The organism is Streptomyces sp. SCL15-4 (assembly GCF_033366695.1).
Lineage (GTDB): Bacteria > Actinomycetota > Actinomycetes > Streptomycetales > Streptomycetaceae > Streptomyces.
In genome coordinates, this window is sequence record NZ_JAOBTQ010000001.1 from 2,684,630 (window position 1) to 2,740,585 (window position 55,956).

The window sequence follows — 55,956 nt, forward strand, 5'->3', positions numbered from 1 at the left end:
CGGAGCGCCCGTCAGGAGGAGGGTGGCTCGGCCGGCGTCCTGTTTGCGGAGGAGGGTGAGGGCCTCGGCCGCTGCCGCGGGGGTGGTGACGGCGAGGGCGTCGGCCGCCGTGCCGAAGGCCGCCGCCAGAGGGATCTCGTAGCCCGGGGTGATCCTAAGGAGTTCCGCGGCCGGGCCGAGGATGCCGGTGAGGCGGTCCCGGGCGCCGAGCAGTGTCCCGGTGCCGTCCTTGCGGCGCAGGCCCAGCGCCAGCGCCTCGTGGCGGGCCCGGGTCGCCGCACGGGTGCGCTCGGCGGCGGTGAGGGCGTCGCGGGCCGCGCTCAGGGCGGCCTCCGCTTCGGCCAGCTCACGCTTGGCCGCCTCGTGCCGCCCGGCCAGGTCGGCGTCGCCCGCGTCCAGGCCGTCGACCTCCGCGCGCAGGGCCTCGTACTCCTCCTGCGCGCCCACCGCCCGCTCCTGCGCCTCGTCGCGGGCCGTGGTCAGCCGGTCGATCTCGGCCTGGGCGGAGGCGACGCGCGAGCGGGCCGCGCCCACCTGCCCGGACAGCCGGGCCAGCCCCTCGCGGCGGTCGGCGATGGCACGGGCGGCGTCCTTCAGCCGGCGCTCCTCCACGGCCAGCTCGTGCTCCAGCTCGGCGCGGTGGGCGACCGTGTCGTCCAGTGCCCGCCGGGCCGCCTCCAGGGCCGCCTCCAGCTCGGCCTCCTGCTCACGGACGCGGGCGGCTTCGCGCTCCAGGTCCTCGGGGTCGCGGCCGCGCCGCTCCTCGGGGGGCGCGGAGGTGGCGCTCTTGACCCGGGCGTCGGCCAGGGAGATCGTGCCGCGGACGCGTTCGGCGAGCTGCGACAGGTCGTACCAGGTCTGCTGGGCGCGCTGGAGGCGCGGAGTGAGCCGGCGCACCTCCTCTTCCAGCAGGGTCTCGCGGTGCAGGGCCTGCCTCAGCTCCCGCTCGGCGCTCTCCTTGCGTTCCTTCAGCGCCGCCTCGTCGGCGATCTCGGCCCGGAGCGCCGCACGCAGCTGTACGAGGTCGTCGGCGAGCAGCCGCAGCCGGGCGTCGCGCAGGTCGGCCTGGATGACGGCGGCCCGGCGCGCCACCGCCGCCTGCCGGCCCAGGGGCTTGAGCTGGCGGCGCAGTTCGTCGGTGAGGTCCTGCACGCGCGCCAGGTTGGCCCGCATCGCGTCCAGCTTGCGGAGCGCCTTCTCCTTGCGCTTGCGGTGCTTGAGGACCCCGGCCGCCTCCTCGATGAAGGCGCGGCGGCCCATGGGATCGGCGTGCAGGACGGAGTCCAGCTGGCCCTGGCCGACGATGACGTGCATCTCGCGGCCGATGCCGGAGTCGGAGAGGAGTTCCTGGATGTCCAGCAGGCGGCAGGTGTCGCCGTTGATCTGGTACTCGCTGCCGCCGTTGCGGAACATGGTCCGCGTGAGGGTGACCTCGGCGTACTCGATGGGCAGGGCCCCGTCGGAGTTGTCGATGGTCAGGGAGACCTCGGCACGGCCGAGCGGCGGACGGCCGGTGGTGCCGGCGAAGATGACGTCCTCCATCTTGCCGCCGCGCAGCGACTTGGCGCCCTGCTCGCCCATGACCCAGCTGAGCGCGTCCACCACATTGGACTTGCCCGAGCCGTTCGGACCGACGACACACGTGATCCCCGGTTCGAAGCGGAGTGTGGTCGCGGAGGCGAACGACTTGAAGCCGCGCAGGGTCAGGGCCTTGAGGTGCACGCCCCTGGACTCTACCCGCCGCGGCCGCCGGCCCGGCCCGCGAACCCTCGCCGCCGCGCGGTTTCGTCATCGGCCACGCAGGGCACACCAGACGTTAAGAAGGTGAAAGGATGCGGGGGAAAGAAGGAAGGGACGCCGAAGCGTCCCTTGCAATTCTGACGACTGGATCGCAGTCGCCGAATCAACTGAGCGGTTGATACGGGCAACCCGATCGTTGCGTCCGCTGTTGTGGAGCTGAGGCAGCGATCAGGTGAGCGCAGGCTCCGCCTGGTGTGCGTCGATGCTCTCCATGATCCTCTCCTGAGAGGCGGCAGCCGCCAGCGCGTCGTTCTCCGCCTGGATCCGTACGATCTCGGACTCCAGGTCCTGCACACGCTGCTGCAGCCGTCGCATCTCGGCGAGGAGTCGAGGGTCGGAGCCGCCGACGTAACCGAGAAGCGCCTTTGCCATGATGGATGGTCCTCCACAATGAGTGACCGACCGATGCGGTTGGGTCGTGAGGGATTCGCACCCGTGGTGCTTGGCACATCCGGGTGTTGCTCTGCTGTTGTTCCATGCCAAACAGCTAAGGTGCGCGGGGCTTTCAGCGTCTCACCAAAAAGTTTGACGGTCAACACGATCACGCCCTGTATTGGAAGGCGAACCGGGTGCACGGCCGCGAACACAGCGGTGCTGCGACTCCTCCGGGGCCTTCAGGGCGTGGCGACCAGCAGTACCTGCGGAGCCTGCCATGCCACGCCCGTCTTGGCAACCACCAGGGCGTTTCCGCTTCCGGCGGGTGCCCGGGGCGGCCCGCCGGAGGCCGGCGCGGGAGGCGTGGCGGACCCCGATCAGCGGATGGCGAAGCCGTCGTAGCCGCCGCGCGGTGTGTCCCAGATCTCTGTCACACCGTCCACGCGTCCGGGCGTGTCGCTGCCCTGGAGCCAGTCCAGCAGCCCTTCGCAGCCCTCGCGCGGCCCCTCCGCGACCACCTGGACCCGGCCGTCGGCCAAATTGAGAGCAAAACCACTCAGCCCGCCGATCTCCAGTGCCCTGGCCCGCGTGAACCAGCGGAATCCCACGCCCTGCACGTGTCCGCGCACCCAGGCGACCAGTCGTACGTCCTCGCTCATGGGTGCAACCTAACCGGCCGGTGTCACCCGGGACACGCCCGCCCCGGCGACATCGGGTACCGTCCGGACCCGGTGAATCGTGGCCGAAACCCACTCGAAGGAGTGGAATGGGTCGGCCGTGCGTACGAGGAACGCGGACGAGGAAGAGGGCAAGGATCATGGGACGCCACCGACGCTCCGCCGCCGGAGGCGACGCCCCCCGGCACGCGCCCGCGCACTTCCCTTCCGGACAACGCCCGATACCCGGGGACATCGGGCCGTATCCGGACCCGGACGCCTACGCCGAGGCCACCGCGAAGGCACAGGCCTATCTGTTCGCGACGGACGAGAACCCGGCGCCGGCCGCCGGGAACGGTTCCGGCCACGAGGGCGGTTCCGGGGGCCGCGAGGGCGGCCCGGGAGCGGTCCGCGGCCGGTCGCGGTGGGTCAAGGCCGTACGGCCGGTGCGCGCCGCCCTGCTCGGAGTGTCCGTCGCCGTCGTCCTCGGCACCATCGCGGTGACCACGGGCGCGGTGCCGGGGCTGGAGCACTACCGGCTCGGCGGCGGTACGCACACCACCGGCGGGGAACGGACGGGGCCCGTGGCCTCACCCGGCAACACGGCGAGCGAGCAGGGCGGCGCCTCGGGCAGCGCCGACGCCGCTCCCCCGGCGGGTTCCGGCGAGGACGGCGGCAGGCGGACCGGCCGGGCACCGAGCGCGCCGGCCGGCACGTCCCCCTCCGGCTCCGCCTCCTCGTCCGCGTCCGTCTCGAAGCCACCGTCCGCCACGCCGTCCCCCTCGCGGACGGCCCCCGGGAAGCGGACGCCGAAGAGCGGTCCGGCCAGGACCCCGGCGACCAGGCCGGCCGAGCCCGCCAAGCCGACCAAGCCGTCCAAGCCCGCCAAGCCCGCCAAGCCGTCCGCGTCCGCCACTCCGGCCAAGCCCGCGCCCGAGCCGAAGCCCACCGCGCCGGAGCCCACCGCGTCCCGTACGTCGGCCCCCGCCACCAAGGCCCCGGCCCCCTCCTCCACCGCCACGGTGGTGCGGGAGGCCGCCGTCGAGGCGGAGGTGCTGAAGCTGGTCAACGACGAGCGGGCGAAGGCCGGTCTCGGCGCGCTGGCGGCGAACTCCACGCTGACCGGGCTGGCCGAGGCGTTCAGTGACGACATGGCCGCGCGGGGCTTCTTCGCCCACACCGACCCCGACGGCCGGACGCCGTGGGACCGGGCCGCGCGGGCCGGGGTCGGCGGTCTCGGCGGTGAGAACATCGGCCGCGGCCAGGCGGACGCGGCGGCCGTGCTGGCGGCCTGGATGGACAGCCCCGAGCACCGCGCCAACATCCTGGACCCCGGCTTCACGACCTTCGGCGCGGGCGTCCACCTCGGCCCGGGCGGCCCCTGGTGGACGCTGGAGTTCGGGTACTAGACGCCGCATCCGGCGACAGAGGGACGGCGGCGGCGCGGCCGGCCTTACGCCGCCGCGCGCCCCACGGCGAAGACCTTCGCCGTCTCCGCCACCCGGCGGCCCAGGTGCTCGGCGGTGGCGATGTCGGCCTTGTGGACGCCCTCGGGGCCCTGGTCGTTGTCGGACTGGGCCGCGGCTCCGGCGAAGAAGCCGAGGCGGTTGAGGTCGTTCTCGGAGGCGGTGCTGCTGTTCCAGCCGGGAAGCAGGCCGAGGCTGACCCAGTGCATGCCGTGCTGGGCGGCGAGCGTCTGGAAGAACTGAAGGGTGTGCAGCTTGTCGCCGCTCTTGGACGCGGAGTTGGTGAAGCCGGCCGCCAGCTTGTCCTGCCAGACCCGGCCGAACCAGCGCTGGGAGGTGGTCTCGGCGAAGACGTGGAACGCGCCGGAGGCGGTGCCCATGTAGGTGGGCGAACCGAAGACGATCGCGTCGGAGCGGTCCAGCGTCTCCCACTGGGCGTCGGTGATCTCGTCCACCTTGATCAGGTGCGCCTCGGCGCCCGCGTCGGCGGCACCGGCGCGGACGGCCTCGGCGAGGACGGCGGTGTGGCCGAAGCCGGAGTGGTAGGCGATGGACACCACGGGCGTGGTCATGAGGACTCCCTGGAAAAGGTGGCGGAAAACGGGCGGCTCGACGTGAGAGCGGCTCGTGAACGGTAACCAAAGGAAAGTACTAACCACGAGTTAGTGCAACCTGGTGGTAAGCGCTGCACGGGCGTACTCTTGGGGTATGACGGCCACCACCCAGGACCACGACGACCTCGCGTACAACGTCTTCGCCAAGGCCTGCCCGTCGCGCGGCACGCTGGAGCACGTCACGGGCCGCTGGGGCGGGCTGACGCTCGGCGCGCTGTACGAGGGATCGCTGCGCTTCAACGAGCTGCGCCGGCGTGTCGACGGGGTGAGCGAGAAGATGCTCTCGCAGACCCTGCACGCGCTGGAGCGCGACGGCCTGGTGCACCGCGAGGCACAGCCGACGAACCCGCCGCGCGTGGACTACGAGCTGACACCGCTGGGCCGCCGGGTCGCCGAGCGGCTGCTGGCGCTCATCCACTGTGTGGAGGGCGCGATGGACGACGTCCTCGCGGCCCGCGCGCACTACGACGGGACGCGCGGCGCCCTCTGACACCTCGGGCAGAAGTAGCTGGACCGGTTCATCCAGGGGCGGCGGCGCATGGGAGTACCGCAGCGCTTGCACGGCAGCCCTTCACGGCCGTACGCGTCCAGGGACCGGTCGAAGTAGCCGGACTCGCCGTTGACGTTGACGTACAGGCTGTCGAAGCTGGTGCCGCCGACGGCGAGGGCCGCGTTCATCACGTCGCGGATGTGGCCGAGGAGTTCCGCCGTGACGGGACGGGTGAAGTGCGCCGTCGGGCGTTCGTAGTGGACGCGGGCGCGCCACAGGGCCTCGTCCGCGTAGATGTTGCCGACGCCGCTGATCAGCGACTGGTCCAGCAGGGCGCGCTTGATGGTGGTCCGCTTGCGGCGCAGCGCCAGGTGGAAGGCCTCGTCGTCGAAGAGCGGGTCCAGCGGGTCGCGGGCGATGTGCGCGATGACGTCGGGCAGACCGGCGGCGGTGTTGTCGTGCAGGGACAGGCCGCCGAAGGTGCGCTGGTCGACGAAGCGGAGTTCGGTGCCGAGCGAGTCGGCGAACCGGACGCGGATGCGCAGGTGCTTCTCGTCCGGCGTGTCATGGGGCTGGACCAGCAGCTGGCCGCTCATGCCGAGGTGGGCCAGGACGGACTGGTCGGTCTCCTCCAGCGGCAGCCACAGGTACTTGCCGCGTCGGCGCGGCGCCCCGATGTGGTGGCCCTTGAGCCGGTGCGCGAAGTCGTCGGGCCCGGCGAGATGCCGGCGCACGGCACGAGGGTGCAGCACCTCGGTCTCGGCGACGGTCCGGTGCGCGATCCAGCGCTCCAGGCCCCGCCGGACGACCTCGACCTCGGGCAACTCGGGCATCGGACTCCCCGTGAGAACCGTACGGACCGGTGGATGGGACGAGCGCCCGTGCCGGCGTGGACGGCCGGACGGGCGCTCGGGGTGCTGCTCGACCGGCACGGGCCGGCGATCCGGCGCGTGCCGCTCGGTCAGGCGGTGGCGGAGGAGGCGTCGCCGCGGTTCAGGGCCTCGTCCGCGGTCTCGCGGACGGGCTCCTTGGCCGCGTTGGCACGCTCGTCCGCCGCGGCCCGGATGGACCGCCAGGCGGACTCGGCGGCCTGCTGCTCCGCCTCCTTCTTGCTGCGGCCGGTGCCGGTGCCGTACGAGACGCCTCCGACGCGGGCGGCAGCAGTGAAGGTCTTCTCGTGGTCGGGGCCGGTCTCCGTGACCAGGTACTCGGGCACGCCGAGCCCCTCGATCGCGGTCAGCTCCTGGAGGGAGGTCTTCCAGTCCAGGCCGGCTCCGAGGTTGGAGGACTTCTCGATCAGCGGGTCGAACAGGCGGTGCACCAGTTCGGAGGCCGCGTCGAGGCCCTGGTCGAGATAGACCGCGCCGATCACCGCTTCAAGGGTGTCGGCGAGGATGGACGCCTTGTCCCGGCCGCCCGTGCCCTCTTCACCCCGGCCGAGCCGGATGAAGGCGCCGAGGTCGAGGCCGCGGCCGACCTCCGCCAGCGCACGCGAGTTGACCACCGCGGCCCGCAACTTGGCCAGCTGGCCTTCGGGCAGGTCGGGGTGGGTGCGGTACAGCGTGTCCGTGACGACGAGACCGAGCACGGAGTCCCCGAGGAACTCCAGCCGCTCGTTCGTCGGCAGGCCGCCGTTCTCGTACGCGTAGGAACGGTGGGTCAGCGCTCGCACCAGAAGGGCGGACTCGACCTGGTAGCCGAGCCGCCCTTCCAGAAGCGTGTGGGACGAGGCCTGCGGACTACCCCCGCGCTGGCGGGGACTAGCTGCTTTCGCGTCTGTCATCGGGCCTCTCACCAGCCACTCAGACTTCGAGGACCTGGCGCTTGTTGTAGGTGCCGCAAGACGGGCACGCGATGTGCTGCAGCTTGGGCTCGTGGCAGCGCTCGCACGCAACCAGGGTGGGGACCGCAGCCTTCCACTGCGACCGGCGGTGGCGCGTGTTGCTGCGCGACATCTTCCGCTTCGGAACAGCCACGGCTACTTCTCCTGCTTCTCGTCGACGCCCGCTTCGGCGCCGCTCATCTCGTCCTTCTCGCCGTCCGTCGTGGTGCCGGCGAGTCCCTGCAAAGCCGCCCAACGGATGTCGACGGCGTCATGATGGTGGTCCGGGTCGTCCGCGAGCCGCACTCCGCATTCGGAGCACAGACCCGGACAGTCGTCCTGGCACACCGGCTGCATCGGCAGTGCGAGCACCACCGCATCGCGCAGCAGAGGTTCGAGGTCGATCAGACCGTCCTCGATGAAGAACCTGTCCTCGTCGTCCTCGGCGTCGTCGCCCGGTTCCGCGATCACGCGGCCCCGGTCGTCGGCGTCAGGGTACGAGAACATCTCCTGGAAATCCGCTTCGAGCTCCAGCCCGACCGGCTCCAGACACCTTACGCACTCCCCCTCGGCCGTTGCACGGGCGGTGCCTGTGACAAGCACCCCTTCCATGACCGACTCGAGGCGGAGTTCGAGCTCCAACGGGCTGCCTTCCGGCACTCCGATGACTCCCGGGATGCCGAGATCCCGCGGAGCGTCGATCTCGCGGGTCAGGCGCTTCAGCGCGCCAGGACGCCGGCCCAGCTCGTGCGTGTCGATCACGAGGGGGTTGCGGTGGTCGAGGCGGGCGTTGGAAGCCATTCCTGCTTTCGATCTGCGAACTCGGAGGGACGCCGCCCGGTGGTGCCCCCGGGCAGCGGTGATCGCGGGCATGCGCGACCGAACAGCCAGGATACTGGACCTTTCGCTCAGCGCCCAATCCGGTGCCGGCTACAGCCCCCGGCCCTGTTCGTACGCCCGCAACTGCTCCGCGCTGATCATGCCGGTGTCGAAGAGGCTGGTCTCGTCCAGGGCGTAGCCCTGCTGGGGCTGGGACCGGTCCTGCGGCTGGTGCGAGGGCTGCTGGGACGGCTGGGACTGGTGGGTCTGCCGGGGTTCGTAGGCGGGCTGGGTGTCGTAGCCCTGGTGGCCGTAGGGGTCCGCCTGTCCGTAGCCGTACGGGTCCTGGGCCGGCGCGTACGCCGGCTGTTGCGGGAAGCCCGGGTAGGGGTCCGGCTGCCGGAGCGGGGCCTCGTCCGCCGGCGGGTAGGCGGCGGCGGGGGCGGGGGTGTAGGCGGGCTGCGGCTCGTACGCGGGCCGGGCCGGCTCGGGCCGCCGCCGTTCCGCGCGGTCGCTGTCCGCGAGGGCCGCGAGGTCGGCGAGGTAGTCGGCGTCGCTGGAGTGCTGGAAGGTCGTGGTGTCGTCGGCGAGCGCGCCGAGGTCGTCGGTGGCGATCCGGCCGTGCAGCTTCTGCCGGCCCCGGCCGACGGCCTCCAGGGTCTTGGCGAGGACCGCCTCGAAGGCGCCGAGCTTGGCGTCCACGTAGGCGTCGGCGTCCCGGCGCAGGGTCTCCGGGTCGTGGCTGCGCTCGGGGGCGTCCTCGTCCGCGTAGCCCTGCTCGTCCAGGCCGGGGCCGGTGCCGAGGAGTTTCTCGCGGCCCCGGCCGACCGAGCCGAGGGTCTTGGTGAGGACGACTTCGAAGTTGGCGAGCTTGGAGTCGACGTAGTCGTCGGCCTCGGCGCGGATCTCCTCGGCCTCCTTGCGGGCCTCGGCCAGGATCCGGTCGGCCTCCGCCTGGGAGCGGCGGGCGATCTCGGTGCCGGAGATCAGCGAGCCGCGCTCGGCGTGCGCGCTCTCGATGATCCGCTCGGCCTCCTGCCGGGCCTGCTCGACCATCTGCTCACGGCCGCCGATCAGTTCCTGCGCCTGGGCGAGGGAGCCGGGCAGCGCCTGGCGCACCTCTTCGAGCATCGCGAGCAGCTCGGCGCGGTTGACCACGCACGACGCCGACATGGGCATGGACCGGGCGCCGGAGACCATGGAGACGATCTCGTCGAGCTTTTTCTGCACGTCCACCTGTGCTCGCCACTCTCTACAGCCGGGTTGGAGACGGACGGGACGACTGTAGCCCCATCAGTCCCTGGCGAGGCGTGTGTTCAGCGCCTGGAGCACCCGCGGCGGCACCAGGTGCGAGACGTCCCCGCCCCAGGCCGCGACCTCCTTGACGAGGGAGGAGGACAGGAAGCTGTAGGTGGGGTTGGTGGGCACGAACAGCGTCTCCACGCCGGTGAGGCCGTTGTTCATCTGGGCCATCTGGAGTTCGTAGTCGAAGTCGCTGACGGCGCGCAGGCCCTTGACGATGGCGGGGATGTCGCGCTGCTTGCAGAAGTCCACGAGGAGGCCGTGGAAGGCCTCGACGCGGACGTTGGCGTACTCGGAGGTGACCTCGCGGATCAGCTCGATCCGCTCGTCGATCTCGAACAGGCCCTTCTTGGACTTGTTGATCATCACCGCGACGTAGACCTCGTCGTACAGACGGGAGGCTCGGGCGATGATGTCGAGATGTCCGTTGGTGATCGGGTCGAACGACCCGGGACAGACGGCGCGGCGCACTTGTGATCCCTCGCTCTCCGGTCCGGTCATCGTGCGTCTTCGCACGTAGAGGCGGCGCGACCGTACCAAAACGTTCCCTCGCCGTAGCGACGGGACCGGATCGCCTCGAAGCCGTCCGGCCAGTGGAATTCGCCGCCTCTGGTGCTGCGCTCCACGGTGACGAGCGCTTGCTCGGCGAGCCAGCCCTCCGAGTGGAGTGTGAGCAGAATCTCGCGAAGATCGCGATCCGTGACGGCGTACGGAGGGTCGAGGAAGACGAGGTCGTAGGGCTCGGCCGGAGGCTCGGCGCGGATGATCTGCTCCGCTTTGCCCGCTCGTACCTCGGCGCCGGGCAGGCCCAGGTTCCGCACGTTCTCGCGGACGGTCCGGGCCGCGCGGGCGTCGGCCTCGACCAGGAGGGCGTGGCCGGCGCCCCGGGACAGGGCCTCCAGGCCCACGGCGCCCGAGCCGGCGTAGAGGTCGAGGACGCGCTCGCCGTCCAGAGGGCCGCCGAGGAGGGACTGCCAGGTGGAGAAGAGACCTTCGCGGGCGCGGTCGGAAGTGGGGCGGGTGCCGGTGCCTGGGGGGACGGCCAGGCGACGTCCGCCGGCTGCGCCGGCGATCACGCGGGTCATCTTCGGTCCTTGGTCGTGGGTCGGTTCGGGTCCAGTGTGGCTCACCCCTTCTCCAGGTACTGCTCCCGCTCCTCGTCCAGCAGGGCGTCCAGGGCCGTGCGCAGGCCCGGGAGGCGCTCCAGCTCCGGGTCGGCCGCCACGGCCGCCGCCGCCTCGGCCCTCGCCTCCGCGATGACCTCCTCGTCCTCGATGACCGCGAGGACCCGCAGGCTGGAGCGGGCGCCGGACTGGGCCTGGCCCAGGACATCGCCCTCGCGGCGCTGTTCGAGGTCGATGCGGGACAGTTCGAAGCCGTCCAGGGTGGCGGCGACCGCGTTCAGCCGCTGGCGGGCCGGGCTCGCCTCGGGCATCTCGGTGACCAGGAGGCACAGGCCGGGGGCGGAGCCGCGGCCGACCCGGCCGCGCAGCTGGTGCAGCTGGGAGACGCCGAAGCGGTCCGCGTCCATGATGACCATGGCCGTGGCGTTCGGGACGTTGACGCCGACCTCGATGACGGTGGTGGCGACGAGGACGTCGGTCTCGCCGGCCGCGAAGCGGCGCATCACGGCGTCCTTGTCGTCGGGGTGCATACGGCCGTGCAGGGCCTCCACCTTCAGGCCCTTGAGGGGGCCGCGGCCCAGCTGGTCGGCCACGTCGAGCACGGCCAGCGGGGGCCGCTTGTCCGCCTCGCCCTCGGCGGGCTTCTTGCCGGCCTTCTTCGGGTCGTCCTCCTCGTCGCCGATGCGCGGGCAGACCACGTACGCCTGGTGGCCGGCCGCGACCTCCTCGCGGACCCGTTCCCAGGCGCGGGCCAGGAAGTGGGGCTTGTCGGCGGCCGGGACGACATGACTGGCGATCGGGGAGCGGCCCGCCGGGAGCTGGTCCAGCACCGAGGTCTCCAGGTCGCCGAAGACCGTCATGGCGACCGTGCGCGGGATGGGCGTGGCCGTCATGACGAGCAGGTGCGGTGGCTGTCTGCCCTTGCTCCGCAGGGCGTCGCGCTGCTCCACGCCGAAGCGGTGCTGTTCGTCGACCACCACCAGGCCGAGGTCGTGGAAGCGGACCTTGTCCTCGATCAGGGCGTGGGTGCCGATGACGATGCCGGCCTCGCCGGTGGCGAGGTCGAGCAGGGCCTGACGGCGGGCCGCCGTGCCCATCGAGCCGGTGAGCAGCACCACCTTGGTGGCGTGCTCGGCGCCGCCCGGAACGGCCTCCCGCCGCCCGTCGCCGTCCTTCCGCGCAGGCGCTTCGCTCCACAGCCCCCAACCGGCCAGCTCCCCCATCATCTCCGTGATGGACCGGTGGTGCTGCTGGGCGAGCACCTCGGTGGGCGCGAGCATGGCCGCCTGACCCCCCGCGTCGACCACGGCGAGCATGGCGCGCAGGGCCACCATGGTGTTGTGGGTGACCGTGAAATGGTCGGTGACGTACGCGTGGCCCGGGTGGGCGACGCTGATGCACTGGACCGGCTTGCGGCCCACGTACTCCACCGCCCGGATTCCCCGCCGGAAGGTGTCGTTCGTCGGGCGGGGCCGTACGCGGTCGGCCTTGCGGGTGAGCCTGAAGGGTGCGAATTCGCCGGGCAACGCGACGGAGACGTCGAAGGCGGACCGCTTCGGCAGCACCCGCGCCCGACCGCCCAGGGACCGTACAAGCCATGCGACATCGTCCGCGAGCCCGCGCGAGGCCGAGCACAGGGAGATGCTCGTTCCGTCCCGCCGAACCGTGCCGTCCGTGTCCAGGAGCCCCTGAAGGAGGGCAAGACGGTTCTTGATCGACGTGTTCTTGAACTCGGCGGGGATGAACGTGTCGTGTGACGTCAGCCCCCGGAGACCGAGGTCACGCAGGATCTGGATCACTGGATTCCGGATGTCGCCCGAGCGCCTTGCCGACTGGATCGTGAAGTCGCACGGAGAGCCCGGGACGGGCACGAGACGGCAGTCGGGAGCGACCGACGCGGCCACGGCTTCGTGGATCTCCGGGTCGGCAGTGGACAGGCGCAGGTCGTGCCGGAACGAGCCGGCCCCGAGGAGCACTCCGAACAGGTAGGGGTCGAGCGGGAGTCCCGAGTCGTCGCCGAGGTCCACCGGGGTCGCCGCCGGGATGTACCACTTCGACGACCCGTCGGCCTCGAACAGATCGTGCCGGATCTCCCGCGTGGTCAGCACCTCGGGCGACCGGCCGCGATGCTCTCCGCTGCTGGTGCCGACGATCCACAGGTGCTCGTCATCGCATTCCACAGAGCTTCCGTCGGAGAGCACCATCCGCCACACGTCGCGCTCGCCCTGTGGAAAGACTCCGTCGACCACGGCGATGCCGCCATCGGGCACGACGACCTCGTGGCCCACCCGCATATCGCCCATGCGCCGGAACCCCGCGGGGGTCAGCACCAGCGCGTCCAGCGGCTGGGCCTTCCCCGAGCCGACCTCGCCCTGGAGCAGGCGGTGCATCGGGTGGGGCGTGGCGAGGTCGTCGAAGATCTCGCGGGAGACCTTCCGCTGGCCCTCGGTGAGGGTGAAGGGAAGGCGGTCGTCGAAGGCCGCGAGGAGGCCGTTGGGGCCGGGGACGCGGGGCACGGCGGGCAGGTGGGTCTCGGCGTGCCGGCGGCGGGCCAGGGCGACCTGGAGGACGAAGGCCTCGTCCCACTTCAGGCGGGCGCGGGCGTCGGCGATGTCGGCCTTGGTGTGCGGCCGGTGGATCTTGAGCAGGGCCTCCGGGAGCGGGAGCAGGCCGCGGCCGGCGCGCAACGACTCCGGGAGCGGGTCCAAAGCCTCCCGGGCGCTGGGCAGCACCGTCTGGACCGCCTTGCCGATCTTCCAGGACTCCAGTTTGGCGGTCGCGGGATAGAGCGGGATCAGGGCTCCGGCCCAGGACTCCACGGCCTCCTCGCCCTCGCCGTCGCCCCGCAGCAACTCGTAGGCCGGGTGGGCGAGCTGGAGGCGGCGGTTGAAGACGGACACCTTTCCGGCGAACATCGCGCGGGTGCCCGGCAGCAGGTCCTTGTGGGGTTTGTGCACGCCGGCGCCGAAGAAGACGAGCTGGAGCCGGCCGCTGCCGTCCGTGATCGTGACCTCCAGGCGCTGGCCCTTGCCGCGGGGGGCCCTGGCCGAGGCGAAGGTGTGCAGCCGGGCGTCGGCGACCTGGGCGACCACCGTGACGTGCTCGTCCATGGGGAGGTCGGCGAGGTGGGTGAGCTGGCCGCGCTCCTCGTATCTGCGCGGGTAGTGGTGCAGCAGGTCGCCGACGGTGTGCAGGCCGAGATGCTCGGCCATCACCTTCGCGGTGGCGGGGCCGAGCACCTTCTTGAGCGGTTCTTGCAGTGCGGGCACGCATCAATTGCACACCACGGCACTGACAATGCCGTCGACCACGCCCCGCGCCGCCCGGCCCGGATGCCGTAAACATCAGGGAAACTCCTGGTCAGGCGCGCCGATCGGACCCTAGGATGGCGCGCTCCGGCCATCCTTCGCGGTCACCGCCCCACCGGGACCGCCCGACCCCGCGCCGCACGCACGCCTCCCGCGGCGCAGTGACGATGGACTCCCACACCTCACAGGCACCGCCCCAGGCCCCCCACCGACCCCACGCGCCCCGCGGCCGACGGCTGCCGGCGCGGGACGCGCGCACCGTGACCGCGCCCACCGACCACCGGTCCGCCCGGCACCGGCGGGCCCGCGCGGCGGCCGGGGCACGCTCCGACGGCCCGCGGGCGGGCATCCTGGGTTCACCGCGCGGCGGCGGCACGCGCGCGCGTCCGGTGCCGGACCGGCCCGGTCCGCCGGTGCGGCGCCTCGTCCCGCCCGGCGGCCCGGAGCGGCCGGCGCCGGGACCGAAGCGCCGTACGGGCCCGCGCGGCGCCCGCCGCGGCCGGCCGGCCCGGCGCTGCCCGGCCGGGCGTTCATCGGGCCGCTCGCACGGGCGGGCCTCGGGGAGGGGGACGGACGATGAGTGGGATCACGGACATCGACGCGCTGCGTCAGGCGCTGGCGGAGAACTCCGAGGAGCCGGAGGGACCGGCCCGCAACGCGCGCGCGGAGGAGCTGCTCGCCGAGGCGGAGCGGCTGGACGTCCCGCTCGCCGTGATCGAGGCGCTCGGACACCAGCTGAGGGTCTACCACCACAGCTCCGAGAAGGACAAGATGTTCGTCCCGTTCGCGCGGCTGCTGCGCATGTGGGACGAACGGCCCGAGGACTTCGACGAGTACGAGACGCACTCGCTGCACTGGGTCTTCAAGTGGATGTCGGCGGGCATGCTGGACCAGCCGCACATCCCGCTGGACTCGATCGAGAAGTGGCTCGGCGAGATGGAGCGCCGCTACCGGCTCGCCGGGCACTCCGAACGGGCCGTGCGCGGCGCCGAGTTCAGCGTGGCCGCACACATCGGAGACCTCCCGCGCGCGCGGCGGGCGTACGCCGCGTGGCTGGCCGCCGACCGGGACGCGATGGCCGACTGCCCCGCCTGCGAGCTGCGCCGGCAGGGTGGCTGGCAGGTGCGGTGCGGCCGGGACGCGGAGGCGCTGCGGCTGTGGCGGCCGGTGCTGGAGGGCGAGTTCGCCTGCGCGCACGAACCGCACTCCGTGCTGGCGTCCTCGCTGGCCCCGCTGCTGCGCCTCGGCCGGCTGGAGGAGGCCCGCGCGCACCATCTGCGGGGCTTCCGGCTGGTGCGGCCGATGGAGAGCATGCGGGCCGCGTACGCCGACCACGTGGAGTTCTGCGCGCTGACCGGGAACGAGGCGCGCGGCCTGGAACTGCTGGCCGAGCGGCCGGCGTACTTCACCGACACCGGGCATCCGCGCAGCGGGCTCGACTTCCTGGCCGTGGTGGCGCTGCTGATGGACCGGCTGGCCGAGCGCGGGCTCGGCGGGCAGCGGGTGCCGGGCCCGGCCGGGCGGACCTGGACGGCGCGGGAGCTGGCCGCGCACGCGCGCGGGGCGGCGACGGAACTCGCCGCGCGGTTCGACCACCGCAACGGCACGTCCGCCGTCGGCGACCGGGTCCGGGCGCGGATGGACCAGCGGCCGCTGGTGGAGCGGCTGCCGCTGGGCATACGGGCGGTACGGCCCGCCGCGGTGCCGCCGGCCGCGCCGCCGGCGCCGGCGGCCTCCGGGGAGCCCGGGCTGACCGCGCTGCTCACCGAGGCGCGGCGGCAGTCGGAGACCCTGCGGCCGCACGCGCTCCAGGCGTGGGCGGCGGTGGCGCGGGCCGCCGGGGACACCGAACTGGAGCCGCGTGACCGCGCGGAGATCGCCGACCACGAGGCGATGGCCCGGGGCCCCGAGGGCATCCCCTTGTTCGAGCGCGCGGCCCGGCTGTACGCGGAGGCGGGCGACCCCGGGGAGGCCCTGGCGGCACGCGCGCGGGGAGCGTACGTACGCGCTCTGTCGGGCGAGGTCGAGCCGGCCCTGACCACGGTCGCCGTGCTGTACGACGAGGTGCTCGCGCTGTACGCCGACGAGGGCACGGGAGTGCGCCAGACGGCATCGGTGGCGATGAGCCGGGCCCGCGTCCTGATGCGCCGGGTCCACGCGGCGGTGGAGGCGGACGCGGGGACGGGCGGCGCGGGCGTGGACGCCGCGGGCATCGCCGCCGACGGGCCGCGCGCGGACGCCGGCCGGGAGGCCGTGGCCTCCCGGCCGGCCGACGCGGGCGCGGGGACCGGAGGGACCGGTGCCGGTGCCCGGCGACCCGGTGCGGATCTCCCCCGTGCCGTCGCCGAGGCCGAGGCGGCCGTGCGGGAGGTGCTGGCGCTCGTCGAGGGGCGCGGCGGGGGCGAGGTGCGGCTGGCGGCGCGGGCCGCCGAGGCACGGGGGATGCTCGCCGAGCTGGCCGGGCTCACCGGGAACGCGCGGCGGGCGGCGGAGCTGTTCCGGCGGGCCGCCGACGGGTACGCGGCCGCCGGGGTGCCGTGGTTCGCGGTGGAGTACGAGGTCCAGGTCGCCGCCCTCGCCCACCAGGCCGGTGACCTCACCGGGGCCGAGCGCGCGCTGCGGGCGGCGCTGGAGCACGGCGGGCCGTACGTGGAGCCGGTCGGACGGGCACAACTGCACCTCCAGCTCGCCGAGGTGCTCGGTGCGCTGGACGCGCCCGGCGAGGCCTCCGAGCACGCGCTGGAGGCCGCGCACTGGGCCGACGAGGCGGGCGAGGGCGGCACCGTGGGCGCCTGGGCGCGGCAGCGGCTGGGCGGGTTCCTGCTGCGCCGGGGCCGGTACGAGGAGGCCGCCGAGGTGCTCCGGTCCGCGCTGGCCGACCTGAGCCCGGGCACGCACGGCGACGAGGCGGTGGTCCAGGCCCGCTGGTGGCTCGGGGACTGTCTGGGCGAGCTGGGCGAGCACCGGGCGGCCGCCGAGGAGCGGCTCGGGGCGGCCGAGCTGGCCCGGCACTGGCCCGAGCAGCAGGACCACGCCACGCTCGCCCACCTCGCCGCGGAGTCGCTGGGCAGCGCCGGTCTGACGGCCGAGGCGGACCGGGCCTACGCGCGCGCGGGCGAGCTGTGGCGCGCGCTCGGCAACGCCCCGTTCCTGGTCCGTTCGCTGCGCGCCCGGGCCTGGCTGGCGCTGGGCGGCGAGTCCGGGTCGGCGTCCGCCCGGGCGCTGATGACGCAGGCGGTACGGGCGTGCGAGACGGCGCTGGCCGCCGCCCGGGGCCCGGACCGGGCCGAGCTGGCCGAGGAACTCGGCGACACGCACCGGCAGTTCGCCGAGCTGCTGGCCCGCTCGGCGTCCGAGGAGGCCGAGGACGCGGCGATCCGGGCCGCGTTCGAGGCGGCGCTCGGGCAGATGAGCCGGGCCGCGGCGGTGTTCACCACGCTCGGCGAGGCCGGGCTGCACGGCCGTACCGGCGCGGAACTGGGCGCGGGCTGGCTGGAGGCCGACCTCGGCCGTCCGCGGCGGGCACAGGCACGCGCGCGTGCGGTGCTCGCGGTCTACGCGGGCGCCGACGAGGCGGACGAGACGGTGCGGGCCCGGCGGGAGGAGGCGGCCCAGATGCTCCAGGCGACCCAGGAGGGAACACCTCCGGAACGGCCCTGAGCCGCCTGCCGGCTCACTCCACCCCGATCAGCAGCAGTGCTCCTTGCCGGCCGCCGTGGTAGACCACCGTGTCCACGGCGAGGTAGGACTCCCGAACGCGTGTCTCCAGACGGGCGGCGACGGTGTCGGGTGCCTCGTCGCCGACGACGAGGGTGACCAGTTCGCCGCCGGACTGGAGCATGCGGTCCAGGACGGTGCGGGCGGTCGCGGTGACATCGGTGCCGATCACCGCGACATCGCCGTCGATCAGACCGAGCACGTCCCCGGCCTGGCAGATGCCGGCCGTCGTCCAGGACTGGCGCTCGGCGACGACGACCTCGGCGTACCGGGTGGCGCCCGCCGCCGAGGTCATCTGGACGACGTCCTCGTCGAACCGGCGCCGGGGCTCGTGCACGGCGAGCGCGGCGATGCCCTGGACCGCCGAGCGGGTCGGGATCAGGGCCACCCGGATGCCCTCGGTGCGGGCCTGCTCGGCCGCGGCGGCGGCCGTGTGGCGCAGCTCGGCGTCGTTCGGCAGCAGGACCACCTCGCGCGCGTGGGCCCGCCGTACGGCCTGCACCAGTTCCCCGCTGGCGGGCGGCTCCCCGGGGCGCGCGAGGACGGTGGTCGCGCCGGCCTCGCCGTACAGCCCGGCCAGTCCCTCGCCGGGTACGACGGCGACGACCGCGCGCTGGGCGGGCGCGCGGGAGGGGCGCTCACGGCCGGGAGGCGCCTCGCCGTGTCCCAGGGGCGTGATCCGGATGCGGTAGGGGCGGCCGGCCTCCACTCCGGCCTCCACGGCGGCGCCGGCGTCGTCGACGTGCACGTGGACGTGGACGTTCCACAGTCCGTCGCCGCCGACCACGACCAGGCAGTCCCCGAGGGCGTCGAGCCGGTCGCGCAGCCGGGCCACGGCCGCGTCGTCGGCCTCCAGCAGGTAGATCACCTCGAAGGCGGGCCCGCCGGCGTCGGCCCGGCCGGCACCGGCGTCCGCGCCGGCGGTCTCGGCCGCGTCGAGAGCCGGGTCGGCGTCGGAGGCCGGGTCCGTACCGGGACCGGCCTCACGCGCACCGGCGGCTCCGGCGGCCGGAGCGCACCCCGGCCTCTCCCGCACCGCCTCCCCCGTGACCGCCTCGACCAGTGCCCCCAGCACCGCCACCAGACCCCGGCCGCCCGCGTCGACCACCCCGGCCCGCCGCAGCACGCCCAGCTGGTCCGGGGTCGCCGCCAGGGCGGTCCGCGCGCCCTCGTAGGCGGCCCGGGCGACCGTCCGGCAGTCGCCGCCGGCCTCCTCGGCGGCGTGCGCGGCGGCCGAGGCGACCGTCAGCACCGTGCCCTCGACGGGATGGGCCACGGCCTGCCGGGCGGAGTCGGCGGCCCGGCGCAGGGCCAGCCGCAGCACCGGGCCGTCGGCGCGGGAGTCGGAAGCGGCGGAGGACGCCTCCCCGGTCCCGGCGAGCACCTGGGCCATGCCCCGCAGCAGCTGCGCGAGGATCGTCCCTGAGTTGCCCCGGGCCCCGATCAGCGCCCCGTGCGCCATCGCCCGGACCGCGTCGGCGAGGGAGGGCTCCGCGCAGCCGGTCTCGTACCCGGCGAACACCGCCTCCACGGCCGTGGCCGCCGACTCCAGGGTCAGGTACAGGTTGGTCCCGGTGTCGCCGTCGGCCACCGGGTAGACATTGATCGCGTCGATCTCCTCGCGGGCACCGCCCAGTGCCCGCAGCGCCAGAGAGCACCAGGTGCGCACCGCGAGAGCATCGAAGAATGTCTGCGGCACCTGCGCCACCTGCGCCTCCCTGACCCGGTCGTACGTGGGACGCAGCGTAGACCCCGGGCCGCTGCCTTCCGGAAGCGGGCCGGGAGCGGGTGTCTGATCAGCCATGGTAGTTTCGTTGTACTGGCGCAGCCGTTGTATGCTGCTCCGGTTGCCCGATCCCGATCGGGCCATTCCCCCTGGCAGCGCCACTCAGATCACAGGTCTTAGGATCTCGGTCCCGGCATGCCGGGATCAACCGTAAGTGCATCTGAAGTCTTTGGAGTGACCCGTGGCTGCCAACTGCGACGTCTGCGGCAAGGGGCCGGGCTTCGGCAACAACATCTCGCACTCGCACCGCCGTACGTCCCGTCGCTGGAACCCGAACATCCAGCGTGTGCGTACCGTGGTCGGCGGGACGCCGAAGCGCGTGAACGCTTGCACCTCGTGCATCAAGGCCGGCAAGGTCTCGCGCTGACGCTCAGCTGAGCGCGCGGCCACTGTCTGGTTCGCTGCACAGAGCCGGTCCACCCTTGGGTGGACCGGCTTTTTGCCGTACCTCCGTAACCCCGTAGCCCCGTCCCGCCCGTAACCCCCGTCACGCCCGAGGCGCGTCCCTCCTGAGCGCCCAGCCGTGGTCCACCGGCCCGATCCCGGCGCCGAGGGCGAACCCGGCGGCGATCGCGCCGGTGACGTACTCCTTGGCCGCCGTGACCGCCTCCGGCACGGACTTGCCCAGGGCCAGCCCGCAGGCGATCGCGGACGCGAGGGTGCAGCCGGTGCCGTGGGTGTGCCGGTTGTCGTGGCGGGGCGCGCGCAGCAGGTGCTCCTGCGAGCCGTCGGTGAGCAGGTCCACGGCGTCCCCGGACAGATGCCCGCCCTTGATCAGCACCCAGCGCGGTCCGTACGCCAGCACGGCCGCCGCGGCCCGGCGCAGATCCGCCTCGGACTCCACCCGTATCCCGGTGAGTTGCGCCACTTCGTCCAGGTTGGGAGTGGCCACGGTCGCGGCGGGCAGCAGCTCGGTGCGGACGGCGTCCAGCGCGGAGGCGGCCAGCAGCGGATCGCCGTGCTTGGAGACGCCCACCGGGTCCACCACGGCCGGCGCGTCCGTGCCGGAGATCAGTTCGGCGACCGTCGCGACCAGTTCCGCGGAGGCCAGCATGCCGGTCTTCACGGCCTGGACGCCGATGTCGTCCACGACGCTGCGGTACTGGGCCCGCACCGCCGCCGCCGGCAGCTCCCAGGCGCCCTGGACGCCGAGGGAGTTCTGCGCGGTCACCGCGGTGAGCACGCTCATGCCGTGCACGCCGTGCGCCAGCATCGTCTTCAGGTCGGCCTGGATCCCGGCCCCGCCGCCGGAGTCGGAGCCCGCCACCGTGAGCACCCTGGTGATCACGACTCGATGTCCCCGAAGTGGTCCCAGCCGCCCTTGCTGGTCCACGGCGCCCCGTCGACCGTCACCTGGGGCAGCGCGGAGGGGTTGAGGACCTCGCCGATGACCTTCCAGCGGGCCGGCAGCTTGGTGTCGGACGGGAAGGTGGCCACGATCGCGTGGTCCTCTCCCCCGGTCAGCACCCACTGCAACGCGTCCACGCCGACGGCCTGGCCGATGTCGTGCATCTGCGTCGGGATGTCGATGGCGCCGGAGCGGATGTCGATGCGGACCTTGCTGGCCTCGGCGATGTGCCCGAGGTCGGCGATCAGGCCGTCGCTCACGTCGCACATCGCGGTGGCGCCGAGCGCGGCGGCGGCCGGACCGGCGTGGTACGGCGGCTCGGGACGCCGGTGGGCCTCCACGAACGCGCGCGGCGAGCGGAAGCCGCGGGCGAGCACCGCGTACCCGGCCGCGGACCAGCCCAGCCAGCCGGTGACGGCCACCAGGTCGCCGGGCTGGGCGCCGGCCCGGGTGACGGGCTCGTGGTTGCGCAGATCGCCGAGCGCGGTGATCGACACCATGATCGTGTCGCCGCGTACGACGTCCCCGCCGACCACGGAGGCGCCGGCGACCTGGCACTCGTCGCGCAGGCCGTCCATCAGCTCGGTGGGCCAGGTGACCGGCAGCTCGGCCGGGACGACCAGGCCGAGCAGCAGCGCGGTCGGCACCGCGCCCATCGCGGCGATGTCGGCGAGGTTCTGCGCGGCGGCCTTGCGGCCCACGTCGTAGGCGGTGGACCAGTCGCGGCGGAAGTGCCGGCCCTCCAGCAGGATGTCGGTGCTCGCCACGACCCGGCGGTCGGGCGCGGCGACCACCGCGGCGTCGTCGCCGGGGCCGACCCGGACCGCCGCGGTGGTGGTGAGACGGGAGGTGAGCTCCCTGATGAGCCCGAACTCCCCGAGCTCACCAACAGTGCCCTTCATGTCCCTTGGCTCCCCTTCTCTCCCATGCCGTGCCCGGTCGCGCGTCTTCAGTGTCCCCGATACGGTCGAGGTGTCCGTCGTCGCGGTCGCCCCCGGCCGACGACGCGGCCGTGGTGACCGTTCGTACGGTCCGGGTGACCGTCACCGTCCGTCGTGCCCGCGCCCTGCCGCGCAAGCCCGCATCCCGGAGGTCTCCCCGCGAAGCGCGGCGACGCGATACCGTGGCGTTCCTTTTCCCCACATGATCCTCGTGGCCGCCCTGGAGGTTCCGTGGTACAGGCGTACATCCTGATCCAGACGGAGGTCGGCAAGGCGTCGACCGTCGCCGAGACGATCAGCAAGCTCCCTGGAGTGATCCAGGCCGAGGACGTGACGGGTCCGTACGACGTGATCGTGCGCGCCCAGTCCGAGACGGTCGACGAACTCGGCCGCATGGTGGTCGCGAAGGTCCAGCAGGTGGACGGCATCACGCGCACCCTGACCTGTCCGGTCGTGCATCTGTAGCCCCCGTCTACGCTTGGCCGGTGAACATCTTCCGTCACCGGCCTCTCGGCCTGCTCCTACCGGCCCTGCTCGTCGCGGTCGCGGGCTGCTCCGCGGCGGACGGCAGCGACACCGTGACGGCACCCACCCCCGACGCACGGACCGCCCCGCTCTGCCGGGACCTGGACAAGGCGCTGCCACGGAAGGTGGACGGACAGCCCCGCCGGGACCCGGAACCCCCGTCCGCCTACACGGCGGCCTGGGGAAGCCCGGCGATCATACTGCGCTGCGGCATCGTTCGGCCGCCCAAGATGGTCGACGAGAAGGTGGCCCTCGGCGAGGATCCGAACGCGGTCGGCGGCGGCGTGAACGGCGTCGACTGGCTGATGGAGAAGCAGGACGACGGCACCTGGCGGTTCACCACGTCCGAGCGCCGCGCGTATGTGCAGGTGACCTTGCCGGAGAAGCTGTCCGGGCCGGACGACAGCGCGCAGGTGCTGACGGACCTGGCGGCGGCCGTGAAGAAGGCGATCCCGGAGGGGATCGCCTCCATGCGGCACTGACCCGGACGCGGGCTCAGCGCAGGCCGGTCGGGCGGCGCAGCGCCGCCTGCACCAGACGGTCGACCAGCTCCGGATAGCTCACGCCCGTCGCCTGCCACATCTGCGGGTACATGGAGATCGGCGTGAAGCCGGGCATGGTGTTGATCTCGTTGATGACGAACTCGCCGTCCTCGGTGAGGAAGAAGTCCGCGCGGACCAGGCCCTCGCAGGAGGCCGCCTCGAACGCCTCGACCGCGAGCCGCCGCACCTCGGCGGTCTGCTCCTCGGTGAGCGGGGCCGGGACGACGCCGGGCGTGGAGTCGATGTACTTGGCCTCGAAGTCGTAGTACGCGTGGGCGTCCGGCGGCGGGATCTCGGCCGGGACGGAGGCGCGCGGGCCGTCCTCGAACTCCAGGACGCCGCACTCGATCTCGCGGCCCCGCAGGGCGGCCTCGACAAGGATCTTCGGGTCGTGCCGCCGCGCCTCGGCGATGGCCTCGTCCAGCCCGGCGAGGTCGTCGACCTTGGTGATGCCGATGGACGAGCCCGCGCGCGCGGGCTTCACGAACAGCGGCCAGCCGTGCTCGCCGGCGAGGTCGATGATCTTCTTGCGGGCGGCGGAGGCGTCCCGCTCCCACTCGCGCGGCCGGATCACCACGTACGGGCCGACCTTGAGCCCGAAGGAGGTGAACACCCGCTTCATGTACTCCTTGTCCTGGCCGACGGCCGAGGAGAGCACGCCCGAGCCGACGTAGGGCACCCCGGACAGCTCCAGCAGACCCTGGAGGGTGCCGTCCTCGCCGTAGGGGCCGTGCAGCACCGGGAAGACCACGTCGACCTCGCCGAGCGCCTTGGGCACGGAGCCGGGCTCGCTGTAGACGACCTCGCGGCTGGTGGGGTCGACGGGGAGCACCACGCCGCCCTCGTGCGCCTCCGCGAGGTCGTCGACCTCGGGGGTGCGGCGGTCGGTGATGGCCATCCGCTCCGGCTCGTCGGCGGTGAGCACCCAACGGCCCTCCCGCGTGATGCCGATCGGCAGGACGTCGTACTTCGTCCGGTCGATGGCCGTGAGGACCGCGCCGGCGGTGACCATGGAGATCCCGTGTTCGGAGCTGCGCCCGCCGAACACGACGGCCACGCGCGGCTTGCGCGCCGGCTGCTCGGGGTTCTGGGGAAGGTTCTTGGTGCTCATATCGCGTTGAGCGTACCTGTAGGTAGTCGGCAAGTCAGCGCGCGCTCCCGGGCCGTCGCTCAGCGTCGCACGGATGGTCGCGGAGCGTCGCGGACGGCCTGGTACGGGCCCGTGCGGGGCCGGTTTCAGCGGCGTTCGGGCTTGGCGCTGCGCGCCATCAGCTCCTTGAGCGCGGCGACCGGCGACTTGCCCTCGTGCACGATCTCGACGACCGTCTCGGTGATGGGCATGTCGACGCCGTGCCGGCGGGCCAGATCCAGCACGGACTCGCAGGACTTGACGCCCTCGGCGGTCTGCCTGGTGACGGCGATGGTCTCCTGGAGGGTCATGCCCTTGCCGAGGTTGGTGCCGAAGGTGTGGTTGCGGGACAGCGGCGAGGAGCAGGTGGCCACCAGGTCGCCCAGGCCCGCGAGTCCGGAGAAGGTCAGCGGGTCGGCGCCCATCGCGAGGCCGAGCCGGGTGGTCTCGGCGAGGCCGCGGGTGATGAGCGAGCCCTTGGCGTTGTCGCCGAGTCCCATGCCGTCGGCGATGCCGACCGCGAGCCCGATGACGTTCTTGACCGCGCCGGCCAGTTCGCAGCCGACGACGTCGGTGTTGGTGTACGGCCGGAAGTACGGCGCGTGGCAGGCGGCCTGGAGCCGCTGGGCGACGCGCTCGTCGGTGCAGGCCACGACGGCCAGGGCGGGCATGCGGGCGGCGATCTCACGGGCCAGGTTGGGCCCGGTGACGACCGCGATCCGGTCGGCGCCGACCTTGGCGACGTCCTCGACGACCTCGCTCATCCGCATGGTGGAGCCGAGTTCGACGCCCTTCATCAGCGAGACGAGGACGGTGTCCGGCGCCAGCAGCGGGGACCACGCGGCGAGGTTCTCGCGCAGGGTCTGGGAGGGGATCGCGAGCACGGTGAAGTCCGCGCCGGCGAGCGCCTCGGCCGCGTCGGCGGTGGCGCGCAGGTTCTCCGGCAGCTCCACGCCGGGCAGGTAGTCGGGGTTGGTCCGGGTGGAGTTGACCGCCTCGGCCAGCTGCGGCCGACGGGCCCACAGGGTCACGTCGCAGCCGGCGTCGGCGAGCACCATGCCGAAGGCGGTGCCCCACGAACCGGTGCCCATGACGGCCGCCCGCACAGGCTTGCTCACTTGCTCTGCCCTTCCGTCTGCCTGCCCCGCGCCTGCGTCTGCGCCTGGGTGCGGCGCCGCTGCTCGATCCGCTCACGGCGCGGGTCGTACGGCGTCTCGGGCGCCTTCTCGCCGCGGATCTCCTCCAGCAGGCGGGTGATGGCCGCCATGATGACCTCGGTGGCCTCCTTCAGCACGTCCGGGGTCATCTCCCTGCCGTAGAAACGGGAGAGGTCCACGGGCGGGCCGGCCAGCACGCGGTGCGTCTTGCGCGGGAAGAGGTCCGGCTTCCTGGCGTACGGCGGCAGCAGTTCGTTGGCGCCCCACTGCGCGACCGGGATGACCGGGCAGCGGGTCTCCAGGGCGACCCGGGCGGCGCCGGTCTTGCCGGTCATGGGCCAGCCGTTCGGATCGCGGGTGAGGGTGCCCTCGGGATAGAAGGCGACGCACTCGCCGCGCTCGACGGCGTCGATGGCGGCCCGGAAGGCGCTGAGCGCGTCCGTGGACTCGCGGTAGACGGGGATCTGTCCGGTACCGCGCATCGCGGCGCCGACGAATCCCTTCTTGAAAAGGCCGCTCTTCGCCAGGAATCGCGGGACCCGTCCGGTGTTGTACTGATAGTGCGCGTATGCGAAGGGGTCCACGTGGGAATTGTGGTTCACCACGGTGATAAATCCGCCCTCGGCCGGAATGTGCTCCATTCCACGCCAGTCCCGCTTGATCAGAACCACCAGCGGCGGTTTGCAGATCACCGCGGCGAAGCGGTACCAGAAGCCGATTCTGCGGCGGGGCACAAGGACACCTTCCTCTAGGACTGCCACCCCGGCGGGGGCCGCACAAGTGTGGCCCTGGGCCGCCGGTCTGTCGAGAACACCGTACGCCCCGCTTCCCGGCGCACCTCAGAGCCCGGGGGACAATGAACGGGACGAGAGAGGGACGGTACGCCGGTGCAGTGGACCTTGGTCATCCCGCTGAAGCCCCTGGCCCGGGCCAAGAGCAGGCTCGCGGACGCCGTCGGCGACGGGGAGCGCCCGGGGCTGGTGCTGGCGTTCGCGCAGGACACGGTGGGCGCGGCACTGGCCTGCGCCGAGGTCTCGGATGTGGCGGTCGTCACGGACGACGAGCTGGCCGGACGGGAGCTGGCGGCGCTGGGCGCGCGGATCGTCCCGGACGTCCCCGGCGGCGGCCTGAACGCCGCGCTGGCCCATGGTGCGGCCGTCGTACGGGAAAACCGTCCCGGCGCCGCGGTCGCGGCCCTGAACGCGGATCTGCCGGCCCTGCGCCCCGCGGAACTGTCCCGGGTGCTGGCCGCCGCCACGGAATTCCCCCGGGCTTTTCTGCCGGATACGGCGGGAGTGGGCACGACTTTGCTGGCGGCGGTCGGCGGCCGCGCATTGCGCCCGGCGTTCGGCGTGGATTCCCGCGCGCGCCACCGGGCCTCCGGCGCCACGGAACTCGCGCTGACGGGCGTCGATTCGGTACGGCAGGACGTGGACACCGGCGCCGACCTGCGCACGGCACTGGTCCTGGGGGTGGGACGGCATACGGCGGCGGTGTCGGCGGGGCTGCCGATGCCGGGGTCCCTGGACCCCCACTAGGCTGGCGGCCATGCAGGCCACCGCGTACACCTACGACGAGGAAACCCGCTGCGGCCAGGTGCTCCTCGACGACGGCACCCCCGTGCCCTTCGACGCCGCCGCGTTCGACGCCGGCGGCCTGCTGCTGCTGCGGCCCGGGCAGCGGGTGCGGATCGAGACGGAGGGCGAGGGGGATGCCGTCCGGATCACCCTCGTCACCCTGCAGACGCTGTAACCGCCCTCGTACACGCCGCGGGCCGGGCTCCCTGTGGGAGTCCGGCCCGGCGCGTGAGTGTCCTGGCGGCCTTACGACGTCGCCTTGCGGGCGGTGGTCTTCTTGGCGGTGGTCTTGCGGGCCGTCGACTTCTTGGCCGGGGCCTTCTTCGCGGTGACCTTCTTCGCCGGGGCCTTCTTCGCGGCCGGCGCCTTCTTGGCGGTGGTCTTCTTCGCGGTGGCGGTCTTGGCGGTCGCCGCGGTCTTCGTGGCGGGAGCCTTCTTCGCCGTGGTCTTCTTCGCGGCGGCCGTCGTCGTCTTCTTCGCCGGCGTCGCCTTCTTCGCCGTGGTCTTCTTGGCGGCGGCGGTCGTCGTCTTCTTGGCGGCGGCCTTCTTGCCGGCGGCCTTGGCGATGGTGGGCGGCGGGCCGGACAGGCTGCCCTTCGGCGCCTTCTTCACGGCGACCTCGCCGCCCCGCGGAAGCTTCTTGGAGCCGCTCACCAGGTCCTTGAAGCCCTGACCGGCGCGGAAGCGCGGCACGGAGGTCTTCTTGACGCGAACCCGCTCGCCGGTCTGGGGATTGCGGGCGTAACGGGCGGGGCGGTCCACCTTCTCGAAGGACCCGAAACCGGTGACCGAGACCCGCTCGCCCGCGACGACCGCGCGGACGATGGCGTCCAGGACATGATCGACAGCATCGGCGGCCTGCTGGCGGCCGCCCAACTTGTCGGCAATCGCTTCTACGAGCTGCGCCTTGTTCACGTCTTCCCCTTCGGAGACATCGCCAGAACGAAAGTGTTCAAGCTTTTTCGCACGTTAGGCAGATATATACCGCAAATCAAACACGAAACGGGCTTATCACCCTTGTGCCGCAACGGACTCGGCCGCCCCGGACGGTGTCAGTGGTCCTCTTCGGGCATCCGACCCGCGTCGAGGTCCGCCGTGAACCGATCGAGCCGCCTTGCCGCGTCGGCGAGGTCGTGCTTGGCCGCGGCCGTAATGACCAGCAGCTTCCGGGTCAGCGCCACCCGTACGCCCTCCGGGACTTGCAGTGCGCGCACTCTTGCGTGCGCTTCCTTAAGCTGGTTCGCGACGGCCGTATAGAGCTGGAGTTGGCCGTCGTGTCCCATGCACAGATTGTGCCATCTGGGGCGAGTTGTCGCCTGCGCAGGGGGCAACTACCGCGTCAAATGGCTTTCCAGGCACTTGCGGTGGGGGCGGACACAGCACTCACGTACCCAGGCAACGGCCTTCGTAACACGCGAAGTTGAGCGTATTCGCAGGGTGGCGCGGGTGCGTCCGGGGGCGGACATGGCTGTACCCCCGATCGTGGCGACCGGGGGTACAGGCGGGAGGTCTGGGTGGCCGAAACCCGACCCTCGCGGGGTCGGGTCCGCGCCGGATCAGACCGGGAGGGTCCGCGGCTTGTAGGCGGGGCGGCCGGCCTCGTAGGTGGCGATGTCCGACTCGTTCCGGAGCGTGATGGAGATGTCGTCCAGGCCGTTCAGCAGCCGCCAGCGGGAGTTCTCGTCCAGCTCGAAGGAGGCGGTGATGCCCTCGGCGCGCACCTCGCGCGCCTGGAGGTCCACCGTGACCTCGGCGGTGGGGTCCGCTTCCGTCAGCTCCCACAGCGCGTCCACGATCTCCTGGTCGAGGACCACCGTGAGCAGGCCGTTCTTCAGCGAGTTGCCGCGGAAGATGTCGGCGAAGCGGGAGGAGATCACGGTTTTGAAGCCGTAGTTCTGCAGCGCCCAGACGGCGTGCTCGCGCGAGGAGCCGGTGCCGAAGTCGGGTCCGGCGACCAGGACCGTGGCGCCCTGCCGCTCGGGCCGGTTGAGCACGAACTCGGGGTCCTTGCGCCAGGCCTCGAACAACCCGTCCTCGAAGCCGTCGCGGGTGACCTTCTTGAGCCAGTGAGCAGGGATGATCTGGTCGGTGTCCACGTTGCCGCGGCGCAGCGGGACGGCCCGGCCGGTGTGGGTGGTGAAGGCTTCCATGGTTATCGGACTCCAGCGGGGACGTCGGTCAGGTCGGCCGGGGAGGCCAGGTGGCCCAGGACGGCGGTGGCCGCCGCGACCTGCGGCGACACCAGGTGCGTACGGCCGCCCTTGCCCTGCCGTCCCTCGAAGTTGCGGTTGGAGGTGGAGGCGGAGCGCTCGCCCGGGGCCAGCTGGTCGGGGTTCATGCCGAGGCACATCGAGCAGCCCGCGTGCCGCCATTCGGCGCCGGCCTCCTTGAAGACCACGTCCAGACCCTCGGAGACGGCCTGGAGACCCACGCGCGCGGAGCCGGGGACGACCAGCATCCGTACGCCGTCGGCGACTTTGCGGCCGCGCAGGATGCCGGCGGCGGCGCGCAGGTCCTCGATGCGGCCGTTGGTGCACGAGCCTACGAAGACGGTGTCCACGCCGATGGAGCGCAGCGGCTGTCCGGCCGCCAACCCCATGTACTCCAGGGCCTTTTCGGCGGCCAGGCGCTCCGAAGCGTCTTCGTACGAAGCCGGGTCGGGGACGGACGCCGAAAGCGGCGCGCCCTGGCCGGGGTTGGTGCCCCAGGTGACGAACGGCGACAGCTCGGTGGCGTCGATGACGACCTCGGCGTCGAAGACCGCGTCGTCGTCGGTGCGCAGCGTCTTCCAGTACGCGACGGCCGCGTCCCAGTCGGCGCCCTCGGGGGCGTGCGGGCGGCCCTTCAGATAGTCGAAGGTGATCTCGTCGGGCGCGATCATGCCCGCGCGGGCACCGGCCTCGATCGACATGTTGCAGATGGTCATCCGGGCCTCCATCGAGAGCTTCTCGATGGCGGAGCCGCGGTACTCCAGGACGTAGCCCTGGCCGCCGCCGGTGCCGATCCGCGCGATGATCGCCAGGATCAGGTCCTTGGCGGTGACGCCGTCGGGCAGCTCGCCCTCGACGGTGATGGCCATGGTCTTCGGGCGGGCCATGGGCAGCGTCTGGGTGGCCAGCACGTGCTCCACCTGCGAGGTGCCGATGCCGAACGCCAGCGCGCCGAAGGCACCGTGCGTGGAGGTGTGCGAGTCGCCGCAGACGACCGTGGTACCGGGCTGGGTCAGGCCCAGCTGCGGGCCGACGACGTGCACGACGCCCTGCTCGACGTCGCCGAGCGGGTGCAGCCGTACGCCGAAGTCGGCGCAGTTCTTGCGCAGGGTCTCCAGCTGGGCCCGGGAGACCGGGTCGGCGATCGGCTTGTCGATGTCGAGGGTCGGGGTGTTGTGGTCCTCGGTCGCGATGGTGAGGTCGAGGCGGCGGACCTTCCGGCCGCTCTTGCGCAGGCCGTCGAAGGCCTGGGGGCTGGTCACCTCGTGCAGCAGGTGCAGATCGATGTAGAGGAGGTCGGGCTCGCCCTCGGCGCGCCGGACGACATGGTCGTCCCAGACCTTCTCCGCGAGTGTCCTACCCATCGCTTTCCCTCCGGCCGGCAAGCGTCCACCGACCCAACTAGAGATCTTGAGGAGCGGTGGCTGCCCTTCGGGGGCCCCTGGACGTCGTGATTCCGGGCGTCCACCGCCAGGCCCGTTGGTCATCGGGCCGCCGTGTGGTTCCAGGGTGGCGCGTTCCACGGAAAATTGAACTTGCGTTTCACAGAGTGAGACGTGAGTATCGTTGCATGGACAACAGTAGCGGCGTCGGCGTTCTGGACAAGGCGGCCCTCGTCCTGAGCGCTCTGGAGTCCGGTCCGGCCACCCTCGCGGGTCTGGTCGGCGCCACCGGACTGGCACGACCCACGGCCCACCGCCTGGCCGTGGCCCTGGAACACCACCGCATGGTGGCACGCGACATGCAGGGCCGGTTCATCCTCGGCCCGCGCCTCGCCGAGCTGGCGGCGGCCGCGGGCGAGGACCGCCTGCTGGCGACGGCGGGCCCCGTGCTCACCCACCTCCGCGATGTCACCGGCGAGAGCGCGCAGCTGTACCGGCGCCAGGGTGACATGCGGATCTGCGTGGCAGCGGCGGAACGTCTCTCCGGCCTGCGCGACACCGTCCCGGTCGGCTCCACGCTCACCATGAAGGCGGGCTCCTCGGCGCAGATCCTGATGGCCTGGGAGGAGCCCGAGCGGCTGCACCGGGGCCTGCAGGGCGCCCGCTTCACGGCGACGGCCCTGTCGGGCGTACGGCGGCGCGGCTGGGCCCAGTCCATCGGCGAGCGCGAGCCCGGCGTCGCGTCCGTCTCCGCGCCCGTGCGCGGCCCCTCCAACCGCGTGGTGGCCGCGGTCTCCGTCTCCGGCCCCATCGAGCGCCTGACCCGCCACCCGGGCCGCATGCACGCCCAGGCGGTCATCGACGCGGCGGCCCGCCTCTCGGAGGCCCTGCGCCGCTCGGGCTGACATCGGGAACCAGAGCGCCCCGTCCCCGGGAAAGGCCCGCCTCAACGCCGCGGCAGGCCTTCTCCGAGGGCGGGGCGGCTCTTCGTTCCCTCTCTTTCGCGGGAGCGCGGTCTCCGCCCCCCGGACGGCAGGAGCGGTTCCTCCCCTCAAGGCGGCGTGACCGCCTTTCCGGAGCGCCGGGACTCTTCGCCTCGACCGAGCGCGGCCCCCTCCCCAAAGCGGCGCCACTCCTCCCTTCAAGGGGACGCGGCCTCCTCCTGGGAGCGGCGGCGCTCCCCCCCTCAAGGCAGCGCGACCTCCTCTCCCCGGTCGGCTCTCCGCCTTCCAGGAAGCCGGCTTCCTTCTCCGGGCGGGCGGATCCCCCCCCCCGTGAGAGCCGGCCGTCTCCCGGGCGGCGGGCAGCCGGGCCGAGGGGCGCGGGGCGTGGCGGTCCGCGGCTTCGCCGCGTGCGCGCGGGCGATGCCGCACGACCCGCCCCCGCCCCGCGCACGAGCCCCCGCGGCGCCTAGGCGTCCTCCGCTCCGGCCGACCGATGAGCGAACCGGTCCTTGGCATAGCGGCCCCGCTTCTCCAGCGGAACCTGACCGTGCGCCGCCGCCAGTCCGAACGCCGGCATGTCCCCGTAGACCGCCTCGTACGACCCCTCCGGCACGACGTACGTCTCGTGCCAGATCCCCACCTCCCCGCGCAGCCTCCCCGCCCGCTCCAAGCGGTTCAGCCGCGTCCACGCCTTGTGGTGGAACGCGTCCGGCGCCGTGGCGTAGGCGTACAGCTTCTCCTTCGACTCCCAGTACTGCACGACGTAGTACGTCCGCGGCGACGCCGTCAGCAGGACCTTGGCCAGCAGGCCCCGCCCGGGGTCCCGCTCCAGTTCGCGGAGCATGCGGAGCATGCCGAGCATCACCGGCAGCCACAGCCGCACGGCCCGGAAACGGTTGACGCGCATGCCGATCAGCAGGACGACGACCTCGCCCCGCGCGTCGGCGGTGGTACGGGACACCATGACTTCCCCCTTGTCGGTGAGCGGCGCTATCCAACGGCCGATGATTGGATAGTGCCCCTATCCAAGAAGGAGCGCAAGGGATGCGGCTTGCCGAGCTGAGCAGACGCAGCGGTGTGTCCACCGCGACGATCAAGTACTACCTGCGCGAGGGCCTGTTGCCGCCGGGCCGCCAGGTCAACACGACGACCGCGGAGTACGACGAGGAGCACCTGCGCCGGCTGCGGCTGGTGCGCGCGATGATCCAGGTGGGCCGGCTGCCGGTGGCGACGGTCCGCGAGGTGCTGGGGCACGTGGACGACGACTCCCTGGGCCGCTCCATCCGCCTGGGCGCGGCCCTGTGGGCGCTGCCGCAGGTGCCGGAGCCGGACGAGGAGGACGAGTACGTCCAGGCCGCGCACCGGGAGGTCGCCGCGCTGCTGGACCGGCTCGGCTGGCTCAACGCCAAGCTGCTCGCGACCATCTCCCCCGCGTACCGCTCGCTGGTGGTGGGGGTGGCCGCGTTCCGCCGGCTCGGCTACGACTGGGGCGCGGAACGGCTCGCGCCGTACGCCGAGTTGATGCACCGGACGGCCGTGCTGGACCTGGACAACCTGGAGACGCAGCCGACGGAGGCGGAGCGGATCGAGTTCGCGGTCCTGGGGGCGATCGTCAACGAGCCGCTGCTGCGGGCTCTGCACCGGCTGGCCCAGGAGGAGGAGTCGGCGCGGCGGTACGGCTTCGGCTGAGCCGGCGGGCCGCCGGATACGGCAAAGGCCCTCCACCGAGGTGGAGGGCCTTTCCCGGATGTACCCCCGACCGGATTCGAACCGGCGCTACCGCCTTGAGAGGGCGGCGTGCTAGGCCGCTACACAACGGGGGCGTGGATCTTACGTTTCCGCAGATCCGAGCTGGTCTACCTGGACTCGAACCAAGACTAACTGAACCAGAATCAGTCGTGCTGCCAATTACACCATAGACCAATGATGGTTTAGACCAGTCAGTACCCCCGACCGGATTCGAACCGGCGCTACCGCCTTGAGAGGGCGGCGTGCTAGGCCGCTACACAACGGGGGCCCTAGCGATCCCGACAAGATCGAGATCAGTACCCCCGACCGGATTCGAACCGGCGCTACTGCCTTGAGAGGGCAGCGTGCTAGGCCGCTACACAACGGGGGCTTTGCAGATGAGCTCTGCGAGCTGGCCTACCTGGACTCGAACCAAGACTAACTGAACCAGAATCAGTCGTGCTGCCAATTACACCATAGGCCACTGGAACTCAAGCCCCTGCCGGGGTTCTCGTTCTAGCTTGCTCCTCGGGGCTTCGGCCTTTCGGCCCGCGCCCCTCGGCGCAGAAAGAACATTACCCGAAGGTGGACGGGGCTCCAAAACGGGTATCGGCGCGGACGAGCGCGGGGAGTTCGGCGAGGGTCGTGATCCGGTGCGCGAGGGGCTGTCCGGCGGGTCGCGCCAGGACGGTCCCGCGGTCGATCCACACGGACAGCAGCCCGGCCTCGGCGGCGCCCCGGCCGTCGATCTCCGGGTGGTCCCCGACGTAGGCCACCTCGTGCGGTGGCAGGCCCAGTGCCTCGCAGGCCGCCAGGAAGGCGCCCGCCTCCGGTTTGGAGACGCCCAGCTCGGCCGCGCACAGGACGGATTCGAAGCGGTCGAGGAGGCCGAGGGTGCGCAGCTTGTGCTCCTGGACCGTGATGCTGGAGTTGGAGAGCACCGCGTGCCGGTGGCCGGCCGCGAGGGCGTCCAGGGCGGGCAGGACGTCCGGGAACAGGCTCCAGGCGGCCTCGTAGTGGACCAGATAGCGGCCGAACCAGGCGTCGGCCTCGTCGTCGGTGAGGTCCCGGCCCACGAAGACGCGGGTGCGGTCGCGACGCTGTGTGACGAAATCCACCTCTCCGGCGGAGAACCGGGCCCACTGGACGTCGGTGATCTCCCGCCAGCGCACCAGCGCCCGCTCCACGTCGCCGTACGCGGCGAGCAGCCCCTCGGCCAGCAGATGGGCCCGCATGCCCGCCCGGTCCGCGGTCGTGTAGTCGAAGAGGGTGTCGTCCACGTCCCAGACGACGGCTCTGATGGTCATGTCCCGACCGTACCGCCGGACCGCGAGCCGTTCCGGAGGACGAGGCGTTCGCGCGCGGGTCACCGCCCGCGCAAGGGAGCCGACGCGCGGTGACACGCGCGAGGGGCGGCACCCGGGGTTTCCGGGTGCCGCCCCTCGTGTGCGGCGTCGGTTACGCGGTGAGCCTGGCCAGGGCCGCGTCGATCCTGGCCAGCGTCGCGTCCTTGCCCAGGACCTCCAGGGACTCGAACAGGGGCAGGCCGACGGTGCGGCCGGTGACGGCCACGCGGACCGGCGCCTGGGCCTTGCCGAGCTTGAGTCCGTGCGCCTCGCCGGCGGCCAGGACGGCCTCCTTCAGCGACTCGGCCGAGGTCCAGTCCGCCGCTTCCAGCTTCTCGCGGGCCGTGCGCAGCAGGGCGTCGGAGCCCTCCTTCATCGCCTTCGTCCAGCTCGCCTCGTCGAAGACCGGCTCCGGCAGGAAGAGGAAGTCGACGTTGGCGGTGATCTCCGACAGGACCTTCAGGCGGGTCTGGGCATGCGGGGCGATCGCCTGCCACTTGGCCTCGTCGAAGTCCTCCGGCGCCCAGGGCGCGAACGGGGCTCCCAGCCACGGCCGGCAGCGCTCGGTGAACTCCGCCGCCGTCAGCATGCGGATGTGGTCGCCGTTGATCGCCTCGCACTTCTTCAGGTCGAAGCGCGCCGGGTTGGGGTTGACGTCGGAGATGTCGAAGGCCTGGACCATCTCCTCGATCGTGAAGATGTCCTTGTCGGCGGAGAGCGACCAGCCCAGCAGCGACAGGTAGTTGAGCAGTCCCTCGGGCAGGAAGCCCTGCTCGCGGTAGAGGTTCAGCGAGGACTGCGGGTCGCGCTTGGACAGCTTCTTGTTGCCCTCGCCCATGACGTAGGGCAGGTGGCCGAACTCCGGGACGCGCTGGGCGACGCCCAGCTCGATCAGCGCCTTGTACAGCGCGATCTGGCGCGGGGTGGAGGAGAGCAGGTCCTCGCCGCGCAGGACGTGGGTGATCTCCATCAGGGCGTCGTCGACCGGGTTGACCAGCGTGTACAGCGGGGCGCCGTTCGCGCGGACGATGCCGTAGTCGGGCACGTTCTCCGGGGTGAAGGTCAGCTCGCCGCGGACCAGGTCGGTGAACGTGATCGTCTCGTCCGGCATCCGGAACCGGACGATGGGCTCACGGCCCTGCGCCTTGTACTGCTCGACCTGCTCGGCGGTCAGCTCGCGGCAGTGGCCGTCGTAGCCGGAGGGCCGGCCGGCGGCGCGGGCGGCCTCGCGGCGGGTGTCCAGCTCCTCCTGGGAGCAGTAGCAGTGGTAGGCGTAGCCACCGTCGAGGAGCTTGCCGGCGACGTCCTTGTAGAGGTCCATCCGCTGCGACTGGCGGTACGGCGCGTGCGGGCCGCCGACCTCGGGGCCCTCGTCCCAGTCGAAGCCGAGCCAGCGCATCGCGTCGAGGAGCTGGTTGTAGGACTCCTCGGAGTCGCGGGCCGCGTCGGTGTCCTCGATGCGGAAGACCAGGGTGCCCTGGTGGTGCCGGGCGAACGCCCAGTTGAACAGGGCGGTGCGCACCAGGCCCACGTGCGGGTTACCGGTGGGCGAGGGACAGAAACGGACGCGGGGGGGTGCCCCCTGCTCGAGCGGAGCCGAGAGCTTGGGGGAGGGTGCGCTAGCCACGCTTGACAACCTTGTTGGTGAGAGTGCCGATGCCTTCGATGGTGACGGCGACCTCGTCGCCGACGTTCAGGGGGCCGACCCCCGCGGGGGTTCCGGTGAGGATGACGTCGCCGGGGAGCAGCGTCATGGCCTCCGAGATGTTGACGACCAGGTCCTCGATGGAGTGGATCATCTCGCTCGTGCGGCCCAGCTGGCGCTGTTCGCCGTTGACGGTGAGCTGGATGGTCAGGTCGCCCGCGCGGGCGAGGTCGAGGCCGGTCTCCACCCAGGGGCCGAGCGGGCAGGAGCTGTCGAAGCCCTTGGCCCGGGCCCACTGCTTCTCGCGCTTCTGCACGTCGCGGGCGGTGACGTCGTTGGCGCAGGTGTAGCCGAGGATGACGTCCTTGACGCGCTCGCGCGGGACCTCGCGGCACATGCGGCCGATCACGACGGCCAGCTCGGCCTCGTGGTGCAGCTCCCGGGAGAACGACGGGTACCGGATCTCGTCGCCGGGGCCGATCACCGAGGTGGACGGCTTGAAGAAGGCGAACGGCGCCTCGGGAACCTCGTTGCCCAGCTCGCGCGCGTGCTCGGCGTAGTTGCGGCCGAAGGCCACGACCTTGTTGGGGAGCACCGGCGGGAGCAGGCGGACCTTGCTCAGCGGCACCTTCGTCCCGGACAGTTCGTAGTCCGCGAACGGGATGCCCTTGATGATGTCGAGGACGAGTTCGTCCTGCTTGTCGCCCTCGACCGCGCCGAAGGCTACGTTCCCGTCGATGGAGAACCTGGCGATGCGCACGGGATGCTCGCGCCCCTCGTTTGAGAACCGGCGTATTGACGCCCCAGGTTATCGGAGCTATGGGCCGCTCACCGCTGCCGGGTGTGTCGTCGCAGGTCAGAGGCGGGTCACCGGGGTTCGGCGCGGAGCCGGCGCACCTCGTGCCCGGCGTCTTCCCGCCGGGCGGACACGGACGCGGCCGGAGTGATCGTCGCCCGATCCCTCCGGCCGCGTCCGGTGAAGCCGTGGGTCACTCGCCCGCCGGGGCCCCCGAGCCCACCGGGATCTCCATGAGGACGGTGCGCCGGGGGTTGGCCGTCTGGGCGGGGAGGTCGATGGAGTGCTCCGGCAGCTCGGGCGTGTGCAGCTCGCCGGCGTCCTTCAGGTGCGCCAGGGTGGTGCGTCGCGGGTTGGCTATCTTGCGGAACATCATCGTCGTCTTCACCGTTGTCGTCCTGTGGCCTCTGGTCGAGTGGGTTGGCAGAGTCGTCCGTCTCGTAAAGCGTCAGGCTAAACATCCGATTCCCCGGTGAAGTCGCCTTCTGTCCCTGAGAAGTGTGTGAGTTTGCTCACGAACTCACGGGCAATTCGGTCAATTCCGACCGCCAATCGGCCCCAACGAAACGGACATTGGACACCTGAAGCCACCATTCCGCTCCTGATCATGGCGACTGGGACACCAGGCCACACCCGTCGACTCGCCGAATTATGACCGTTATCGACCGAATCCGGGTCCACGACCGGTAGTTCGTCACTCACACGTTGTCACGGAGGTCACAGCTCGGCCCACTGCCCTTGTTGGAGATCCTGCACTGTGCTGGAATTCCACGGACCGCCGCGGGATCGAGCCGGCGCGCAGGGGCGCAACACAGCGCCGAGCGGCGGCGGGACAGGGGGAGCCAGCGCCGGTCACTCAAGACCACCCGGGGGGCGTTTTCAGGGCGCTCCCCACAACGCCGACACCGTGTCCCTCCGTTCATGCGGAGGGGCGCCTGGTCCAGAGGTTGCGACGCTAGTGCAGGGACGTTTCAAGAGGGATGGCAGCGCTTCGGCGGAGCCGGAGCCGCACGGCGGGGCCGACCGCGGTTCGACGCCCCAGCACGCCCAGAACCCGGGTCCGGCCCCGGCCAAGGACGGCGGTGAGCGCGCCGGACGCCCCGGCGCCCCCACCCTGTCGGCCCCCGCGAAGACGGCTCCCTCCGGCGCCCCCACGCCGACGGTGAAGCCCGCCCCGGGCGGCTCCGTCGGCTCCGGTTCCCGGATGCACCTGCGCAACTGGCGCATCTCCACCCGCCTGGTCTCGCTGCTCGCGCTCCCCGTGGTCGCGGCCACCACGCTGGGCGCCCTGCGCATCAACGAGAACCTGAACGACATCCAGCAGCTCGACAACATGAAGCTGCTGACGGAGATGACCAAGCAGGCCACCGAGCTGGCCGCGGCGCTCCAGGAGGAGCGCGACCAGTCCGCCGGCCCGCTGGCGCACGGCGGCCTGAAGGCGAACGACTACCAGATCAAGGCCTACCAGCAGAAGACCGACCGGGCCCGCGACGAGTTCCTCGACGACTCCGAGAAGATCGACGCGGCGAGCAAGGACGGCAAGCTCCAGGGCGTGCGCGACGCGCTCGTCGGTCTCGCCAACCAGCTGGACGACCTGGCCAAGATCCGCCAGAAGTCGTACGCGTCGGAGCGCAACGCCTCGCAGACGGTCGAGTCCTACCACCGGCTCATCACCCAGCTGATCGGCCTCTCCCAGGACATGGCCGAGGCGTCCAGCAACCCGGAGATGATCTCCCGTACCCGCGCCCTGGCGGCCTTCTCCACCGCCAAGGAGTACGCCTCCGTACAGCGGGCCATGATCGCCGCCGCGCTCCCGGCGACCCCCGCCACCAAGGGCGACCTCTCCGAGAACGACCGCCTCTACGGCCAGTCGGCGTACGAGAGCGAGAACTCCGAGCTGGCGATCTTCCGGAAGATCTACGCGGACCACGACGCCGAGGAGCTGCTGAAGCCGATCGACGAGGGCAACCCGACGATCGAGGCCGCCGACACCTACGCCAAGCGCTCCTTCGAGTCCCCCGACGGCCTGCAGCAGTTGCCGGCGCGGTCCTACAAGGACTGGGTGGACGACAGCTCGACCAAGATCGAGCAGATGAAGAAGATCGAGCACACGCTCCTGGAGGAGATGGAGCAGAAGGCCCGCGAGCTGAAGAGCGCCACCGAGCGGGAGGCCATCTTCTCCGGTGTGCTGATCCTGCTCGTGCTCGGTGTCTCGCTGGTCGGCGCGTTCGTCGTGGCCCGCTCCATGATCCGCTCGCTGCGCCGGCTCCAGGAGACCGCCACCAAGGTCGCCCAGGACCGCCTGCCCGAGCTGGTCAAGCAGCTCTCCGAGTCCGACCCGCAGGACGTCGACACCTCCGTGGAATCGGTCGGTGTGCACTCCCGGGACGAGATCGGCCAGGTGGCCGCGGCCTTCGACGACGTGCACCGCGAGGCGGTCCGCCTCGCCGCCGAGCAGGCCCTGCTGCGGGGCAACGTCAACGCGATGTTCACCAACCTCTCGCGCCGCTCCCAGGGTCTGATCCAGCGCCAGCTGTCGCTGATCTCCGAGCTGGAGTCCCGCGAGGCCGACCCGGACCAGCTGTCCTCGCTGTTCAAGCTGGACCACCTCGCCACCCGTATGCGCCGTAACGGCGAGAACCTCCTCGTGCTCGCGGGTGAGGAACCGGGCCGCCGCTGGACCCGTCCCGTCCCGCTGGTCGACGTGCTGCGTGCCGCCGCGTCCGAGGTGGAGCAGTACGAGCGCATCGAGCTGGCCGCGGTGCCCACCACCCAGGTCGCCGGCCGGGTCGTCAACGACCTCGTGCACCTGCTCGCCGAGCTGCTGGAGAACGCGACCTCGTTCTCCTCGCCGCAGACCAAGGTCAAGGTCACCGGTCACGCGCTGCCCGACGGCCGCGTCCTGATCGAGATCCACGACACCGGTATCGGCCTGTCCCCGGAGGACCTCGCCGCGATCAACGAGCGGCTCGCCTCGCCGCCCACCGTGGACGTGTCGGTGTCCCGCCGCATGGGTCTGTTCGTGGTCGGCCGGCTCTCCCAGCGTCACGGCATCCGCATCCAGCTGCGCCCGTCCGACTCCGGTGGTACGACCGCGCTGGTCATGCTGCCGGTGGACGTCGCCCAGGGCGACAAGAAGCCGACGCCGGGCAAGCCCGGGGCGCCCATGTCCACCGGTGGTCCCGCGGCCGCGCAGGCCGCCGCCGGTGCGGCAGCGGCCAGGCGGCAGACCGGCAACAACGGCGGTGGTCCGGCCGGCGGGGCTGCTCGGCGGCGGTCCGGGCCCGCGCGGCCAGGTCGGCTCCGGCCAGGGCCCGCGGGCCTCGCTGCCCGGCACCGGCCAGGGCGGCCGTCCCGGTGCGCCGGGCGGGGCACGCGGTCCGCAGGGCGGTCCCGGTGCCGCGCCGCAGCAGGGCGGCCGGATGCCGGCCGGTTCCGGCGCGGGCGGCTTCGGCGGCCAGGCGCCCGGTGCGCCGCAGGGCCTCCAGGCCGCGCACCCGAACGGCCCTCAGCAGGACCTGTTCGGCAGCGGCAGCGGTAGCGGCGGCCGCGGCCGCAAGCGCTCCGGCGGTCCGGCGGACCAGGGACGCCGGCCCCAGCTGCCGCCGCGCGGCGGTCCGCGGGCCGAACTGCCCGGCGGCGAGCCGCAGTCCCGCACCCCGGGCTGGGCCGACGCCCAGGCCCCGCTGTCCCGTGCCTCGCTGGACACCCCGCGCGGCCACGACGAGCAGGACCCGGCACAGACCTCGCACCTGCCGCGCGTGGACGACCGGCAGGGTCCGGGCTCCACCGCGGAGATGCCCCGCATCGACGCCCAGGGCCCGGCCCCGACGGACGGGTTCCCGCGCGCCGAGCTGCCCGGCCCGGCCCAGCGGACCGGCCAGTACGCGCAGCCCGACACGACCCGGCAGACCGGCCAGTTCGCCCGCCCGGACGACCTCCGGACCACGGGCCAGTACCCGCAGCCGGACGACGGCCGGAACACGGGCCAGTACCCGCAACTCGACAACGCGCAGACCACGGGCCAGTACCCGCAGCCCGACAACGCGCAGACCACGGGCCAGTACCCGCAGCCCGACGACGGCCGGAACACGGGACAGTTCGCCCGCCCGGACGACCTCCGGACCACGGGCCAGTACCCGCAGCCGGACGCCGAGTGGCAGGCGGGACCCTTCGACGGTCCCGGCGGCCGGCAGGACACCGGTTCGTTCGCCCGCTCCGACGTGTTCGGCGCTCCCGGCGCCGGCCGGCCGGACCACGGCACGCAGCACACGGGCCAGTTCCCGGCGCCGCAGGCCCCGCAGGCGTACGACGGCGGGTACGACGGCGGCTCCACCGGGCAGCACGCGCTGCCGAGCGCCGACCGGACCGGGCAGTTCGAGCGCCCGCAGCCGGCCGGCCGTGACGACTTCGGCGCCCCGCGCCCGCCGGCCCCGCAGCAGCAGCGGCCGGCCCGCCAGGAGCCGGAGGCTCTGCCGCCGGCCAGCGGCCCGGGTGACGGCCGTACGCCGCTGTTCGACACGCTGGAGACCAACTGGTTCCAGCAGCAGCAGGACCAGGAGAACGCGGCCGCGGCCGCGCAGCAGCAGGCGCCCGCGCCCGCTCCGCAGCGGTCCGGGTCGAACACCGGCTCCTGGCGGACCTCGCCGAACGACGAACTCGTCCGGCAGGCCGAGCGCGTGCGGCAGCCCGCCGCGGGCGGGGTCACCACCTCCGGCCTGCCGCGCCGTGTACCCCGGGCCAACCTCGTGCCCGGCACCGCCCAGCAGCAACAGCACCAAAGCGGTCCGCAGGTCTCGCGTGCGCCCGATGACGTACGCGGACGGCTGACCAATCTTCGTCGGGGTATCGCTCAGGGCCGTCAGGCCGGCAGCGGCCAGACCGGCAGCTTCCCGAGCCCCACTCACCAGCAGGAGCGTTAGTTGAGTCCGATGAGCCAGGCGGCACAGAACCTGAACTGGTTGATCACCAACTTCGTGGACAACACCCCTGGGGTGTCCCACACAGTGGTGGTCTCCGCCGACGGCCTTCTGCTGGCGATGTCCGAAGGCTTCCCGAGAGACCGCGCCGACCAGCTGGCGGCCGTCGCCTCCGGGCTGACCTCGCTGACGGCCGGGGCGTCCCGGATCTTCGAGGGCGGCACCGTGGCACAGACGGTCGTCGAGATGGAGCGCGGGTTCCTCTTCCTGATGTCCATCTCGGACGGGTCGTCCCTCGCGGTCCTGGCCCACCCGGACGCGGACATCGGCCTCGTCGGCTACGAGATGGCACTGCTCGTCGACCGCGCGGGTGCGGTACTCACCCCGGACCTGCGCGCCGAACTCCAGGGCAGTCTGCTCCACTGACCGGCCCCGGCACCACCCACCTCACAAAAACACCGTCCGGCCGCCACAATCCCCCCACCGGCCCCGTCAGACGGCTTGACTGACCAACTTGCTGTCCCGCCCGGAGGATTCATGACCCCGCCCACCGCCCATCATGATCCGTACGCGGAGCCGTACGGGGACGAGGGCGATCAGCCGCTGGTGAGGCCCTACGCCATGACCGGCGGCCGGACCAGGCCCCGCTACCAGCTCGCCATCGAGGCGCTGATCAGCACCACGGCCGACCCGGCAGCGCTCATGGGGCTGCTCCCGGAGCACCAGCGCATCTGCCATCTGTGCCGTGAGGTCAAGTCGGTCGCGGAGGTCTCGGCGCTGCTGAACATGCCGCTCGGCGTGGCCAGGATCCTGGTGGCCGACCTCGCCGAGGCCGGCCTGGTCGCCATCCACCAGCCGGTGGCGACGAGAACAACGGCGGCGCTCCTGACGTGACGCTGCTCGAAAGGGTGCTCAGTGGACTTCGCAAGCTCTGACACGGGTCGGGCCACCACCTCCGCGAAGATCGTGGTGGCGGGCGGCTTCGGCGTGGGCAAGACCACGTTCGTCGGCGCCGTCTCGGAGATCAACCCGCTGCGCACAGAGGCCGTCATGACGTCCGCGTCGGCCGGCATCGACGACCTCACCCACACCGGAGACAAGACCACCACCACGGTGGCCATGGACTTCGGCCGCATCACCCTGGACCAGGACCTCATCCTCTACCTGTTCGGCACCCCCGGACAGGACCGCTTCTGGTTCATGTGGGACGACCTGGTCCGCGGCGCCATCGGCGCCATCGTCCTCGTCGACACCCGCCGCCTCGCCGACTGCTTCCCCGCCGTCGACTACTTCGAGAACTCCGGCCTGCCCTTCGTCATCGCCCTCAACGGCTTCGACGGACAACAGCCCTACAGCCCCGACGAAGTCCGCGAAGCACTCCAGATCGGCCCCGACACCCCCATCATCACCACCGACGCCCGCCACCGCGCCGACGCCAAGAGCGCCCTCATCACCCTCGTCGAACACGCCCTCATGGCACGCTTGAAGTAGCACCCAAGTGCGACGGGCAATACGGCAGTTGTCGTAAAGGTTTGGGAGCCGGCTGTGGCCTTTGACACGGTCGGCTCCGATGTTCATAACAGTTCGGCAGAGGTATGGCCGGGTATCACCACGCCACGCGGTCGAACGGTGCCGCTGCGCGCACAAACGTCCCGCCTTTTGGCAAGGCTCGCTCTTTATGACCGTTTTATCTGGCGTTTACAACGGCTCCATCACAGGGTCCCGCTGTTTGGAATCGCGCTGGTCCACGTGCTGGAATGCCTGAACTGCCCAATGGTCGAAGACGTACTCCGTAGTGGTCTGTGGCGAACCGGGCTCTGAGAGACTGCGGCACACGTAGGTGCCGACCGCCGAGAGGTTGTTGGTCGAGTGAGGCGAAGCAAGAACGGTCCCGAGCCGTCGGCGCGGGGCAACTTCACCCCGCCGCCGCGCGCTGCGGCGCCCACCCCCGTTCCCGGTGCGGAGCCGGCAGCGGCTCCGGCGTCCGGCGGCCGTCTCTCGCCTCGCAACTGGCGGGTGCCGACCCGGCTGAACGCGATCCTGCTCATACCCGCGCTGGTCGGCCTCGTCATGGGCGGCTTCCAGGTGAAGGGCTCGATCGACACCTGGCAGGAGGCCCGCGACGCCGAGAACACGGCCCGTCTGGTGCGCGCCGCCCTCGCCTACGCCGACGCGCTGGAGAACGAGCGCGACATCACCGCCGAGCCGCTGCTCCTGAAGAAGAAGGACGCGGAGAGCAAGCAGACCGTCGACAACGCCCGCAAGGCCACCGACCAGGCCGCCGCGGTGTTCGAGGAAGCCGCGAAGAGCGCGCCGGACAAGTCCGGTCTCAAGCGCCGGCTGTCGCTGTTCCACGAGGCCGAGCCCGAGCTGGCCAGGCTGCGGCAGGCCGCGTACACCTCCCGGGTGACCGGCGTGAAGACCGAGGAGGGCTACGTCGAGGTCGCCCACCCGCTGATGGAGTTCGCCAACGAACTCGGTCTGGGCACCGGAAACATCACCTCCTACGGCCGTACCGTCTACGCCATCTCGCTGACCAAGGCGGCGCTGTCGCTGGAGCGGTCGATCGGTACGCACCTGCTGGTCAAGCCCGGTCCGGACGCCCCGAACCTCACGACCCAGCAGATCTCCCTGTCCTCGTACACCTACCTGGAGCGCATCGCGCTGGAGGAGTACCGGGGCGGTGGCACCGAGGCCGACGCGCAGAAGCTGAAGGACGCCACGACGAAGGTCGAGGCGGACGCCGCCGCGCTGGCCCGCAAGGCCAAGAGCGAGAACCCGGACTACGTCGCCCCGCCGTCCGACCCGGCCGACATGGTCACGGCGCTGGCCACCATGAAGGACACCGGCTCGCTGACCCGTGCCGGGCTGGCCGCCAAGGGCATCACCGCCGACAACTGGTTCGCGGTCAACACGCTGAAGTACAAGGCGTACCGCCAGATCGAGGCGGACATGGCCGACAAGGCGGTGAGCGAGGCGTCCGGCATCGCCGACGACGCCAAGACCTCCGCCCTGATCACCGGTGCCGTGGTGGTCATCGGTCTGCTGGCCGCGTTCATCCTGGCCGGTCTGGTGGCCCGGCAGATGAGCCGCGCGATGCGCCGGCTGCGCAACGCCGCCTTCGGCATCGCCGAGCAGCGGCTGCCGATGCTGGTCGACCAGCTCTCCCGCACCGACCCCGGCCGGGTCGACACCCGGGTCGAGCCGATCCCGATCACCAGCAAGGACGAGATCGGCGAGGTCGCGCGCGCCTTCGACCAGGTGCACCGCGAGGCGGTCCGGCTCGCCTCCGAGCAGGCGCTGCTGCGGGGCAACATCAACGCGATCTTCACGAACCTCTCGCGCCGCAACCAGTCGCTGATCGAGGGCCAGCTGACCCTGATCACCGACCTGGAGAACAACGAGGCGGACCCGGACCAGCTGGAGAACCTGTTCAAGCTGGACCACCTGGCCACCCGTATGCGCCGCAACGGCGAGAACCTCCTCGTGCTCGCCGGCGAGGAGCCCGGCCGCCGCTGGGACCAGCCGGTGCCGCTGGTCGACGTGTTGCGCGCCGCCTCCTCCGAGGTGGAGCAGTACGAGCGCATCGAGCTGTCCGGTGTGCCGGAGGCCGAGATCCACGGCCGCGCGGTCACCGACCTGGTGCACCTGCTGGCCGAGCTGCTGGAGAACGCCACCACGTTCTCCTCCCCGCAGACCAAGGTGCGCGTCACCGCGACCCGGCTGCCCGACGGCCGCGTCATGATCGAGATCCATGACAAGGGCATCGGTCTGACCGCCGAGGACTTCGCGGACATCAACCACAAGCTGGCCAACCCGCCGACCGTGGACGCCGCGATCTCCCAGCGCATGGGCCTGTTCGTGGTCGGCCGGCTGTCCGACCGGCACGGCATCCGGGTCCAGCTGCGTCCCTCGGGCGAGCAGGCCGGCACCACGTCGCTGGTCATGCTGCCGGACGCGATCACGCACGGCGGTGGCGGCGAAGTCCCGCTGGAGCGCGAGGAGTTCACCGTCTCGCAGATCATCCCGGAACAGCAGTTCCAGGGTGGGGCCCCCGGCGGTCAGCAGCAGCCCGCGCGCACCGCCGCCGAGCTGGGCTTCGACGACAGCCGGTACACCGAGGGCCCGGACGGCGTCCGCGAGCTGGACCCCGTCGGCCGCACCCGGCTGCGCGAGGAGCGCCGCGCCGCCCTGGAGGCCCAGGCGCACGGACAGCAGCACGCCGAGCCGCAGCACGAGACGGCCGAGGCCGCCTACCAGGACCCGTTCACCGGCCGGCAGCAGGCGTACCAGGAACAGCCGCAGCAGGCGTACCAGGAACAGCAGGCGTACCAGGAGCAGCAGGCGTACGAGGCGCCTGCGTACGAAGAGCAGCACACCGGGACGTACGAGGAACAGCACACCGGGTCGTACGAGCGGCCGTACGAGCAGCCGTACGACGAGCAGTACTACGCGCCGACGGGCGAGGTGCCGCAGCACGAGGGCTTCCTGGCCGGCGGCGGTTACGCCGAGCCCGAGGCGCCGTATGCGGAGCCCGCTCAGCAGCCGTCCTACCAGGACGACTGGCCGCAGCAGGACGGTTACCGGAACGGCTATCCGGCCCAGTACGCTCCGGAAGCGGAATCCGCGCAGGCCGCTGACGCGAGCGAGCACAACGGCGTAGGCTTCGACCGTCCGGGTACGGCCTCTCCCGCCGCGCACGCGCTGACCGATGCCGGGCTGCCCCGCCGTGGCTCCGCCGCGAGCGGTTCCCACGGCGCCGGCTCCGCGAACGCGAATGCGAACGGCACGGCGCGCGTGCGGCAGGATGCGGCGTCCCCGGCACCGGGGAGCGCGCAGGGCACGGGCGGCGACGGCGACTGGCGGTCGGCGAACGACGAGCGGTGGCAGCAGGCCGCGCAGCTCAAGAAGCCCAAGGCAGGCGGGGTCACCGCGTCCGGTCTGCCGCGGCGGGTGCCCAAGGCCAACCTGGTCGAGGGTTCCGCCGAATCCACCCCCCAGGGAGGCCCCCAGGTCTCCCGCGCCCCGGAGGACGTCCGGGGCAGGCTGAGCAACCTGCGTCGGGGCGTCCAGCGCGGGCGCAGCGCAGGCAGTGATACGAACGGCCAGGGCTTCGGTCCTGACAGCACCTACAACCAGGAGCGTTAGTGTGAGCCCGATGAGCCAGGCGGCACAGAACCTGAACTGGTTGATCACCAACTTCGTGGACAACACCCCGGGGGTGTCCCACACGGTGGTGGTCTCCGCCGACGGACTCCTTCTGGCGATGTCCGAAGGCTTTCCCCGCGACCGCGCCGACCAGCTCGCGGCCGTCGCCTCCGGTCTGACCTCGCTGACCGCCGGTGCCTCGCGCATCTTCGAGGGCGGCAGCGTGAACCAGACGGTTGTGGAGATGGAGCGAGGATTCCTCTTCATCATGTCCATCTCCGACGGCTCGTCCCTCGCGGTGCTGGCCCACCCGGAGGCGGACATCGGACTCATCGGGTACGAGATGGCCCTTCTGGTGGACCGCGCGGGCACGGTTCTCACCCCGGATCTCCGCGCGGAGCTCCAGGGAAGCCTTCTCAACTAGTAATCGGACGATGCGTATACGTGTCCCGGGGTCGTAAGGTTTCGGGACGCGGCTTCCACAGGGATGGGTGCCCGGCGCGGTTCGGAGGAGGAGAAAGTGGCAACACCCCCAGGCGGTTCGTCTTCGGGCAATTGGTCGTACGGACCAGCCCAGGGCCAGAACGACGGCTCGGCGAACCCGTACGACTTCCCCTCCGCTCCCAGCCACCGCCGGCCCTACGCCCCGCAGGGTCCGGGCCCGTACAACCAGCCGCCGTACGACCAGCCGCAGGCGCCGCGCATCCAGCCGGTCCAGCCGCAGCGCCGCCCGGAGCCGGCCCCGGCCTCGGCGTCGAACAACCCCCTGGTGCGTCCGTACGCCATGACCGGCGGCCGGACCCGCCCGCGCTACCAGCTCGCCATCGAGGCACTGGTGCACACCACCGCCGCTCCGCACCAGATGCAGGGACAGTTGCCCGAGCATCAGCGGATCTGCAACCTGTGCCGGGAGATCAAGTCGGTGGCCGAGGTCTCGGCCCTGCTGACGATCCCCCTCGGCGTGGCCAGGATCCTCGTCGCCGACTTGGCGGAGGCGGGCCTGGTCGCCATCCATCAGCCCGGCGGCGACGAGAACGCCGGTGGCCAGCCAGACGTGACACTGCTCGAAAGGGTGCTCAGTGGACTTCGCAAGCTCTAGCGGCGGTCCTTCCCGCTCCACCACCTCCGCGAAGATCGTGGTGGCGGGCGGCTTCGGCGTGGGCAAGACCACGTTCGTCGGCGCCGTCTCGGAGATCAACCCGCTGCGCACAGAGGCCGTCATGACGTCCGCGTCGGCCGGCATCGACGACCTCACCCACACCGGAGACAAGACCACCACCACGGTGGCCATGGACTTCGGCCGCATCACCCTGGACCAGGACCTCATCCTCTACCTGTTCGGCACCCCCGGACAGGACCGCTTCTGGTTCATGTGGGACGACCTGGTCCGCGGCGCCATCGGCGCCATCGTCCTCGTCGACACCCGCCGCCTCGCCGACTGCTTCCCCGCCGTCGACTACTTCGAGAACTCCGGCCTGCCCTTCGTCATCGCCCTCAACGGCTTCGACGGACAACAGCCCTACAGCCCCGACGAAGTCCGCGAAGCACTCCAGATCGGCCCCGACACCCCCATCATCACCACCGACGCCCGCCACCGCGCCGACGCCAAGAGCGCCCTCATCACCCTCGTCGAACACGCCCTCATGGCACGACTGCGGTAACCGGGCCGCACCGGGCAACCGATGAAGGCTCCTGTCGCTCTTCCTGGGCGACAGGAGCCTTCGTCGTGAGCGCGTGCGGGCGGGTACGGGGATGAATGTGATCGAGGTCGACGGCTGGAGCGCGCTGCTGTGGGCGGCGTTGCTGCTGGTGCCGAGCGCGCTGGTGTCCTCGGCCCTGCTGTTCCCGCTGCGGGCCCGGCTGCGCAGCCCGCTGGTCCTCGGCTGGCTGACCACGTTCCTCACCGCCGTCCTGCTGCCGCTGTGGACGCCGGGCCTGCGCCTGACCTCCCTGTGGCCGGCGGTCTGCGTGGCCACCCTGTCGCTGCCCCTGGACCCGTGGCTGCGAAAGCGGGACGAGGGCCGGCAGGACGGGTGAGCGCCCGGACACACCTCGGCCCCGCCCTCCCGGAGGAGCGGCGGGGCCGAAGTGGAAGCGATGCGGGGCTCAGTGCCAGCTGTGCGGGGCGCGGAAGCCGGGCTCGCGCTCCAGGCGGCGCCAGGCCGCTCGGGCGCGCAGGCGGTGGGTCGGGGCCGGGGCGGGCTGGGCGGCGGCTCGGGCCAGGAGGAGGGCCGTGAGGGCGGCGACTTCCTCGGGCTCGGCGTGGCCCTTTTCGACGCGGATGTCGGGAGTGCTCATGAGTGTCGGTCTCCGTGAGGTCACTGGGGCGGGTTGCCGTGCTTGCGGGAGGGCAGGTCGGCGTGCTTGGTGTGCAGCATCGCCAGCGACTTGGCCAGCACCTCGCGGGTCTCGGTGGGGTCGATGACGTCGTCGACCAGGCCCCGTTCGGCCGCGTAGTACGGGTGCATCAGCTCGGCCTTGTACTCCTTGACCATCTTCTGCCGCATGGCCTCGGGGTCCTGGGCGGAGGCGATCTGCCGGCGGAAGATGACGTTGGCCGCGCCTTCCGCGCCCATCACGGCGATCTCGTTCGTCGGCCACGCGTAGGTGAGGTCGGCGCCGATCGACTGGGAGTCCATGACGATGTAGGCACCTCCGTACGCCTTGCGCAGGATGAGCGAGATCCTCGGCACGGTGGCGTTGCAGTAGGCGTACAGCAGCTTCGCGCCGTGGCGGATGATTCCGCCGTGCTCCTGGTCGACGCCGGGAAGGAACCCGGGGACGTCGAGGAGGGTGACGATCGGGATATTGAAAGCGTCACACATCTGGACGAAACGCGCAGCTTTTTCACTCGCCTCGATGTCCAGGACGCCGGCGAGGACCTGGGGCTGGTTGGCGATGATGCCGACGACCTGGCCGTCGAGGCGGGCGAGAGCGCAGATGATGTTGCGCGCCCAGCGCTCGTGGACCTCCAGGTACTCGCCGTCGTCGACGATCTCCTCGATGACCTTGGCCATGTCGTAGGGCCGGTTGCCGTCGGCCGGGACCAGGTCGAGCAGGACGTCGCTGCGGCGGTCGACGGGGTCGGTGCACTCCACGCGCGGCGGGTTCTCGCGGTTGTTCTGCGGGAGCAGCGAGAGGAGGTAGCGCACCTCGGCGATGCACGTCTCCTCGTCGTCGTACGCGAAGTGGCAGACGCCGGAGGTCTCGGCGTGGACGTCGGCGCCGCCCAGGCCGTTCTGGGAGATCTCCTCGCCGGTCACCGCCTTGACCACGTCCGGGCCGGTGATGAACATCTGCGAGGTCTCGCGGACCATGAAGACGAAGTCCGTGAGGGCCGGTGAGTACGCGGCGCCGCCCGCGCACGGGCCGAGCATCACCGAGATCTGCGGGATGACACCGCTGGCCTTGGTGTTGCGCTGGAAGATGCCGCCGTAACCGGCGAGCGCGGAGACACCCTCCTGGATACGGGCGCCGGCGCCGTCGTTCAGGGAGACCAGCGGGGCGCCGGCCGCGATGGCCATGTCCATGATCTTGTGGATCTTGGTGGCGTGGGCCTCGCCCAGCGCGCCGCCGAAGATCCGGAAGTCGTGGGCGTAGACGAAGACCGTGCGGCCCTCCACCGTGCCCCAGCCGGTGATGACACCGTCGGTGTACGGCTTCTTCGCCTCCAGGCCGAAACCGGTCGCCCGGTGCCGGCGCAACTGCTCGACCTCCTGGAAGGAGCCGGGGTCGAGGAGCAGCTCGATCCGCTCCCGCGCCGTCAGCTTGCCCTTGGCGTGCTGCGCCTCGGTCGCCTTCTCGCTCGGACCCGCCACGGCCCGCGCACGGATGTCGTGCAGCTCGGCGACCCGTCCGCGCGCGTCCGTCGGCTCGCCGGTCGGCTCACCCGTCGTCTCTTCCAAAACGGTCATGTAGCGACCTTACGAAGGACACCAAGAAAAGCGAGCCGTCGACTCTGTACAGTCTCCGGCCCGTTTTCCTGGTACGAGTGAACAGAACCAGCGCGGAATGCAGCCGTTCCGACTGCTCAGGAGGGCATCTCGTTGTAGGGAGACCACAAACCGATCAGCTGAGAGTCACCTCACATTCACGGGTGGCACATGCCATCCCCGGAGTGACACGCAGCCTCAGACGGCGGTCCGCCGACAGCACCTCGACGCCGTCGCCGGCCCGGACGACCGCGCGCACCGGGTGCTCCCAGACCAGCTCCAGCGGGGCTCCGGTGCGGAGCGGCTCGCTGATCCGGAGCGCGGCCGTACGGCCGCGGCGGACGACGAGCACGCTCGCGCCGGCCGAGACGCTCAGCTCCCCCACCGTACCGGCCGTCCAGAAGGTGCACGCCGTCAGCCCCGGCCCGGGGACGGCGACGGCCTGGGCGGTGGTGTCGTTGGCGAGGACGGTCAGCCAGTGCCGGTCGGCCGCCCGGGCGGCGGTCTCGGCGCGGGTGGCGCCTGGCAGCAGGACGTAGGCGTAGCGGGCGTCGGCCGGGTCGGTGCCGTGGTCGAGCCAGAGGGTCTGCCAGCGCCGGGTGCGCCGCTCGGGGCTGCTGGTGGTGTTGATGTCGGACCAGGCGCCGGTGCGGTCCTCGCGCAGGGTGCGCAGTGCGCCGCCGTGCGGCAGGAGCCAGCCGCCGTGGCCCTCCAGGTGCGCCCAGTCCCGGCCGCGTACGAGGCGCCGGGCGCCGTTCTCCCCCAGGTTGCGGTTGTCCACGACCGTCTCGACCGGGACGCCGTCGGCGCAGGAGATCCCGGCGCCGAGGCAGACCACCGCGTCGTCGAGGAAGAACCAGGACTTGTGGGCGCGGAGGGTGGAGCCGAGGCCCCGGAGGTGCTGGCCGACGGCCGCGTAGGTGCCGTCGGTGGTGCCGCCGACCCAGCGGACGTCCGGTCTGGCGGCGCCCCATTCGCCGCCGGCCCGGTCGGCGAGCCGCCGGGTGGAGACGGTGGTGCCGGGCAGCCGGTACCAGTCGACGGTGGGCCAGTACCAGTCGGTGTACTGGTCGCCGCTCCCTCGCGGCCACCACGAGAGCATGCCGGAGCCGGTGTGCCAGCCGCGCGGGTTCTCGCCGTTGCCGCATTCGTAGTGGGCGATGCGGTCGCTGGACATGGCGAGGGCGGCGGTGAAGCGGGAGGTGCGGTGGACGGCGCGGTCCATGGCGGGAAAGAGCCGGTGGCCGAGGGGTTCGGGGGCGGCGGGCACGGGCGAGGCGGCGACGGCGTGCAGCCGCGCGAGATCGGCGACGCCGAACTGACGGGACGTCAGCATCGGCGTCACGGCGTCCCGTTCGATCCATCCCTTGATGCGGCCGTACCACCGCTCGCGCTCCGGCTCGCTCGCGCCGCCGGCGAGGAGGGCGATGGCGGCGATCAGGGCCTGCCCGTGGTAGTGGTCGCCGCGCATCACGCCCTGGTCGTCGGAGCGCGGCAGACCCCGGCTGATGGCACGGCCGTTGACGCAGTCCATGACCAGTCCGTCGTGGATCAGCGGCGCGTAGGCGTGCTCGACGCTGTCGAGGACGTTCTGCCGGGCCGGGTCGGTGATCTCCCACTGCGAGCCGGCGAGCAGCGCGAACAGCCGCCCGAGGCCGTCGAGCAGGACCTGGCCGTACGTGCCGGAGTAGGCGACCCAGGTGTGCTGGACGAAGGAGCCGTCGGCGTAGAGGCCGTCGCCCTGGGTGACGTACGGGAAGACGGGCGAGAGGGCGTCGCGGGCGAGGGCGATCTTCTGCGGGTTGCGGCCGAGGATGCCGCGCAGGGCGACCGAGCGGCACAGGTCGACGCGGTTGGCGCCGGTGGAGGTGCCGGAGTAGTCGGTGAGCATCGTGTCCGGCAGGAAGTGGTCGACGGCCGCGCAGGCCGCCGCGACCCGGTCCGGGCCCGCCTGCGCGTACAGCGCGGCGGTGATGTCCATCAGCAGGCGGGGGCTGCCGATCTGCCACTCCCACCAGTTGCCGTAGCGGGTGGTGGCCGGGTGGTAGACGGTGGCGGACAGGTGGTCGAGGCCGCGCAGCACGTCGGTGAGCAGGACCGGGTCGCCGGTGGTGCCGGTGCCGGTCTGGACGTACGCCTGGGTCATGGTCCACAGGCGGCCGTAGCTGAAGGTGATGCCGGAGGGCGGGTCGAAGGGGTGGCCGGGCCAGAGGGAGGCGGGGCCGGGGAGCATGGCGGCCTGGAACTCCCCTGCCTTCCGGCCGAGTTCGGCGAGGCGGGAGGCGTACGGTTCGGCAGCCGGGTCGTATCCGGTGCCGAGTGTGATGCCGAGCCAGCGTTGGCGCAGCGTCTCGTACGGGTCGGTGCCGGCCGCCCGTGCGCCCCACCCGGGGGTGGCGGCGAGGGCGGCGGCCAGCAGCAGTGCGCGTCGGGTCATGCCGAGGGGCCCGGTCACCGCCCTCGCCCGCCGCTCAGCAGCCGCCGCAGTTGTAGTAGAGGACGTCCCAGTGGCTGCCCTCGTCGGCGTAGATGTTCCCGGAGCCGGACTTGTACTGCGGAGCGCCGTCGCCGCGCAGGCCGATGTACGTGAAGGTGTTCTTGACGTACGACGTCACGCACGTGTTCTTGCCGTAGTCGAGCTTGTAGCCGTTCCAGTGGGAGTAGGTGCCGGAGGCGTGGCCGGTCTCGGTGCCGCCGGTGATGTTGAGCGCGCAGCCACTGGCTCCCTTGAGGGTCTGGGCGCCCTGGGCGGTGGCGAGGTTGAGCTGCTCGAAGGACGTACAGGTGGGGTTGTTCCGGTCCGAGCAGTTGCCGGAGGACGACCAGGTGATGCCGACCTGGCGGAACATCGAGGTGGCGGTGGCGTGGCTGATCTTCGTGACGGCGAAGGCGTCGGTGGCGGTGCCGACGACGGCGACGCCCGGGGCGACGACGAGGGCGAGGGCGGTGAGCAGCGAGCGGGTTTTCATGGGGTGCCTTCCTGCGGTGGGCCGGGTTGTCCTGGGGCGCGCTGTGCAGGGGGTGCAGGCAGATGGTGCCCGAGGGAGTGGGGGGTGCACCAGAGGGGTGAAGGGGTGACTGTGCGCGAGTGTGGCGACACGGCGAGGTTGTAGTTGAACGTTGAACAGATTGGGGTTATGGTCGGAGCCGGAACTTAGTTCAACGTTCAACCAGGAGCACGTCATGGGCATCTTCGGCCGCAGGAACACCACCCAGACCGTCACCGCCGCGCCGGCCTCCACCGGTCCCGACCTGACCGCGCTGACCGGCGACTACGCCATCGACCCGGCGCACAGCACGATCGGGTTCGTCGCCCGGCACGCCATGGTCACGAACGTCAAGGGCGGGTTCGGCGACTTCACCGGCACGCTGCATCTGGACGGGGCCGATCCCGCGAAGTCCACCGCCGTGCTGGATGTCCGGGTGGAGAGCATCGACACGGGCAACGCGGACCGGGACACGCACCTGAAGTCGGCGGACTTCTTCAAGACGGACGAGTTTCCGATGATGACGTTCCGCTCCACCGGGGCTCAGGCGCTGGGCGGCGAGGACTACCGCGTCACCGGTGAGCTGTCCCTGCTCGGTGTCACCAAGCCGCTGACCATCGACCTGGAGTTCAACGGCTCCGCCAAGGACCCGTTCGGCAACGAGCGTGTGGGCTTCACCGGCAAGGCGGAGATCCTGCGGTCGGAGTGGGGACTGACATGGAACGCGGCGCTGGAGACGGGCGGGGTGCTGGTCTCCGACAAGGTGAAGCTGACGTTCGACATCTCGGCGATCAAGCAGGCGTGAGGTGGGTTCGGGGCCCGCCGTGGGTGTGGGCTCCGGTGTTCGGCAGTGGCTGTTGGGCCGCTCGCATCCCATGGGCCTTGGTGTGGCCGATTCGGGGGACGGGGGCTCTGCCGTGGAGGTGCTGGGGGGCGAGGGGGTTAGTTATGGACGGGTGTTCCAAAACTAACCACCGGGTGGATAGGCCGACAGGCCGGTGAGGCCCGGCCGCCGCCCGGGGAACCCGAAAGAGCCCGTGTGGTGCCACCGGCTGGTCCGATGACGGCCGCCGGACGCCCACCGACCCGGCGTGCTGGCGAGGCGCGACCGCGCATCCCTCGCCGACGATGCGGACGCAGCCGACCCCAGGGACCGACGAGGTCGAGCCGGCCACTTTCCCCGGGCCGCCCGCTCGCTTCTTCCCCGTGCACGACACTGGCCGAGAAGCAGGCGGCCCCACGGTCACTTTCTCAGGAACTCACACCACACGATCTTTCCTGGGTTCCGCTCCCCCACGCCCCACTTGTCCGCCAACGCCGCGACCAGGAGCAGTCCCCTGCCGTGCTCCGCGTTCGCGTCCGGCGCCGGGTCCGGACAACGGATCTCGCCCGGGCCGCTGTCGTGCACCTCCACCCGTAGGGCGCCGTCCGCGTGCAGGACCAGGCGGAGGAGGAAGCCACGGCCCGGAGGGACGCCGTGGACAAGGGCATTGGTCGCCAGCTCGCTCACGCAGAGCATGACGTCGTCGCCGCGCTCGGCCGCCGCCCAGTCGATCAGGGCCTGCCGTGCGAATTGCCGTGCGAGCCGTACCGACCTGCGGTCCCGCCGGTAGAACGCCTGGCGTGTGTGGGGGTGTTGGGTTTGTGCATTCACGAGGCCAATGTCACTGTGCGTCACTACGCTGGGGCAGTGAGTGAAGTCGTAGTCCTCATTACTACGAGTCCACTACGACAGATCGGCGTGCATACGGGGGAAAGGAACGGCCATGCACGTGGCACCCAGGCCCAAGAAGGTCGGTTCGTGGTACGCGGTCGGCGCACTCGTCGCCCACTACCGCAAGAAAGCACACTTCACACAGGAACAACTGGCCGAGATGGCCAACATCTCCGTCGACACAGTGAGGTCCATCGAGCAAGGGAGGCTGGCCCTACAGCCGGATCGTGCCGAACAGTTCGATGAACTTCTGGAAACGGGCGGCGCCTTAACGGTGGTCGTCGCCAGGCTGCCAGTACGGGATCGGATCGTTCAGTTCGCTCAGGGACTGGTCGATCACGAGCAGGAGGCGGTGAGCATCCTCTCGTATCAGAGTCTGGTGGTTCCAGGGCTACTTCAGACACCAGAGTATTGCCGTGCGGTGTTCGACTACCGATACCCAGCGCTCGGTAGCGAAACAGCCGAGCAGTGGGTTCAGGCTCGCATGGACCGACAAGTGATTTGGCAACGGGATCGCCCTCCCGTCGGCCACTTCGTTCTGGAAGAGAGCATCCTGCGGCGGGAGGTGGGCGGCCCGGAAGTCATGCGCGCACAGATTCGGCAGATCCTGGAGTACACCGAGCCGTCCCACATGAGCTTTCAGATCATGCCCGAGAGTCGGACGCCACATGCATGTCTCGACGGCCCCATGGTGCTACTTGAGACTC

General features: G+C 71.8%; 51 protein-coding genes, 5 tRNA genes and 2 pseudogenes (2 of these 58 only partly in view). 21 read left to right on the plus strand and 37 right to left on the minus strand.

The annotated features are described in order from the left end of the window. The 3 genes from SCK26_RS11310 to SCK26_RS11320 form a co-directional block, all read right to left on the minus strand. Positions 1-1,722 carry the 5' portion of a chromosome segregation SMC family protein gene (locus tag SCK26_RS11310; RefSeq protein ID WP_318201171.1) on the minus strand. It extends 1,923 nt beyond the left edge of the window, so only the first 1,722 of its 3,645 coding nucleotides appear in the window; its start codon is at positions 1,720-1,722; its stop codon lies off the left edge, out of view. A 246-nt stretch (positions 1,723-1,968) separates the two neighbouring features. Then, a complete protein-coding gene (locus SCK26_RS11315) occupies positions 1,969-2,172 on the minus strand; it encodes a hypothetical protein (protein ID WP_318201172.1) in 204 nt (67 codons plus the stop codon). A 380-nt stretch (positions 2,173-2,552) separates the two neighbouring features. Then, complete coding sequence (locus SCK26_RS11320) at positions 2,553-2,834, minus strand: acylphosphatase (RefSeq protein ID WP_318201173.1); 282 nt, start codon at positions 2,832-2,834, stop codon at positions 2,553-2,555. A 158-nt stretch (positions 2,835-2,992) separates the two neighbouring features. Here SCK26_RS11320 and SCK26_RS11325 point away from each other — a divergent pair, with 158 nt between their 5' ends. Then, complete coding sequence (locus SCK26_RS11325; protein ID WP_318201174.1) at positions 2,993-4,240, plus strand: CAP domain-containing protein; 1,248 nt, start codon at positions 2,993-2,995, stop codon at positions 4,238-4,240. Positions 4,241-4,284: 44 nt separating this feature from the next. Here SCK26_RS11325 and SCK26_RS11330 read toward each other — a convergent pair whose 3' ends face one another. Next, positions 4,285-4,869, minus strand: a complete 585-nt coding sequence (locus SCK26_RS11330) for a flavodoxin family protein (RefSeq protein WP_318201175.1) — start codon at positions 4,867-4,869, stop codon at positions 4,285-4,287. Positions 4,870-5,005: 136 nt separating this feature from the next. On the opposite strand from SCK26_RS11330, the gene SCK26_RS11335 reads away from it, so the two are divergent. After that, entirely contained in the window at positions 5,006-5,401 is a 396-nt protein-coding gene (locus tag SCK26_RS11335) for a winged helix-turn-helix transcriptional regulator (RefSeq protein WP_318201176.1), read from the plus strand. Here the strand turns inward: SCK26_RS11335 and mutM are convergent. From mutM to SCK26_RS11375, 8 genes are all read right to left on the minus strand, one after another. After that, the gene (gene mutM, locus SCK26_RS11340) at positions 5,374-6,234 is read right to left on the minus strand and encodes a bifunctional DNA-formamidopyrimidine glycosylase/DNA-(apurinic or apyrimidinic site) lyase (protein WP_318201177.1); all 861 of its coding nucleotides are present in this window, start codon (positions 6,232-6,234) and stop codon (positions 5,374-5,376) included. The two genes, SCK26_RS11335 and mutM, sit on opposite strands and share 28 nt — an antisense overlap. 128 nt (positions 6,235-6,362) lie before the next feature. Next, positions 6,363-7,184, minus strand: coding sequence for a ribonuclease III (gene rnc / locus SCK26_RS11345; protein WP_318201178.1), 822 nt, complete (start codon positions 7,182-7,184; stop codon positions 6,363-6,365). Between the two features lie 19 nt (positions 7,185-7,203). Further along, positions 7,204-7,377, minus strand: coding sequence for a 50S ribosomal protein L32 (rpmF, locus tag SCK26_RS11350; RefSeq protein ID WP_007493396.1), 174 nt, complete (start codon positions 7,375-7,377; stop codon positions 7,204-7,206). A gap of 2 nt (positions 7,378-7,379) precedes the next feature. Next, complete coding sequence (locus SCK26_RS11355) at positions 7,380-8,024, minus strand: YceD family protein (protein ID WP_318201179.1); 645 nt, start codon at positions 8,022-8,024, stop codon at positions 7,380-7,382. 129 nt (positions 8,025-8,153) lie between these two features. Beyond that, positions 8,154-9,278: a cell division initiation protein gene (locus tag SCK26_RS11360; RefSeq protein ID WP_318201180.1), complete on the minus strand. Its 1,125-nt coding sequence runs from the start codon at positions 9,276-9,278 to the stop codon at positions 8,154-8,156. Between the two features lie 57 nt (positions 9,279-9,335). Further along, complete coding sequence (gene coaD / locus SCK26_RS11365) at positions 9,336-9,815, minus strand: pantetheine-phosphate adenylyltransferase (RefSeq protein WP_318205981.1); 480 nt, start codon at positions 9,813-9,815, stop codon at positions 9,336-9,338. Positions 9,816-9,841: 26 nt separating this feature from the next. Further along, entirely contained in the window at positions 9,842-10,429 is a 588-nt protein-coding gene (gene rsmD, locus SCK26_RS11370; protein WP_318201181.1) for a 16S rRNA (guanine(966)-N(2))-methyltransferase RsmD, read from the minus strand. A gap of 41 nt (positions 10,430-10,470) precedes the next feature. Beyond that, on the minus strand, positions 10,471-13,680 hold the full coding sequence (locus SCK26_RS11375; protein ID WP_412080845.1) for a helicase-related protein: 3,210 nt from the start codon (positions 13,678-13,680) through the stop codon (positions 10,471-10,473). 672 nt (positions 13,681-14,352) lie between these two features. Between SCK26_RS11375 and SCK26_RS11380 the strand changes: the two genes are divergently transcribed. Beyond that, positions 14,353-17,436: a tetratricopeptide repeat protein gene (locus SCK26_RS11380; protein WP_318201183.1), complete on the plus strand. Its 3,084-nt coding sequence runs from the start codon at positions 14,353-14,355 to the stop codon at positions 17,434-17,436. Between the two features lie 13 nt (positions 17,437-17,449). Here SCK26_RS11380 and SCK26_RS11385 read toward each other — a convergent pair whose 3' ends face one another. After that, complete coding sequence (locus SCK26_RS11385; protein WP_318201184.1) at positions 17,450-19,201, minus strand: DAK2 domain-containing protein; 1,752 nt, start codon at positions 19,199-19,201, stop codon at positions 17,450-17,452. A 259-nt stretch (positions 19,202-19,460) separates the two neighbouring features. Here SCK26_RS11385 and rpmB point away from each other — a divergent pair, with 259 nt between their 5' ends. Further along, entirely contained in the window at positions 19,461-19,646 is a 186-nt protein-coding gene (rpmB, locus tag SCK26_RS11390; RefSeq protein ID WP_003993230.1) for a 50S ribosomal protein L28, read from the plus strand. Between the two features lie 120 nt (positions 19,647-19,766). Here rpmB and thiD read toward each other — a convergent pair whose 3' ends face one another. Together thiD and SCK26_RS11400 are read right to left on the minus strand one after the other, a co-directional pair. Further along, entirely contained in the window at positions 19,767-20,567 is an 801-nt protein-coding gene (gene thiD, locus SCK26_RS11395; protein ID WP_318201185.1) for a bifunctional hydroxymethylpyrimidine kinase/phosphomethylpyrimidine kinase, read from the minus strand. Then, on the minus strand, positions 20,564-21,529 hold the full coding sequence (locus SCK26_RS11400; RefSeq protein ID WP_318201186.1) for a thiamine-phosphate kinase: 966 nt from the start codon (positions 21,527-21,529) through the stop codon (positions 20,564-20,566). Before SCK26_RS11400 ends, thiD begins: the two co-directional genes overlap by 4 nt. Positions 21,530-21,799: 270 nt before the next feature. Here SCK26_RS11400 and SCK26_RS11405 point away from each other — a divergent pair, with 270 nt between their 5' ends. Then, on the plus strand, positions 21,800-22,033 hold the full coding sequence (locus SCK26_RS11405) for an Lrp/AsnC family transcriptional regulator (RefSeq protein WP_318201187.1): 234 nt from the start codon (positions 21,800-21,802) through the stop codon (positions 22,031-22,033). Between the two features lie 20 nt (positions 22,034-22,053). After that, positions 22,054-22,575 carry a DUF3515 domain-containing protein gene (locus SCK26_RS11410; protein ID WP_318201188.1) on the plus strand — a complete coding sequence of 174 codons (522 nt, stop codon included), beginning with the start codon at positions 22,054-22,056 and terminating at the stop codon, positions 22,573-22,575. A gap of 13 nt (positions 22,576-22,588) precedes the next feature. On the opposite strand, the gene SCK26_RS11415 is transcribed toward SCK26_RS11410, so the two are convergent. From SCK26_RS11415 to SCK26_RS11425, 3 genes are all read right to left on the minus strand, one after another. Then, on the minus strand, positions 22,589-23,746 hold the full coding sequence (locus tag SCK26_RS11415; protein ID WP_318201189.1) for a D-alanine--D-alanine ligase family protein: 1,158 nt from the start codon (positions 23,744-23,746) through the stop codon (positions 22,589-22,591). A gap of 125 nt (positions 23,747-23,871) precedes the next feature. Beyond that, positions 23,872-24,882, minus strand: a complete 1,011-nt coding sequence (locus SCK26_RS11420; RefSeq protein WP_318201190.1) for an NAD(P)H-dependent glycerol-3-phosphate dehydrogenase — start codon at positions 24,880-24,882, stop codon at positions 23,872-23,874. Beyond that, positions 24,879-25,655, minus strand: coding sequence for a lysophospholipid acyltransferase family protein (locus SCK26_RS11425; RefSeq protein WP_318201191.1), 777 nt, complete (start codon positions 25,653-25,655; stop codon positions 24,879-24,881). The genes SCK26_RS11420 and SCK26_RS11425 overlap by 4 nt, the downstream gene beginning before the upstream one ends. A gap of 153 nt (positions 25,656-25,808) precedes the next feature. Between SCK26_RS11425 and cofC the strand changes: the two genes are divergently transcribed. Continuing rightward, positions 25,809-26,459, plus strand: a complete 651-nt coding sequence (gene cofC / locus SCK26_RS11430; RefSeq protein ID WP_318201192.1) for a 2-phospho-L-lactate guanylyltransferase — start codon at positions 25,809-25,811, stop codon at positions 26,457-26,459. A 10-nt stretch (positions 26,460-26,469) separates the two neighbouring features. Then, complete coding sequence (locus SCK26_RS11435) at positions 26,470-26,673, plus strand: hypothetical protein (RefSeq protein ID WP_318201193.1); 204 nt, start codon at positions 26,470-26,472, stop codon at positions 26,671-26,673. Between the two features lie 71 nt (positions 26,674-26,744). Here SCK26_RS11435 and SCK26_RS11440 read toward each other — a convergent pair whose 3' ends face one another. The 4 genes from SCK26_RS11440 to leuC all read right to left on the minus strand — a co-directional run bounded on the left by SCK26_RS11440 (position 26,745) and on the right by leuC (position 30,072). Then, positions 26,745-27,413, minus strand: coding sequence for an HU family DNA-binding protein (locus tag SCK26_RS11440; protein WP_318201194.1), 669 nt, complete (start codon positions 27,411-27,413; stop codon positions 26,745-26,747). A 137-nt stretch (positions 27,414-27,550) separates the two neighbouring features. Then, positions 27,551-27,781 (minus strand): hypothetical protein, encoded by a 231-nt coding sequence (locus SCK26_RS11445; RefSeq protein ID WP_318201195.1) that lies wholly within the window; start codon positions 27,779-27,781, stop codon positions 27,551-27,553. A 273-nt stretch (positions 27,782-28,054) separates the two neighbouring features. Continuing rightward, positions 28,055-28,648: a 3-isopropylmalate dehydratase small subunit gene (gene leuD, locus SCK26_RS11450; RefSeq protein WP_318201196.1), complete on the minus strand. Its 594-nt coding sequence runs from the start codon at positions 28,646-28,648 to the stop codon at positions 28,055-28,057. A gap of 2 nt (positions 28,649-28,650) precedes the next feature. Further along, the gene (leuC, locus tag SCK26_RS11455) at positions 28,651-30,072 is read right to left on the minus strand and encodes a 3-isopropylmalate dehydratase large subunit (protein WP_318201197.1); all 1,422 of its coding nucleotides are present in this window, start codon (positions 30,070-30,072) and stop codon (positions 28,651-28,653) included. Between the two features lie 206 nt (positions 30,073-30,278). Here leuC and ndgR point away from each other — a divergent pair, with 206 nt between their 5' ends. Beyond that, entirely contained in the window at positions 30,279-30,995 is a 717-nt protein-coding gene (ndgR, locus tag SCK26_RS11460) for an IclR family transcriptional regulator NdgR (RefSeq protein ID WP_009320373.1), read from the plus strand. 505 nt (positions 30,996-31,500) lie between these two features. Here the strand turns inward: ndgR and SCK26_RS11465 are convergent. Continuing rightward, positions 31,501-31,998 carry a DUF4188 domain-containing protein gene (locus tag SCK26_RS11465; RefSeq protein ID WP_318201198.1) on the minus strand — a complete coding sequence of 166 codons (498 nt, stop codon included), beginning with the start codon at positions 31,996-31,998 and terminating at the stop codon, positions 31,501-31,503. Between the two features lie 80 nt (positions 31,999-32,078). On the opposite strand from SCK26_RS11465, the gene SCK26_RS11470 reads away from it, so the two are divergent. After that, entirely contained in the window at positions 32,079-32,723 is a 645-nt protein-coding gene (locus SCK26_RS11470) for a MerR family transcriptional regulator (protein WP_318201199.1), read from the plus strand. A gap of 61 nt (positions 32,724-32,784) precedes the next feature. On the opposite strand, the gene SCK26_RS11475 is transcribed toward SCK26_RS11470, so the two are convergent. From SCK26_RS11475 to SCK26_RS11515, 9 genes are all read right to left on the minus strand, one after another. Then, positions 32,785-32,857, minus strand: a tRNA-Glu gene (locus tag SCK26_RS11475). Between the two features lie 28 nt (positions 32,858-32,885). Beyond that, positions 32,886-32,957, minus strand: a tRNA-Gln gene (locus SCK26_RS11480). A 21-nt stretch (positions 32,958-32,978) separates the two neighbouring features. Next, positions 32,979-33,051 (minus strand) — tRNA-Glu (locus SCK26_RS11485). Positions 33,052-33,080: 29 nt separating this feature from the next. Further along, positions 33,081-33,153: transfer RNA gene (locus tag SCK26_RS11490), tRNA-Glu, on the minus strand. Positions 33,154-33,174: 21 nt separating this feature from the next. After that, positions 33,175-33,246, minus strand: a tRNA-Gln gene (locus tag SCK26_RS11495). Between the two features lie 91 nt (positions 33,247-33,337). Beyond that, on the minus strand, positions 33,338-34,069 hold the full coding sequence (locus SCK26_RS11500) for an HAD family hydrolase (RefSeq protein ID WP_318201200.1): 732 nt from the start codon (positions 34,067-34,069) through the stop codon (positions 33,338-33,340). A gap of 151 nt (positions 34,070-34,220) precedes the next feature. Beyond that, positions 34,221-35,735: a glutamate--tRNA ligase gene (gltX, locus tag SCK26_RS11505; protein ID WP_318201201.1), complete on the minus strand. Its 1,515-nt coding sequence runs from the start codon at positions 35,733-35,735 to the stop codon at positions 34,221-34,223. After that, complete coding sequence (locus SCK26_RS11510; protein WP_318201202.1) at positions 35,728-36,513, minus strand: fumarylacetoacetate hydrolase family protein; 786 nt, start codon at positions 36,511-36,513, stop codon at positions 35,728-35,730. Before SCK26_RS11510 ends, gltX begins: the two co-directional genes overlap by 8 nt. A gap of 229 nt (positions 36,514-36,742) precedes the next feature. Next, complete coding sequence (locus SCK26_RS11515) at positions 36,743-36,937, minus strand: hypothetical protein (protein ID WP_318201203.1); 195 nt, start codon at positions 36,935-36,937, stop codon at positions 36,743-36,745. Between the two features lie 570 nt (positions 36,938-37,507). On the opposite strand from SCK26_RS11515, the pseudogene SCK26_RS11520 reads away from it, so the two are divergent. The 9 genes and pseudogenes from SCK26_RS11520 (at position 37,508) to SCK26_RS11560 (ending at position 48,653) form a co-directional block, all read left to right on the plus strand. Continuing rightward, positions 37,508-41,471, plus strand: a pseudogene (locus SCK26_RS11520) (nitrate- and nitrite sensing domain-containing protein). 9 nt (positions 41,472-41,480) lie between these two features. Next, positions 41,481-41,894, plus strand: a complete 414-nt coding sequence (locus SCK26_RS11525; protein ID WP_030346561.1) for a roadblock/LC7 domain-containing protein — start codon at positions 41,481-41,483, stop codon at positions 41,892-41,894. A gap of 171 nt (positions 41,895-42,065) precedes the next feature. Continuing rightward, positions 42,066-42,403, plus strand: a pseudogene (locus SCK26_RS11530) (DUF742 domain-containing protein); the annotation flags it as partial. Then, entirely contained in the window at positions 42,384-42,959 is a 576-nt protein-coding gene (locus SCK26_RS11535; RefSeq protein WP_318201204.1) for a GTP-binding protein, read from the plus strand. The pseudogene SCK26_RS11530 and the gene SCK26_RS11535, both read left to right, overlap by 20 nt. A 378-nt stretch (positions 42,960-43,337) precedes the next feature. Beyond that, positions 43,338-46,616 carry a nitrate- and nitrite sensing domain-containing protein gene (locus tag SCK26_RS11540; protein ID WP_318201205.1) on the plus strand — a complete coding sequence of 1,093 codons (3,279 nt, stop codon included), beginning with the start codon at positions 43,338-43,340 and terminating at the stop codon, positions 46,614-46,616. A gap of 10 nt (positions 46,617-46,626) precedes the next feature. Beyond that, positions 46,627-47,040, plus strand: coding sequence for a roadblock/LC7 domain-containing protein (locus SCK26_RS11545; RefSeq protein ID WP_004983065.1), 414 nt, complete (start codon positions 46,627-46,629; stop codon positions 47,038-47,040). A 96-nt stretch (positions 47,041-47,136) separates the two neighbouring features. Beyond that, positions 47,137-47,715, plus strand: coding sequence for a DUF742 domain-containing protein (locus tag SCK26_RS11550; protein ID WP_318201206.1), 579 nt, complete (start codon positions 47,137-47,139; stop codon positions 47,713-47,715). Then, positions 47,696-48,277 (plus strand): GTP-binding protein, encoded by a 582-nt coding sequence (locus SCK26_RS11555; RefSeq protein WP_093769009.1) that lies wholly within the window; start codon positions 47,696-47,698, stop codon positions 48,275-48,277. Before SCK26_RS11550 ends, SCK26_RS11555 begins: the two co-directional genes overlap by 20 nt. 91 nt (positions 48,278-48,368) lie before the next feature. Further along, positions 48,369-48,653, plus strand: coding sequence for a hypothetical protein (locus SCK26_RS11560; protein ID WP_318201207.1), 285 nt, complete (start codon positions 48,369-48,371; stop codon positions 48,651-48,653). Between the two features lie 69 nt (positions 48,654-48,722). On the opposite strand, the gene SCK26_RS11565 is transcribed toward SCK26_RS11560, so the two are convergent. The 4 genes from SCK26_RS11565 to SCK26_RS11580 form a co-directional block, all read right to left on the minus strand. Then, positions 48,723-48,914, minus strand: a complete 192-nt coding sequence (locus tag SCK26_RS11565; RefSeq protein WP_318201208.1) for an acyl-CoA carboxylase epsilon subunit — start codon at positions 48,912-48,914, stop codon at positions 48,723-48,725. A gap of 20 nt (positions 48,915-48,934) precedes the next feature. Further along, positions 48,935-50,530: an acyl-CoA carboxylase subunit beta gene (locus tag SCK26_RS11570; protein ID WP_318201209.1), complete on the minus strand. Its 1,596-nt coding sequence runs from the start codon at positions 50,528-50,530 to the stop codon at positions 48,935-48,937. 154 nt (positions 50,531-50,684) lie between these two features. Then, positions 50,685-52,985, minus strand: coding sequence for a polysaccharide lyase 8 family protein (locus SCK26_RS11575; protein WP_318201210.1), 2,301 nt, complete (start codon positions 52,983-52,985; stop codon positions 50,685-50,687). 34 nt (positions 52,986-53,019) lie between these two features. Beyond that, positions 53,020-53,517, minus strand: coding sequence for a hypothetical protein (locus tag SCK26_RS11580; RefSeq protein WP_318201211.1), 498 nt, complete (start codon positions 53,515-53,517; stop codon positions 53,020-53,022). Positions 53,518-53,731: 214 nt separating this feature from the next. Between SCK26_RS11580 and SCK26_RS11585 the strand changes: the two genes are divergently transcribed. Next, entirely contained in the window at positions 53,732-54,340 is a 609-nt protein-coding gene (locus SCK26_RS11585) for a YceI family protein (protein WP_318201212.1), read from the plus strand. A 438-nt stretch (positions 54,341-54,778) separates the two neighbouring features. Here SCK26_RS11585 and SCK26_RS11590 read toward each other — a convergent pair whose 3' ends face one another. Continuing rightward, entirely contained in the window at positions 54,779-55,189 is a 411-nt protein-coding gene (locus SCK26_RS11590) for an ATP-binding protein (RefSeq protein WP_318201213.1), read from the minus strand. A 112-nt stretch (positions 55,190-55,301) separates the two neighbouring features. Here SCK26_RS11590 and SCK26_RS11595 point away from each other — a divergent pair, with 112 nt between their 5' ends. Next, on the plus strand, positions 55,302-55,956 hold the 5' portion of the coding sequence (locus SCK26_RS11595; protein WP_318201214.1) for a helix-turn-helix transcriptional regulator. 167 nt of this gene lie beyond the right edge of the window; only the first 655 of its 822 coding nucleotides appear in the window; its start codon is at positions 55,302-55,304; the stop codon falls past the right edge of the window.

Excerpts from the sequence above, each read along its gene's own strand:
- SCK26_RS11315 (WP_318201172.1), bottom strand. The coding sequence starts at position 2,172 with ATGGCAAAGGCGCTTCTCGGTTACGTCGGCGGCTCCGACCCTCGACTC.
- SCK26_RS11320 (WP_318201173.1), bottom strand. The coding sequence starts at position 2,834 with ATGAGCGAGGACGTACGACTGGTCGCCTGGGTGCGCGGACACGTGCAG.
- SCK26_RS11325 (WP_318201174.1), top strand. The coding sequence starts at position 2,993 with ATGGGACGCCACCGACGCTCCGCCGCCGGAGGCGACGCCCCCCGGCAC.
- SCK26_RS11330 (WP_318201175.1), bottom strand. The coding sequence starts at position 4,869 with ATGACCACGCCCGTGGTGTCCATCGCCTACCACTCCGGCTTCGGCCAC.
- SCK26_RS11335 (WP_318201176.1), top strand. The coding sequence starts at position 5,006 with ATGACGGCCACCACCCAGGACCACGACGACCTCGCGTACAACGTCTTC.
- mutM (WP_318201177.1), bottom strand. The coding sequence starts at position 6,234 with ATGCCCGAGTTGCCCGAGGTCGAGGTCGTCCGGCGGGGCCTGGAGCGC.
- rnc (WP_318201178.1), bottom strand. The coding sequence starts at position 7,184 with ATGACAGACGCGAAAGCAGCTAGTCCCCGCCAGCGCGGGGGTAGTCCG.
- SCK26_RS11355 (WP_318201179.1), bottom strand. The coding sequence starts at position 8,024 with ATGGCTTCCAACGCCCGCCTCGACCACCGCAACCCCCTCGTGATCGAC.
- rsmD (WP_318201181.1), bottom strand. The coding sequence starts at position 10,429 with ATGACCCGCGTGATCGCCGGCGCAGCCGGCGGACGTCGCCTGGCCGTC.
- SCK26_RS11375 (WP_412080845.1), bottom strand. The coding sequence starts at position 13,680 with ATGGCCGAGCATCTCGGCCTGCACACCGTCGGCGACCTGCTGCACCAC.
- SCK26_RS11380 (WP_318201183.1), top strand. The coding sequence starts at position 14,353 with ATGAGTGGGATCACGGACATCGACGCGCTGCGTCAGGCGCTGGCGGAG.
- SCK26_RS11400 (WP_318201186.1), bottom strand. The coding sequence starts at position 21,529 with ATGAAGGGCACTGTTGGTGAGCTCGGGGAGTTCGGGCTCATCAGGGAG.
- SCK26_RS11415 (WP_318201189.1), bottom strand. The coding sequence starts at position 23,746 with ATGAGCACCAAGAACCTTCCCCAGAACCCCGAGCAGCCGGCGCGCAAG.
- SCK26_RS11435 (WP_318201193.1), top strand. The coding sequence starts at position 26,470 with ATGCAGGCCACCGCGTACACCTACGACGAGGAAACCCGCTGCGGCCAG.
- SCK26_RS11445 (WP_318201195.1), bottom strand. The coding sequence starts at position 27,781 with ATGGGACACGACGGCCAACTCCAGCTCTATACGGCCGTCGCGAACCAG.
- leuD (WP_318201196.1), bottom strand. The coding sequence starts at position 28,648 with ATGGAAGCCTTCACCACCCACACCGGCCGGGCCGTCCCGCTGCGCCGC.
- leuC (WP_318201197.1), bottom strand. The coding sequence starts at position 30,072 with ATGGGTAGGACACTCGCGGAGAAGGTCTGGGACGACCATGTCGTCCGG.
- ndgR (WP_009320373.1), top strand. The coding sequence starts at position 30,279 with ATGGACAACAGTAGCGGCGTCGGCGTTCTGGACAAGGCGGCCCTCGTC.
- SCK26_RS11465 (WP_318201198.1), bottom strand. The coding sequence starts at position 31,998 with ATGGTGTCCCGTACCACCGCCGACGCGCGGGGCGAGGTCGTCGTCCTG.
- SCK26_RS11470 (WP_318201199.1), top strand. The coding sequence starts at position 32,079 with ATGCGGCTTGCCGAGCTGAGCAGACGCAGCGGTGTGTCCACCGCGACG.
- SCK26_RS11500 (WP_318201200.1), bottom strand. The coding sequence starts at position 34,069 with ATGACCATCAGAGCCGTCGTCTGGGACGTGGACGACACCCTCTTCGAC.
- SCK26_RS11525 (WP_030346561.1), top strand. The coding sequence starts at position 41,481 with ATGAGCCAGGCGGCACAGAACCTGAACTGGTTGATCACCAACTTCGTG.
- SCK26_RS11545 (WP_004983065.1), top strand. The coding sequence starts at position 46,627 with ATGAGCCAGGCGGCACAGAACCTGAACTGGTTGATCACCAACTTCGTG.
- SCK26_RS11560 (WP_318201207.1), top strand. The coding sequence starts at position 48,369 with ATGAATGTGATCGAGGTCGACGGCTGGAGCGCGCTGCTGTGGGCGGCG.
- SCK26_RS11565 (WP_318201208.1), bottom strand. The coding sequence starts at position 48,914 with ATGAGCACTCCCGACATCCGCGTCGAAAAGGGCCACGCCGAGCCCGAG.
- SCK26_RS11570 (WP_318201209.1), bottom strand. The coding sequence starts at position 50,530 with ATGACCGTTTTGGAAGAGACGACGGGTGAGCCGACCGGCGAGCCGACG.
- SCK26_RS11575 (WP_318201210.1), bottom strand. The coding sequence starts at position 52,985 with ATGACCCGACGCGCACTGCTGCTGGCCGCCGCCCTCGCCGCCACCCCC.
- SCK26_RS11580 (WP_318201211.1), bottom strand. The coding sequence starts at position 53,517 with ATGAAAACCCGCTCGCTGCTCACCGCCCTCGCCCTCGTCGTCGCCCCG.
- SCK26_RS11585 (WP_318201212.1), top strand. The coding sequence starts at position 53,732 with ATGGGCATCTTCGGCCGCAGGAACACCACCCAGACCGTCACCGCCGCG.